This window comes from Streptomyces sp. NPDC058665 (assembly GCF_042714995.1).
Taxonomy (GTDB): Bacteria; Actinomycetota; Actinomycetes; order Streptomycetales; family Streptomycetaceae; genus Streptomyces.
The window spans coordinates 1-57,671 of the sequence record NZ_JBHXRX010000054.1 but is presented as its reverse complement, the minus strand read 5'-3'; the positions used below and the strand labels follow the sequence as shown (position 1 = coordinate 57,671).

General features: G+C 70.7%; 45 protein-coding genes and 1 tRNA gene (1 of these 46 running past the window's edge). 16 read left to right on the top strand and 30 right to left on the bottom strand.

The window, feature by feature from the left end:
• The 6 genes from hflX to miaA form a co-directional block, all read right to left on the bottom strand.
• Window positions 1-207, bottom strand: partial view of a GTPase HflX gene (hflX, locus tag ACFWV8_RS28855; RefSeq protein ID WP_384210096.1) — the beginning only. The gene continues 1,290 nt to the left of window position 1, outside the view; 207 of the gene's 1,497 nt are visible here — the first part of the coding sequence; it begins with the start codon at window positions 205-207; its stop codon lies beyond the left edge, outside the window.
• A gap of 248 nt (window positions 208-455) precedes the next feature.
• Complete coding sequence (locus tag ACFWV8_RS28850; protein ID WP_384210089.1) at window positions 456-1,901, bottom strand: M1 family metallopeptidase; 1,446 nt, start codon at window positions 1,899-1,901, stop codon at window positions 456-458.
• A gap of 151 nt (window positions 1,902-2,052) precedes the next feature.
• The gene (locus ACFWV8_RS28845) at window positions 2,053-4,197 is read right to left on the bottom strand and encodes a RelA/SpoT family protein (protein WP_384210084.1); all 2,145 of its coding nucleotides are present in this window, start codon (window positions 4,195-4,197) and stop codon (window positions 2,053-2,055) included.
• Window positions 4,198-4,357: 160 nt separating this feature from the next.
• Window positions 4,358-5,293: a diaminopimelate epimerase gene (dapF, locus tag ACFWV8_RS28840; protein WP_384210131.1), complete on the bottom strand. Its 936-nt coding sequence runs from the start codon at window positions 5,291-5,293 to the stop codon at window positions 4,358-4,360.
• A gap of 88 nt (window positions 5,294-5,381) precedes the next feature.
• A complete protein-coding gene (locus ACFWV8_RS28835; RefSeq protein WP_384210128.1) occupies window positions 5,382-5,819 on the bottom strand; it encodes a hypothetical protein in 438 nt (145 codons plus the stop codon).
• A gap of 107 nt (window positions 5,820-5,926) precedes the next feature.
• The gene (gene miaA, locus ACFWV8_RS28830; RefSeq protein WP_384210080.1) at window positions 5,927-6,865 is read right to left on the bottom strand and encodes a tRNA (adenosine(37)-N6)-dimethylallyltransferase MiaA; all 939 of its coding nucleotides are present in this window, start codon (window positions 6,863-6,865) and stop codon (window positions 5,927-5,929) included.
• Window positions 6,866-7,143: 278 nt separating this feature from the next.
• Here miaA and ACFWV8_RS28825 point away from each other — a divergent pair, with 278 nt between their 5' ends.
• On the top strand, window positions 7,144-7,422 hold the full coding sequence (locus ACFWV8_RS28825; protein ID WP_384210073.1) for an antitoxin: 279 nt from the start codon (window positions 7,144-7,146) through the stop codon (window positions 7,420-7,422).
• A gap of 42 nt (window positions 7,423-7,464) precedes the next feature.
• Here ACFWV8_RS28825 and ACFWV8_RS28820 read toward each other — a convergent pair whose 3' ends face one another.
• Window positions 7,465-8,199 (bottom strand): class III extradiol dioxygenase subunit B-like domain-containing protein, encoded by a 735-nt coding sequence (locus tag ACFWV8_RS28820; RefSeq protein ID WP_384210070.1) that lies wholly within the window; start codon window positions 8,197-8,199, stop codon window positions 7,465-7,467.
• 90 nt (window positions 8,200-8,289) lie between these two features.
• A complete protein-coding gene (gene miaB / locus ACFWV8_RS28815; RefSeq protein WP_384210067.1) occupies window positions 8,290-9,813 on the bottom strand; it encodes a tRNA (N6-isopentenyl adenosine(37)-C2)-methylthiotransferase MiaB in 1,524 nt (507 codons plus the stop codon).
• Between the two features lie 318 nt (window positions 9,814-10,131).
• On the opposite strand from miaB, the gene ACFWV8_RS28810 reads away from it, so the two are divergent.
• Both ACFWV8_RS28810 and ACFWV8_RS28805 read left to right on the top strand, forming a co-directional pair.
• Window positions 10,132-12,021 carry an ATP-binding cassette domain-containing protein gene (locus ACFWV8_RS28810; RefSeq protein ID WP_384210064.1) on the top strand — a complete coding sequence of 630 codons (1,890 nt, stop codon included), beginning with the start codon at window positions 10,132-10,134 and terminating at the stop codon, window positions 12,019-12,021.
• A 354-nt stretch (window positions 12,022-12,375) separates the two neighbouring features.
• The gene (locus ACFWV8_RS28805; protein WP_384210061.1) at window positions 12,376-13,377 is read left to right on the top strand and encodes a TAXI family TRAP transporter solute-binding subunit; all 1,002 of its coding nucleotides are present in this window, start codon (window positions 12,376-12,378) and stop codon (window positions 13,375-13,377) included.
• Between the two features lie 57 nt (window positions 13,378-13,434).
• Here ACFWV8_RS28805 and ACFWV8_RS28800 read toward each other — a convergent pair whose 3' ends face one another.
• Together ACFWV8_RS28800 and ACFWV8_RS28795 are read right to left on the bottom strand one after the other, a co-directional pair.
• Entirely contained in the window at window positions 13,435-14,862 is a 1,428-nt protein-coding gene (locus tag ACFWV8_RS28800) for an ATP-binding protein (protein ID WP_384210058.1), read from the bottom strand.
• A 6-nt stretch (window positions 14,863-14,868) separates the two neighbouring features.
• Window positions 14,869-15,582, bottom strand: a complete 714-nt coding sequence (locus ACFWV8_RS28795; protein ID WP_384210055.1) for a response regulator transcription factor — start codon at window positions 15,580-15,582, stop codon at window positions 14,869-14,871.
• Between the two features lie 251 nt (window positions 15,583-15,833).
• Between ACFWV8_RS28795 and ACFWV8_RS28790 the strand changes: the two genes are divergently transcribed.
• The 8 genes from ACFWV8_RS28790 (at window position 15,834) to ACFWV8_RS28755 (ending at window position 22,300) form a co-directional block, all read left to right on the top strand.
• Window positions 15,834-16,622 carry an amino acid ABC transporter ATP-binding protein gene (locus tag ACFWV8_RS28790; protein WP_384210052.1) on the top strand — a complete coding sequence of 263 codons (789 nt, stop codon included), beginning with the start codon at window positions 15,834-15,836 and terminating at the stop codon, window positions 16,620-16,622.
• Window positions 16,623-16,660: 38 nt separating this feature from the next.
• Window positions 16,661-17,503, top strand: a complete 843-nt coding sequence (locus ACFWV8_RS28785; RefSeq protein ID WP_384210049.1) for a glutamate ABC transporter substrate-binding protein — start codon at window positions 16,661-16,663, stop codon at window positions 17,501-17,503.
• A 97-nt stretch (window positions 17,504-17,600) separates the two neighbouring features.
• The gene (locus ACFWV8_RS28780; RefSeq protein WP_384210125.1) at window positions 17,601-18,269 is read left to right on the top strand and encodes an amino acid ABC transporter permease; all 669 of its coding nucleotides are present in this window, start codon (window positions 17,601-17,603) and stop codon (window positions 18,267-18,269) included.
• The gene (locus ACFWV8_RS28775) at window positions 18,266-19,201 is read left to right on the top strand and encodes an amino acid ABC transporter permease (RefSeq protein WP_384210046.1); all 936 of its coding nucleotides are present in this window, start codon (window positions 18,266-18,268) and stop codon (window positions 19,199-19,201) included. The genes ACFWV8_RS28780 and ACFWV8_RS28775 overlap by 4 nt, the downstream gene beginning before the upstream one ends.
• A gap of 196 nt (window positions 19,202-19,397) precedes the next feature.
• Window positions 19,398-21,107, top strand: coding sequence for an FAD-dependent monooxygenase (locus tag ACFWV8_RS28770; RefSeq protein WP_384210043.1), 1,710 nt, complete (start codon window positions 19,398-19,400; stop codon window positions 21,105-21,107).
• 33 nt (window positions 21,108-21,140) lie between these two features.
• A complete protein-coding gene (locus ACFWV8_RS28765) occupies window positions 21,141-21,227 on the top strand; it encodes a putative leader peptide (protein ID WP_311605579.1) in 87 nt (28 codons plus the stop codon).
• Between the two features lie 75 nt (window positions 21,228-21,302).
• The gene (locus ACFWV8_RS28760) at window positions 21,303-21,896 is read left to right on the top strand and encodes a cysteine dioxygenase (RefSeq protein ID WP_384210040.1); all 594 of its coding nucleotides are present in this window, start codon (window positions 21,303-21,305) and stop codon (window positions 21,894-21,896) included.
• A complete protein-coding gene (locus tag ACFWV8_RS28755; RefSeq protein ID WP_384210035.1) occupies window positions 21,893-22,300 on the top strand; it encodes a rhodanese-like domain-containing protein in 408 nt (135 codons plus the stop codon). The genes ACFWV8_RS28760 and ACFWV8_RS28755 overlap by 4 nt, the downstream gene beginning before the upstream one ends.
• Window positions 22,301-22,384: 84 nt before the next feature.
• Here ACFWV8_RS28755 and recX read toward each other — a convergent pair whose 3' ends face one another.
• The 4 genes from recX to ACFWV8_RS28735 form a co-directional block, all read right to left on the bottom strand.
• Complete coding sequence (recX, locus tag ACFWV8_RS28750) at window positions 22,385-22,969, bottom strand: recombination regulator RecX (protein WP_384210030.1); 585 nt, start codon at window positions 22,967-22,969, stop codon at window positions 22,385-22,387.
• Window positions 22,970-22,978: 9 nt separating this feature from the next.
• Window positions 22,979-24,118, bottom strand: a complete 1,140-nt coding sequence (gene recA / locus ACFWV8_RS28745) for a recombinase RecA (protein WP_329380726.1) — start codon at window positions 24,116-24,118, stop codon at window positions 22,979-22,981.
• Window positions 24,119-24,459: 341 nt separating this feature from the next.
• Window positions 24,460-27,039, bottom strand: a complete 2,580-nt coding sequence (locus ACFWV8_RS28740) for an ABC transporter permease (protein WP_384210023.1) — start codon at window positions 27,037-27,039, stop codon at window positions 24,460-24,462.
• Window positions 27,033-27,812 carry an ABC transporter ATP-binding protein gene (locus ACFWV8_RS28735; protein WP_384210119.1) on the bottom strand — a complete coding sequence of 260 codons (780 nt, stop codon included), beginning with the start codon at window positions 27,810-27,812 and terminating at the stop codon, window positions 27,033-27,035. Before ACFWV8_RS28735 ends, ACFWV8_RS28740 begins: the two co-directional genes overlap by 7 nt.
• A 143-nt stretch (window positions 27,813-27,955) precedes the next feature.
• On the opposite strand from ACFWV8_RS28735, the gene ACFWV8_RS28730 reads away from it, so the two are divergent.
• Window positions 27,956-29,314, top strand: coding sequence for a sensor histidine kinase (locus ACFWV8_RS28730; RefSeq protein ID WP_384210018.1), 1,359 nt, complete (start codon window positions 27,956-27,958; stop codon window positions 29,312-29,314).
• Window positions 29,314-29,958: a response regulator gene (locus ACFWV8_RS28725; RefSeq protein WP_384210010.1), complete on the top strand. Its 645-nt coding sequence runs from the start codon at window positions 29,314-29,316 to the stop codon at window positions 29,956-29,958. The genes ACFWV8_RS28730 and ACFWV8_RS28725 overlap by 1 nt, the downstream gene beginning before the upstream one ends.
• Before the next feature lie 50 nt (window positions 29,959-30,008).
• On the opposite strand, the gene ACFWV8_RS28720 is transcribed toward ACFWV8_RS28725, so the two are convergent.
• The 5 genes from ACFWV8_RS28720 to ACFWV8_RS28700 form a co-directional block, all read right to left on the bottom strand.
• The gene (locus ACFWV8_RS28720; RefSeq protein WP_384210113.1) at window positions 30,009-31,187 is read right to left on the bottom strand and encodes an AI-2E family transporter; all 1,179 of its coding nucleotides are present in this window, start codon (window positions 31,185-31,187) and stop codon (window positions 30,009-30,011) included.
• Window positions 31,188-31,305: 118 nt separating this feature from the next.
• The gene (locus ACFWV8_RS28715) at window positions 31,306-31,500 is read right to left on the bottom strand and encodes a DUF3046 domain-containing protein (RefSeq protein ID WP_242572591.1); all 195 of its coding nucleotides are present in this window, start codon (window positions 31,498-31,500) and stop codon (window positions 31,306-31,308) included.
• 78 nt (window positions 31,501-31,578) lie between these two features.
• Complete coding sequence (locus ACFWV8_RS28710) at window positions 31,579-31,890, bottom strand: AzlD domain-containing protein (protein ID WP_384210002.1); 312 nt, start codon at window positions 31,888-31,890, stop codon at window positions 31,579-31,581.
• Window positions 31,887-32,612 (bottom strand): AzlC family ABC transporter permease, encoded by a 726-nt coding sequence (locus ACFWV8_RS28705; protein ID WP_384210105.1) that lies wholly within the window; start codon window positions 32,610-32,612, stop codon window positions 31,887-31,889. Before ACFWV8_RS28705 ends, ACFWV8_RS28710 begins: the two co-directional genes overlap by 4 nt.
• Window positions 32,613-32,811: 199 nt before the next feature.
• Window positions 32,812-33,642 carry an AraC family transcriptional regulator gene (locus ACFWV8_RS28700; RefSeq protein WP_384209995.1) on the bottom strand — a complete coding sequence of 277 codons (831 nt, stop codon included), beginning with the start codon at window positions 33,640-33,642 and terminating at the stop codon, window positions 32,812-32,814.
• Window positions 33,643-33,779: 137 nt separating this feature from the next.
• Between ACFWV8_RS28700 and ACFWV8_RS28695 the strand changes: the two genes are divergently transcribed.
• Complete coding sequence (locus ACFWV8_RS28695; protein ID WP_384209989.1) at window positions 33,780-38,474, top strand: ATP-dependent helicase; 4,695 nt, start codon at window positions 33,780-33,782, stop codon at window positions 38,472-38,474.
• Between the two features lie 148 nt (window positions 38,475-38,622).
• The gene (locus ACFWV8_RS28690; RefSeq protein WP_384209985.1) at window positions 38,623-39,375 is read left to right on the top strand and encodes a DNA-formamidopyrimidine glycosylase family protein; all 753 of its coding nucleotides are present in this window, start codon (window positions 38,623-38,625) and stop codon (window positions 39,373-39,375) included.
• On the opposite strand, the gene ACFWV8_RS28685 is transcribed toward ACFWV8_RS28690, so the two are convergent.
• The 10 genes from ACFWV8_RS28685 to ACFWV8_RS28640 form a co-directional block, all read right to left on the bottom strand.
• A complete protein-coding gene (locus tag ACFWV8_RS28685) occupies window positions 39,336-39,617 on the bottom strand; it encodes a hypothetical protein (RefSeq protein ID WP_384209980.1) in 282 nt (93 codons plus the stop codon). The genes ACFWV8_RS28690 and ACFWV8_RS28685 overlap by 40 nt on opposite strands.
• A 135-nt stretch (window positions 39,618-39,752) precedes the next feature.
• Window positions 39,753-40,223 (bottom strand): Dps family protein, encoded by a 471-nt coding sequence (locus ACFWV8_RS28680; protein WP_384209974.1) that lies wholly within the window; start codon window positions 40,221-40,223, stop codon window positions 39,753-39,755.
• 200 nt (window positions 40,224-40,423) lie between these two features.
• Window positions 40,424-40,822, bottom strand: coding sequence for a helix-turn-helix transcriptional regulator (locus ACFWV8_RS28675; RefSeq protein ID WP_329380759.1), 399 nt, complete (start codon window positions 40,820-40,822; stop codon window positions 40,424-40,426).
• A 109-nt stretch (window positions 40,823-40,931) separates the two neighbouring features.
• Window positions 40,932-41,486 (bottom strand): CinA family protein, encoded by a 555-nt coding sequence (locus tag ACFWV8_RS28670; RefSeq protein ID WP_384209967.1) that lies wholly within the window; start codon window positions 41,484-41,486, stop codon window positions 40,932-40,934.
• Complete coding sequence (gene pgsA / locus ACFWV8_RS28665; protein WP_384209964.1) at window positions 41,483-42,148, bottom strand: CDP-diacylglycerol--glycerol-3-phosphate 3-phosphatidyltransferase; 666 nt, start codon at window positions 42,146-42,148, stop codon at window positions 41,483-41,485. The genes ACFWV8_RS28670 and pgsA overlap by 4 nt, the downstream gene beginning before the upstream one ends.
• A complete protein-coding gene (gene rimO / locus ACFWV8_RS28660; protein WP_384209959.1) occupies window positions 42,145-43,701 on the bottom strand; it encodes a 30S ribosomal protein S12 methylthiotransferase RimO in 1,557 nt (518 codons plus the stop codon). Before rimO ends, pgsA begins: the two co-directional genes overlap by 4 nt.
• Window positions 43,702-43,876: 175 nt before the next feature.
• On the bottom strand, window positions 43,877-44,671 hold the full coding sequence (locus tag ACFWV8_RS28655; protein ID WP_384210101.1) for a helix-turn-helix domain-containing protein: 795 nt from the start codon (window positions 44,669-44,671) through the stop codon (window positions 43,877-43,879).
• A gap of 269 nt (window positions 44,672-44,940) precedes the next feature.
• Window positions 44,941-47,784, bottom strand: a complete 2,844-nt coding sequence (locus tag ACFWV8_RS28650; RefSeq protein WP_384209956.1) for a DNA translocase FtsK — start codon at window positions 47,782-47,784, stop codon at window positions 44,941-44,943.
• 182 nt (window positions 47,785-47,966) lie between these two features.
• Window positions 47,967-48,632 (bottom strand): response regulator, encoded by a 666-nt coding sequence (locus ACFWV8_RS28645; RefSeq protein ID WP_329380771.1) that lies wholly within the window; start codon window positions 48,630-48,632, stop codon window positions 47,967-47,969.
• Between the two features lie 280 nt (window positions 48,633-48,912).
• Window positions 48,913-54,453, bottom strand: coding sequence for a HAMP domain-containing protein (locus ACFWV8_RS28640; RefSeq protein WP_384209952.1), 5,541 nt, complete (start codon window positions 54,451-54,453; stop codon window positions 48,913-48,915).
• A gap of 282 nt (window positions 54,454-54,735) precedes the next feature.
• Between ACFWV8_RS28640 and ACFWV8_RS28635 the strand changes: the two genes are divergently transcribed.
• Window positions 54,736-57,387, top strand: a complete 2,652-nt coding sequence (locus ACFWV8_RS28635) for a SpoIIE family protein phosphatase (protein ID WP_384209949.1) — start codon at window positions 54,736-54,738, stop codon at window positions 57,385-57,387.
• A 45-nt stretch (window positions 57,388-57,432) separates the two neighbouring features.
• Here ACFWV8_RS28635 and ACFWV8_RS28630 read toward each other — a convergent pair.
• Window positions 57,433-57,508, bottom strand: a tRNA-Thr gene (locus ACFWV8_RS28630).
• Between the last annotated feature and the right edge of the window lie 163 nt (window positions 57,509-57,671).

Here is a 57,671-nt window from a genome sequence, read left to right as displayed (position 1 = left end):
GGTGACGTCTTCGAGCTCGGTGGAGAGACCCGCCACGCGCCGCAGCGCCGCACGGTCGGAGCGGTCGAACTGGTCGCCGTCCCGCTCTCCGTCGATCTCTTGGCTCCAGGCGACGTCCTCTTCCATCAGGGCATCGGCCCGAAGGCTTTCCGTGCGGGGGTCCGCGAAGATCTGCTCGTCCTGGGAAGGGGAAGAAGAGGAGGTCATTGGATCCTTACGTCGAAGAGAATGTTCGAGTGGTGGACAGACTGCCCATCCACACCGGTCACAACGCGTGACGGCCCGGATTGATTCCCGACGTCACTGGCCCGGCGTCCGGGTTCCGAGGTTCCGGTCCCGGCGGCGCCGCCGACACCTTGATGGTGGCACGCCACCGCCGGGACCGTCATATGGATTCCCCACCGGTTTTCCCGGCCTGTTCCCCCTTGCCCGTTTCCCCGGCCCGTGCCGCCCCGCTACTTCGCGGGGTCGCTCTTCCACTTCGGGTGGCCGGGCATGGGCGGCGTCTTGCTCCCGTACAGCCACGCCCGGAAGAAGTCCGACAGGTCACGCCCCGCGACGGCCGAGGCCAGCCGGGTGAAGTCCGCCGTGCTCGCGGTCCCGTCCCGGTGGTCGCGCACCCAGTCACGCTCCAGCCGCCGGAACTCCCCCGCGCCGATCTCCTGGCGCAGCGCGTAGAGCACCAGCGCGCTGCCGTCGTACACCACCGGCCGGAAGAGGCTGATCTGCTTGCCGGACGAAGGCGGCTCCGGGGCTGCGGGCGGGCCGCCCGCCGCGCGCCAGCCGTCGGACTGCCGGTAGGCCTCGCGCATCCGCTTCTCCAGCGGTTTGTCGGCGTGCTCGTGGGCGTACAGGGCCTCGTACCAGCTCGCGTGGCCCTCGCTGAGCCACAGATCCGACCACCGGCGCGGCGAGACGCTGTCGCCGAACCACTGGTGCGCCAGCTCGTGGACCATGACCGAGTCGACGTACCACTCCGGGTACTCGGACCGGGTGAACAGCGAACGCTCGAAGAGCGACAGCGTCTGCGTCTCCAGCTCGAAGCCGGTCTCCGCGCCGGCGATCAGCACGCCGTACGTCTCGAACGGATACCGCCCGACCTGCCGCTCCATCCACTCCAACTGCCCCGGCGTCTTCGCCAGCCACGGCTCCAGCTCCGCGCGGTCGGCCTTCGGGACCACGTCTCGCAGGGGCAAGCCGTGCGGCCCCTTCCGGTGCACCACGGCCGAGTCGCCGATGGACACCTGGGCCAGTTCGGTGGCCATGGGGTGGCGGGTGCGGTAGGTCCAGGTGGTGGTGGCGCCGTGGCGGGACTTCGCCACCGGCAGTCCGTTGGCCACGACGGTCAGCTTGCGGGGCGCGGTGACCCGGAAGGTGAAGGCGGCCTTGTCGGCGGGGTGGTCGTTGCCCGGGAAGACGCGGTGCGCGGCGTCGGCCTGGTTGGCCATCGCGAGGCCGTCCTTGGTCCGCAGCCAGCCGCCCTTGCCGCCCTTCGGGTCGCTGGTGTGGGTGACGCGGATACGGACCGGTGAGCCCGCGTCGACGGCCTCGCGCGGCGTGACCACGAGGTCCTCACCCGCGCTCACGAAGGAGGCGCGCACGCCGTCGACCTCGACGGAGCGGACCTTGCTGTGGGTGAAGTCGAGGTTGATCCGGTCCAGACGCCGGGTCGTACGCGCGTCGATCTTGGTGACTGCGTCGAGCGGTTCGGTGTTGTCACCGCGGTAGGTGAAGGCGATGTTGTAGGTGAGTACGTCGTATCCGGGGTTGCCCAGGTGCGGGAAGAGCGGATCGCCGATACCGAGCGGTCCTGGGGCGGAGGCGGGCAGCGTCGCGGCGACGAGGGTGGCCGACGCGGTGACCAGCAGGGCGGCGCGCAGCCGACGGGAGGTGAGCAGCATGAACCACCGCTACCAGCGCGCCGGGGGCGTACGAGGGCGGCGCGCTTCGCGCCCACCCGAAAGAGGCGGACGGGGCGGGGGCGCGGGGCGCCGTTCCGACGCATCTGTTCCGGCCGACGCGCCTGTCGGGATCGACGCCTCGAAGCCTCCTTCAGGAGGCGGGCTCGTGCTGCGCGCGGCGTACGTCGAAGACACCCGGCACGTCCCGCATCGCGCGCATCAGGCCGGGCAGCCCCGCCGCGTCGGGCAGCTGAAGCGTGTACGTGTGCCGTACGCGCTGCTCGCTGGGGGGCTCCACGTTGGCCGACACGATCGCCGCGCCCGCCGTGGCGATGGCCTCGGTCAGATCGGCGAGCAGCCGGGGCCGGCCGAAGGACTCCGCGTACAGCGTGACCCGGCACTCCGCCTCGTCGCCCCAGCTCACCGCGACCGGCGCGCGGCCGAGCGCGGTCATCCTGCCGACGGCGGAACACTCCGTACGGTGCACCGTGACGGCCCCGCCGCGCACCGTGAAGCCGGTGACGGCGTCGGGCGGCACGGGCGTGCAGCAGCCCGCGAGCCGCACGGTCGCTTCGGGCGCGTCGACGACCACATTGGCGACGCCGCGTCGTCCCGCGGTGACGGCGCCTGGCGCGCGGGGCTCGGACTCCGGCACCTTCAGGCTCTCCGGGTTCGCGGCGAGCCAGCCGGCGATCGCGATCCGCGCGGCAGGGGTACGGGCGTGGTCCAGCCACTCGGGAGAGGGCCCGGGAGCGCCCTCCTGCGCGGTCTCCCGCGACCGGCCGACCCCCGGTCCCGTACGGCCCTCTGCCGTCGTCTGGACGGGGCCGTCGGCCAGCAGCAGTTGCACCGTGTCGCCGTCCACCAGGACCGTACTCAGCGTCGCCAGACGGCCGTTGACGCGCGCCCCGATGCAACCGTGCGCGCCGTCGCCGTGCTGCGCGTACGCCGCGTCCACACACGTCGCGCCCGCGGGCAGCCCCAGCATCCCGCCGTCGGCGAGGAAGACGGTGATCTCGCGGTCCTGCGCGAGGTCGGCGCGCAGGGTCGTCCAGAACGTGTCCGGGTCCGTGGCCGACTCCTGCCACTCCAGGAGGCGGGACAGCCAGCCGGGCCTGGTCGGGTCGGCGCGTTCGCCGTCGGCCGGCTCGGCCCCGTCCACGGGCGCGTACGGGTTGCCCAGCGCGACGACCCCCGCCTCGGCGACCTTGTGCATCTGGTGCGTACGGATGAGGACTTCGACGACCGCCCCGTCGGGGCCCGCGACCGCCGTGTGCAGCGACTGGTACAGGTTGTACTTGGGGGCGGCGATGAAGTCCTTGAACTCGGAGATCACCGGGGTGAAGCAGGTGTGCAACTCCCCCAGTACGGCGTAGCAGTCGGCGTCCTCCCCAACCAGGACGAGCAGGCGTCCGAAGTCCGTGCCGCGCATCTCGCCGCGTTTCAGGCGGGCGCGGTGCACGGAGACGAAGTGCCGCGGCCTGATGACGACTTCGGCCGTGATGTCGGCCTCCCGGAGCGTCCTGCGCACGTCCACGGCGATGGTGTCCAGGCTCGGCGCCGTGGCAGCGTTGTCGGCGATGACGGCGCGGGTGCGCTCGTACTCCTCCGGCTGGAGGATCGCGAAGACCAGATCCTCCAGCTCCGTCTTGAGCGCCTGAACACCGAGCCGTTCGGCGAGCGGGATGAGGACGTCGTGGGTGACCTTGGCGATCCGGACCTGCTTCTCGCGCCGCATCACACCGAGGGTGCGCATGTTGTGCAGCCGGTCGGCCAGTTTGATCGACATCACCCGGACGTCGTTGCCGGTGGCGACCAGCATCTTGCGGAAGGTCTCGGGCTCGGCGGCGGCGCCGTAGTCCACCTTCTCCAGCTTCGTCACACCGTCGACCAGATAGCAGACCTCGTCGCCGAACTCCGCGCGCACCTGATCGAGCGTCACATCCGTGTCCTCGACGGTGTCGTGGAGGAGAGAGGCCGTCAACGTCGTGGTCTCGGCGCCGAGTTCGGCGAGGATCAGGGTGACGGCGAGCGGATGCGTGATGTACGGCTCGCCGCTCTTGCGGAACTGTCCGCGGTGCGACATCTCGGCCAGTACGTACGCCTTGCCCAGCACGAGCGGGTCGGCGTCAGGATGGTGCGCGCGGTGGGCCTCGGCGACATGGCCGATCGCGTCCGGCAGCCGGTCCCTGGCCGCGGGCCCCAGCAGCGCGGCCTTGCCGAGCCGGCGCAGGTCGATACTCGTACGGCCGCGCCTGCGGCTCCGGGCACCAGGGCTGTTCGCCTCCGGGCTCATGGGGCACCTCCGGCATCTTCGACCGGCGGTGGGAGGGACAGGAGCGCTCTCCCGGCCGGTGCTTGATGCTACCGACCCCAGCACGTGCCTCGGTCCACCTCTCCCCCGGCGTGAAACGGATCACCCATTCGAGCGAACTTGCGGGGGAGTTCGGAGGAGTTCAGAGCGTGTCGGCTCGCTGCGCCCACTCGGCGTCGAGCAGGCCCTCGGCGACGATGACGGCCGGGCCGGTCATCTCGATCTCGCCGTCGGGACGTTCGGTGATGACGAGCCGTCCGCCGGGCACGTCGACCGTGTATGTGACGGGCTCTCCGGTCACCGCGGGATCGACACCGTCCCTGCGGGCCGCCGCGACGGCGACGGCGCACGCGCCCGTACCGCAGGACCGTGTCTCGCCGGAGCCGCGCTCGTGGACGCGCATGGCGACGTGGCGCGGGCCGCGACCGACGACGAACTCGACGTTCACACCATCCGGATAGACCGATTCGGGAGTGACCGACGGTGCGGTGAACAGGGTCCCCGCGTGGTCCAGATCGTCGACGAAGGCGACGGCGTGCGGGTTGCCCATGTTGACGTTGCGCGCGGGCCAACCGCGCTCCCCCACAACGACGGTGACGTCGTCTTCGGTAAGAAGGGCGCGTCCCATGTGGCTCGTGATCGCTCCCGGCGCCGCCGTCCCGCCGCCGGCCTCGGAGTCCTTGGCGATGTGCACCCGCTTCACGCCGGCACGCGTGGCCACCGCGAGGTCGCCCGCGTCCACCAGGCCGGCGCGGCGGAGATACCGCGCGAAGACCCGGAGCCCGTTGCCGCACATCTCGGCGACGGATCCGTCCGCGTTGCGGTAGTCCATGAACCACTCGGCGCGGTCGGCCATGGACCGGGCGTCGCGGTGCGCGGCGGACCTGACGACGTGCAGCAGCCCGTCGCCACCGATACCGGCCCGGCGGTCGCAGAGCTTCGCGACGGCGGAGGCGGACAGGGCGAGGGCGTTGTCCGGGTCGGGAATGATCACGAAGTCGTTCTCGGTCCCGTGGCCCTTGAGGAACGGGATCGGTGACGACTGCGCGGCGGGGCGGTAGGTGCTCACGAGGTCAATCGTACGAGGTGGGACCGACAGCGCGAACGCGGAGGCGGTCGGGTGCGGGGCGCGGGCCGCTGCGGGCGCGGGTCCGGTCCCGGCCCGGTCAGCGGAGGCGGGCGACGCGCCAGACGGCCAGCGCCACGAGAGCGGCGCCCCCCGCCACGTACAGCGCGAGCACCCGCCAGTCCGGGCGCTCGCCCGACCCGCGGGCCGGCAGACCGGGCCAGGCGTGGCCCACGCGGCGCGCGGCCATCATGCCCCAGCCCGCGGCGCAGCAGCTGATCAGCAGGCCCAGCATGGCGACGACGGCGCCGCCGTCGCCCGTTCCGAAGGCGAGGGGGAACGCGAACATCAGCGAGCCGACGGCGGCGAGCATCACGATGGGCGCGAGCTGCCAGATCCGCAGGCGTCGCTGCGGCCGCAGCTCGACCTCCACCTCGGGAGTCACCGCGTCTTCGTCGGGTCCGTCAGGACTCAGCCGCGGAGCTTCGTCCTGAGGGTCCTGCGTCCCCTGATCCGTGTTGCGAGGGCCGGCCTCCATCGCCACGCGCCCTCCCAACTCGGACTCCACTGGTCGATCGATGCTCGATGATGGCACGGCCCCGGGCACCGGATTGACGGCCTGAGCGTCCCGATGCCATCACGTGATCAGGCTGTGACCGCTCGTTCGACCAACCTCAGCGCGAGGTGCGGGAGTTCCTCCCGGTCGGTGGCCGCGCCGCTCAGCCAGTGCACGCGCGGGTCGCGCCGGAACCACGAGTCCTGGCGGCGCGCGAAGCGCTTCGTGGCGCGTACGGTCTCGGCGCGCGCCTCGTCCTCGGTGCGGTCCCCGGCGAGGGCCGAGAGCACCTGCTGATAGCCGAGCGCACGCGAGGCCGTACGCCCCTCGCGCAGACCGCGCGCCTCCAACTCGCGGACCTCGTCCACGAGGCCGGCCTCCCACATACGGTCCACGCGCAGCGCGATGCGTTCGTCGAGTTCGGGGCGCTCCACGTCGACACCGATCTGCACCGTCTCGTACACGGCGTCATGACCCGGCAGATTGGCGGTGAACGGCTTTCCCGTGATCTCGAACACCTCCAGTGCGCGGACGATGCGGCGCCCGTTGCTGGGGAGGATCGCGCGGCCGGCCGGCGGGTCGGCCGCGGCGAGGCGGGCGTGCAGGGCGCCGGAACCGCGCAGCCTCAATTCGTCCTCCAGCCGGGCGCGCACCTCGGGGTCGGTGCCGGGGAAGTCGAGGGCGTCGATGGCGCCCCGTACGTAGAGACCGGAGCCGCCGACGAGGACGGGGGTACGGCCTTCGGCGAGCAGCCGGTCGATCTCGATCCTGGCCAGCCGCTGGTACTCGGCGACGTTGGCCGCCTCCGTCACATCCCAGATGTCGAGGAGTTGATGAGGGACGCCGCGGCGCTCCTCGGGCGCGAGCTTGGCGGTTCCGATGTCCATCCCCCGGTAGAGCTGCATGGAGTCGGCGTTGACGACCTCGCCGTCGAGTTGCCGGGCGAGATGGACGCCCAGGTCGGACTTACCGGCCGCCGTGGGGCCGACGACGGCGATGACCCGCGGTGCGCTCGCTGCAGTTCTCACCGCCCCAGTCTCGCAAACCCGGTGGCAGGATCCCGAACGAGTTGTTCGCCGGCTCCTCGCCGAGGCCGTTGCCGGCTGCCGTGGGGCGGCGCGAGAGGACGCTCCCGGGCGGCGCGGAGTTTCGCCCGCACGAGTAGCATATGTGGTGGATATGGGTGTCTTTGAACGGCTTCGTAGGAGGCTGTTCAGGGTTGGCGCAACGGCGCCGGCGAAGGCACCCCCGAGTAGTAGCGGCACGGAGCCGATCGCCCCCACCGGGGCCAGAGGGAAGGTGACCCATGAGCTTCCGTGACTCTCTGAAGGCCAAGCTCTCCCCGGCCAAGGACAAAGTCTCCGACCTCGCGCAGCAGCACGGGGGAAAGATCGGAGAGGGCCTGGACAAGGCCGCGAAAACGGTCGACCAGAAGACCAAGGGCAAGTACAGCGACAGGATCGAGTCCGGGACGGGCAAGGCCAAGAACGCTCTGGAGCGCCTCTCCCACAAGGACGGCGACGACACGGACAAGACCGGCAACCCGCCCTCCTCCCCTCCCCCGGAGCCACCTGCGGCCTCCTGAGGCGGGGCGCCCGCGCGACGGCTGACCCGGCGAGGCCCTGACCTAGGACCAGGCCGCCACCAGGTATCCCACGCCGTACGGGGCGTCCTCGTAAAGAAGCGCGCCGGTCAGGTCTGCCCCCTCGGCGGCGCCCGCGAGCAGCTGCCAGCAGGACCGGCCGGCCGCCTTCAGGTCGCTCGCGAGCGTCTCGTCGAGGCGCGCGAGCGCCGCGACGTCCGCCGTGGCGAGCGCGCGTGCGACCTCGGCGTCGAACGCGGCGGCGCGCCCGTCGAGGTAGCCGGGGGCCTTGAGCGTGCGGCACGCGCTGGCGTCGCCCATCACCAGCAGTGCCACCCGTTCGCCGTCCGTCGCGATGCTCCTGCCGGTTCTGACGCACGTCTCGGCGTCGAGCGGTTCCCGGACGCCGAGACCTTGGATCGGGGAGGCGGACCAGGCGACCTGTGCGAGGAGCCAGGCGGCGACGGCCAGCGAGGTGGGCAGCTCGTCACCCGGGGCGTCGCGGCCGTCTCCGGGCCCCGCGGCTGTTCCGTCGAGGCTCACGCCGACATCGACCCCGTAGCCCCGGAAGGAGCCGTACGCGCCCTCCGGGTACGGCCGCGCGTCCTGGGGCCCCGGCGCCGGTCCCGCGACGATCAGCCGGTCGGGCCGGGAGGCGGCGAGCACACCGAGAGCGTCGGCGCACGCGTCCCGCGCGGCGTCGAGTTCCGCCGCGGCACCTGCGGCGACGGCGGGGACGAGCAGGGGCGGACAGGGGCACACGGCCGCGGATACGAGCATGCTGCGCAGACTAGGTCCTGTCAGGGCGATCTTGTCGGGTCGGCCCGGACAGGACCTGGGCGCCGGGCAGGCTGACGGGGCGGCGCGTCACTACGCCGAGCAGCCGCCCGTCGGCGCGGGCAGCGGCGGCGGGACGCCGATCGACGGGAGGCCGAGCAGCACACCTGCGGGCTCGGGCGGGGCCGCGTTGCGCCTCTCCCAGGCGTCGCCCGCGCGGGTGCGCCGTATCCGCGTCGTGGGTCCCTCGGCGAGCAGATGGTGCGGTGCGGCGTAGGTGATGTCGACGGTCACCACGTCGCCGGGCCGCACCTCGTCGCCGGGCGCGGTGAAGTGGACCAGCCGGTTGTCGGGCGCGCGGCCGGAGAGTCGGTGGGTGGCACCGTCCTTGCGCCCTTCGCCTTCGGCGACCATGACATCGAGCGTGCGGCCGACCTGTGTCTTGTTCTCGTCCCAGGAGATCTCCTCCTGGAGAGCGACGAGGCGCAGATAGCGCTCCTGGACGACCTCCTTGGGAATCTGCCCTTCCATGTCGGCGGCGGGTGTTCCGGGGCGCTTGGAGTACTGGAAGGTGAAGGCGTTCGCGAACCGCGCCTCGCGAACTGTGTGCAGCGTCTGCTCGAAGTCCTCCTCCGTCTCGCCGGGGAAGCCGACGATGATGTCGGTGGAGATGGCGGCGTGCGGGATGGCCGCGCGGACCTTGCCGATGATTCCGAGGAATCGCTCCTGGCGGTACGAGCGGCGCATCGCCTTCAGGACGGTGTCCGAGCCGGACTGGAGGGGCATGTGCAGCTGCGGCATGACGTTGGGCGTCTCGGCCATCGCGGCGATGACGTCGTCGGTGAAGTCGCGCGGGTGGGGCGAGGTGAAGCGGACGCGCTCCAGGCCCTCGATCTTTCCGCAGGCCCGCAGGAGCTTGGAGAATGCCTCGCGGTCGCCGATGTCGGAGCCGTACGCGTTGACGTTCTGGCCCAGCAGTGTGATCTCCGAGACGCCTTCCGCGACGAGCGCCTCGACCTCGGCGAGTACGTCGCCGGGGCGGCGGTCCTTCTCCTTGCCACGCAGCGCCGGGACGATGCAGAAGGTGCAGGTGTTGTTGCAGCCCACGGAGATGGAGACCCACGCGGCGTAGGCGGACTCACGGCGCGTCGGCAGCGTGGAGGGGAACGCCTCCAGCGACTCGGCGATCTCGACCTGCGCCTCTTCCTGTACGCGGGCGCGCTCCAGCAGTACGGGGAGCTTGCCGATGTTGTGCGTACCGAAGACGACGTCGACCCAGGGCGCCTTCTTGACGATGGTGTCGCGGTCCTTCTGGGCCAGGCAGCCGCCGACGGCGATCTGCATGCCGGGGCGGCGGGTCTTCATCGGGGCGAGCCGGCCGAGATTTCCGTACAGCTTGTTGTCGGCGTTCTCGCGGACCGCGCAGGTGTTGAAGACGACGACGTCGGCGTCGCCGTCGGCGCCCTCGGGGGCCCGGACATAGCCCGCGTCCTCCAGCAGACCGGACAATCGCTCGGAATCGTGGACGTTCATCTGACACCCGTAGGTGCGTACCTCGTACGTCCGCTCGACGCCCACTTCGTCCACTGCTCCGGCCCGGTCACTGCTGTTGGTCACCCGTCAAGGGTAAGGGGGTGCCCGAGGTGGCCCCGCCAGAGGAGTCCCTTCGAGCCGCACAGGGCCCGGCGGAGCCCTGAGCCCGGCGAATCCCGTCCGTCACTCCCGTATCGCCCTCGGCGTTTCGGACAGCGCCGGGCCAGGGCCCGTCCGCGCGTCCCAAGGGCGGACGAGTCGCGCACCCCGCGCCGGCCGCGCCCCGTACGGAATCCGCTCCGTCTCAAACACGTGTGTTCGATATGGCGGCGCCGTCGTTGATCCCTGCGACATCGGCCGGCTGACACCGGGACGTACGCCACACACGCAGGGGGAGACCAGTTGACCTCGACAGACAGCCGGTACAAGCGATCCGTGACACCTCCGCCGCCACCTCCCGCCGAGATCGTGTACTCGGGTGAGTACTCCGTGAATCCGCTCGGCGCGGTCTCCTTCCGAAAGCTGTGCGCCCAGCTCCCCTCCGTCCTGCGGCGCATCGCCGCGATGTCCTGGGCCATGGACCGACGGGCCGTCGCGCTGCTCCTGGCCTGTCAGCTGGTGACGGGTGCCGCCGCGGCGGTCCTGCTGACCGCCACGGCCAGTGCCATGCGCCCGATCCTCGGCGGTGGCGCCGTCGTCGACCGGCTGGAGCAGGCACTGCCGGCCCTGCTCGTGGTGGGCACCGCGACGGCGTTGACCCGTGGTGCGTCCTCCGTGGCCATGTACGCGTCTCGGCGCCTCACGCCCAAGCTGACGACCGCCACGGACACCGCCCTGGTGGAGGCGGTCTGCCGCGTCGAGGCGGCGGCGTACGCGGTGGACGGCTTCGCCGACCGCCAGGAGGCCGCGGAGATGGGGGTGGCGCGTACGCATGTGATGGTCACCGACGCCCAGCGGTTCATGTCGGCCCTCGTAAGGATGGTCACCGCCACCGCTGTGCTGTCGCTGCTGAACGTACTGATGCTGCCGCTGCTGCTCCTCGCGGTGCTCCCGGCGGGTGTCGGGGCGGTGCTCACCGCCCGCGTCGACTACGAGATCCACTACGCGAACGTCGCCGACCGCAACGTGCGCGGCATGATGCGGTGGTGGTCGACGACGCCGAAGTACGGCGACGAGGTCCGCGCCAACGGCATGACGGGCTATCTGCTGTTCTGGTACCGCTCCCTCTCCGAACGGGTCGACCGCCGCACGCTCGCCGCCGCCCCGCGAACCCTGCGCATCGCGCTGCTTTCCTCTCTCGTCGGCGGGGTCTTCCTGGTCGCCACGTGGGCCGCCCTCGCCTGGCTGGCGAGTACGGGCCGGGTCGCGCTCGCCGTCGCGGCCACCGCCGTCGTCGCCGTACAGACCACGCTGGCGGCCCTGTCACAGGTGATCGTCAACGGCGCGGCCGTGTTCCACACGAGCCTCTACCTGAGCGACATGCAGGCGTTCCTCGACGACGCCGGGAAGCGGGCGCCGAAGCACGGCGGGCTGCCTGTGAGCACTCCGGTGGACGAGATCCGGCTGGAGGAGGTCAGCTATCAGTACCCCGGCAAGGAGAAGCCGGCCGTGGACGCGCTCTCCTTGACCATGCGGCGCGGGGAGATCCTGGCGATCGTCGGCGTGAACGGCTCCGGCAAGTCGACCCTGACCCGTCTGATCACCGGGATCTATCTGGCCGACAAAGGCCGGGTGCTGTGGAACGGCTCGGACCTCGCCTCCGTGGACAGGGCCACCGTGTGGCGGTGCACCGGGCTGGTGCCGCAGATCTTCGCGCAGTGGCCGCTGCGGGTCCGCGAGAACGTGACGCTGGGTCAGCCCCGGACCTTCGACGACGGGCCGGTGTGGGAGGCGGTCGACTCGGTCGGTATGCGGGGCGCCGTCGAGGAGCTGCCGAACGGTCTCGACACCCTCCTCGCGAAGGAGGTGTTCGGCGGGGCGGAGCTGTCCGGCGGGCAGTGGCAGCGCCTGGCCTGTTCCAGGGCGCTGTACCGGCGGCCGTCGCTGCTGATCCTGGACGAGCCCACCTCACAGATGGATCCGCGCGGCGAACACCAGATCTTCGAGGAGATCAAGGCGATCGCCGCTGACCGCATCACCATCGTGGTGACGCACCGGCTGGAGAACACGAAGGTCGCCGATCACATCGTGGTGATGGACGGGGGCCGCATCACCGAACAGGGCTGTTACGACGACCTGGTCCACGCGGGCGGCACCTTCGCGGAACTCCTCGCGCTGTCCCAGGACCGCTGACCGGCCGACCTGACACACATCGATGTGATCAAGTCAGCCGGGCCCGGGTTGGTTTGACCGCCGAAGTCATGGGTAGCGGCCCTGGGCTGCGCCCGGCGCCGGGCCTGGGGAGGTCTGAGGCGCTGGTCAACCCGGTCCTCGGCTCTGCGAAGGGACGTGGACCGGGGCGCAGTCCATTCGTCGCGGGGCTGCCCCGACCGGCGAGCGAGTGGCCAGGAATCGCTCATCCCGGCCGCTCCCTCGCCGGTTCCCCACAGGTCCCCCGTCGGTTCCTCGGCGGTTCCTCGGCGAGCCGTAATCAAGCCGGAACATCAGGCCTGGCCTTTACGGCGAGTGAGCTGGCAGGATCGCCGCATGTTCCCGCTTCCGCCCCGTATGAGCCGGCGCAGCGCCTTCGTAGGAGGCGTGGCCGCGCTGGTGGTGGCCGGGCTGCTGGCGTGGTGGCTCGTGCCGCTCGGGGAGAAGACACCGAGCGGCTCCGTCAAGTTCAGTACGGGTGTGACCAGCGGCGTCTACGAACGCTACGGGTACCTCCTCAAGGAGGATCTCGCCAAGGATCTGCCCAACGTGTCCATAGGGCTGCTGACCAGCGAGGGCTCGCAGGAGAACATCTCACGTGTGGCCACCGGGAAGGCCGACTTCACCATCGCCACGGCCGACGCGGTGGCGAAGTACCGGCGGGACAACGCGCCCGGCGCCGACCGGCTGCGCGGTTGCGCACGGCTCTACGACGACTACGTACAGCTGATCGCGGCGAAGAGCTCGGGCATCGAGTCCGCCCAGGATCTGCGCGGCAAGCGGGTCGGCGTCGGCCAGGAGGGCTCGGGCGTACGGCTGATCGCCGACCGTCTGCTGGCCGCCGCCGGGCTGCATCCCAAGAAGGACGTCACGCCGGTCTCGGCGGGCATCGACACCATGCCCAGCCTCCTGGAGTCGGACGAACTCGACGCCTTCTTCTGGTCGGGCGGGCTGCCCACCGCCGCCGTACAGCAACTGTCGGAGCGTTTCGACATCACGCTGGTGCCCCTCGACGACGCCCTCGTCGACAAGCTGCACGACACGGCTCCGGTGGACACCCGCTACTACCGCTCGGCGATGATGCCGGCCGACGCGTACAAGAAGGCGCAGGACGGTACGGCGGTGCCGACCGTGGCAGTGGCGAATCTGCTGGTCACCACGGACCGGATCGACGCCGAGCTGACCGAGGGCTTCACCCGCACCGTGATCAGGAGCCGGGACCGGATCGGCAAGAAGGTCCACCCCGCCCAACTCGTGGATCTGCGGACGGCGATCTACACCGACCCGCTGCGACTGCACGACGGCGCGCTGCGCTACTACCGGTCGGTCAAGCCGTAGCCGGGGGCGAGCGCCGAGAAGCCTCCCCCAACGAGCTTCGCGGGCCCGCCCCGGGCCTCAGGAAGACCCCGGTGACGACCTCGGCACCGTCAGCGTCACCCGCAGCCCGCGCGGCTCCGCGTGCTCGTACGCGATCGTCCCGCCGCCCGCCGCGAGCAGCGCCCGCGAGATCGACAGCCCGAGCCCCGACCCCTTGACGTTCTGGTGCCGGTTGCTGCGCCAGAAGCGGTCGCCGATCCGGTCCATCTCGTCGTCCGACAGCCCCGGCCCGCCGTCGGTGACGGTGATGGTGGTGCGGTCGGTGCCGGCGCGTGCCACCCGTACGTCCACGTCGCCGCCCTCCGGCGTGAACTTCAGGGCGTTGTCCACGACCGCGTCGAGCGCGCTGGAGAGCGCGACCGGGTCAGCCCAGCCTGTGAGGGGACCGGTGCTCTCCGTCAGCCGTACACCCTTCTCCTCCGCGTACGCCCGCCACGCCGCGACGCGTTCGGACGCCAGCGCCCCCACGTCGGTGAGCCGCAGATCGGCCGGGGCGTGTTCGGCGAGCGCCAGGTCCAGCAGGTCGTCGAGAACCTGCCCGAGCCGCTTGCCCTCCGTACGGACGGAGGCTATCTCCTCGTTCCCGGCGGGCAGTTCGAGAGCGAGCAGCTCGATCCGCAGCAGCAGCGCGGCGAGCGGGTTGCGCAACTGGTGGGAGGCGTCGGCGACGAAGGCACGCTGCTGTTCGAGGACATCCTCGACGTTGTCGGCCATCTCGTTGAAGGAGTGGGCGAGCCTGCGCAGTTCGGGCGGGCCACCGGCGGCGGCGACGCGGGATTTCATCCGCCCCGTGGCGATGTCGTGCGTGGCGGCGTCCAGGACACGTACCGGCCGCAGCACCCAGCCCGTCAGCCGGAACGCAGCCCCCACGGCGAGCAGCATGGCGGCGGCCTCGCCGGCGGCGATGTACGTCCAGCCTCCGAGGATCCGCGACCGCATCTGCCCGGTGGGCGAATCGGTCACCACCACGGCGACGACGTCCCCGTCCCGCACGACCGGCGAGGCGACTATGAGCCGGCCGTGCCGCTGCCAGGGCCAGACCTGCGGTGGATCGTCGCTGCGGCGCCCCAGGAGGGCCTCCTGGAAGGCCATGCGGCCTTCGCCCGCCCGGGGCACCGTCCACCCCTCAGGGGCCCGCGCCATGGCCTCTCCGTCGCGGAAGAAGACGCCCGCCCGGATGCCGTACACCTCGAAGTAACGCCTGAGCTCCTCCTCCAGCATCGTGCCGCGCTCGTCGGACCCGGTGGCCGCGCCGGAGCCCGCGGCCCCCACCTCGCCCTCGCTGACGAACTGGGCGAGGGCCGCGACGCGCGCCGTGTCGTCGATCCGGTCGACGACGACGTCCTGCTGCTGCGCCGACGCGAGACTCACCGCGAGCGGGAAGCCGAGCGCGAGGAGCACGCCCGCCATGAGGACGATCAGCAGGGGGAGAAGTCGGGTACTCACCGGGTCCTACGGTCCTTGATGAGCGGCGGGGGCGACGAGGCGGTAGCCGACGCCGCGCACGGTCTCGATCAGTGCCGGCATCCGGAGCTTGGAGCGCAGGGACGCCACATGCACTTCGAGGGTGCGGCCGGTCCCCTCCCAGCTGGTGCGCCACACCTCGCTGATGATCTGCTCCCGCCGGAAGACGACGCCGGGACGCTGCGCGAGGAGCGCGAGCAGGTCGAACTCCTTACGGGTCAGCTGGATCGGGGCGCCGTCCACGGTGACGCGCCGCGTGGACAGTTCGATGCCGACGGGCCCGAGGCGCAGCGAGTCCCCGCCGCCCGTCCCGGCCTCCTCGCCGCCGACGCTGCGCCGGCTCACGGCGTGGATTCGGGCCAGCAACTCCCCTGTGTCGTACGGCTTGGTGACGTAGTCGTCCGCGCCGAGGTTCAACCCGTGGATACGGGAGCGGACATCGGCACGCGCCGTCACCATGATCACCGGGGTCGAGCAGAGCTTGCGGATCTTGCCGCAGACCGCGTAACCGTCCTGGTCGGGCAGTCCGAGGTCGAGGAGTACGACTCCGTAAGGAGACTTCGTCCCGTCGGTCACCGGGAGCAGTGCCTGGAGGGCCTCTTCGCCGCTGCGCGCGTGCGTGACATCGAAGCCGTGCCTCGCCAGTACCGCGGCGAGGGCCGCCGCGACATGATCGTCGTCCTCGACGAGCAGCAGCCTCATGGCCCTCCTCCGTGGTGTGGCCGTCACAGTACGTACCAGGGCATCCACGCCCATGGCTGCCGCACCAGTCAAGCCACTTCCTGTTAAGGGACAGTTTCCGTTACCCACCCGGTACTCCGAACCGGCCAGCTTCACACGGTGTGTCCGGTTGCGGCCGGATCGTTATGCTCAATTTCCCCTCAGATGTAATGACGCTGGTCGCAGTGCGTGACTAAGGTCCTCCCAACCGAGGAGGACGGAGCAAGAAGCCGATGAGCGGAGTTTCAGTAACCAAGGAAACCGAGGACGCCGGGCGGCCGGCGTCGGGCGACCTGGTCGTGCTGAGCAACGTCAACAAGCACTTCGGCGCGCTGCATGTGCTCCAGGACATCGACCTGACCATCGCCCGTGGCGAGGTAGTCGTCGTGATCGGGCCCTCGGGGTCCGGCAAGTCCACACTGTGCCGCGCCATCAACCGTCTGGAGCCGATCGACTCCGGCAGCATTTCGCTCGACGGGAAGCCGCTGCCCGCCGAAGGCAAGGAGCTGGCCCGACTGCGCGCCGACGTCGGCATGGTCTTCCAGTCCTTCAACCTCTTCGCGCACAAGACCGTCCTGGAGAACGTCACTCTGGGGCAGATCAAGGTCCGCAAGAAGGACAAGCGGGCCGCGGACGAGTTCGCACGGACCCTGCTGGACCGCGTCGGTGTGGCCAACCAGGCGGACAAGTACCCCGCGCAGCTCTCCGGTGGTCAGCAGCAGCGCGTCGCGATCGCCCGCGCGCTGGCCATGGAACCCAAGGTCATGCTCTTCGACGAGCCGACCTCGGCGCTCGACCCGGAAATGATCAACGAGGTGCTCGAAGTCATGCAGCAGCTCGCACGTGACGGCATGACCATGGTCGTAGTCACCCACGAGATGGGCTTCGCCCGGTCCGCCGCGAATCGGGTCGTCTTCATGGCGGACGGCCAGATCGTCGAAGAGGCGACGCCGGAGCAGTTCTTCACCAGCCCTCGCAGCGACCGGGCCAAGGATTTTCTGTCGAAGATCCTGCACCACTGAGCTGCCCGTAACTTTCGAGACAACGAAGGATGTTGACCATGAATCTCCGTAAAGCAAGCGCTGCTGCCGCCGCCGTACTGGCCCTTTCCCTGACCGCGACCGCCTGCGGTTCCGACGACAGCGACTCGTCGAGTGAGGGCGAGGGTGGTGGCAAGAAGATCACCGTCGGTATCAAGTTCGACCAGCCCGGTATCGGTCTGAAGACGCCGGACGGCTCCTACACCGGCTTCGATGTCGACGTCGCGACGTACGTGGCGAAGGAACTCGGTTACGCCGAGAAGGACATCACGTGGAAGGAAACCCCGAGCGCCGACCGTGAGACCGCCCTTGAGCGCGGCGACGTCGACTTCATCGCGGCTTCCTACTCGATCACCGACGAGCGCAAGGCGAAGGTCGACTTCGCCGGGCCGTATCTCCTGGCCCACCAGGACCTGTTGATCCGCGCCGACGACAACATCGCCAAGGGCGCGGACCTGAACGGCAAGAAGCTCTGTTCCGTCGCCGGCTCCACCTCGGCGCAGAACGTGAGTGACGAGCTGGCTCCCAAGGCGCAGCTCAAGGAGTACGGCACGTACTCGGAGTGCATCGACGCGCTCGCCAGCGGCGCCGTCGACGCGCTGACCACGGACGACTCGATCCTCGCCGGTTATGCCTCGCAGGACCAGAACAAGGGCAAGTTCAAGCTCGCGGGTCTCAGCCTGAGCAACGAGAACTACGGCATCGGTGTCAAGAAGGGCGACACCAAGATGGTCGACGACATCAACGCCGCCCTCGAGAAGATGGTCACCGACAAGGCCTGGGACAAGGCCGTGACGGACAACTTCGGTCCGGCCGAGTACAAGAACGAGCCCGCCCCGAAGATCGGCAACATCGTCAGCTGAATCGGCACGGCCGTCAGCTCGTACGGCGCAGATGTGGCGCGCCGCCCCCTGAGGGTGGCGCGCCATGCCATCAACAAACGCGAGAGCGCGGGAGATCGTGTTCGACTTTCTTGAAGGTTACGACCTGCTCGGGGCGTTCTGGGTAACGGTGCAGCTCGCCGTCCTCTCCGGAATCGGCTCCCTCATCCTGGGCACCGTACTTGCCGCGATGCGGGTGAGCCCGGTTCCGTTGATGCGCGGATTCGGCACGGTGTACGTCAACGTCGTCCGGAATATTCCGCTCACCGTCATCATCGTCTTCTCCTCCCTCGGTCTCGCCGACACCTTCGGCATCACGCTGGGGGCGGCGGACGACTTCGACGCGCTGAGTTTCCGGCTGGCCGTTCTCGGACTAACCGTCTATACGGCCGCGTTCGTCTGTGAGGCGATCCGGTCCGGCATCAACACGGTGCCCGTCGGGCAGGCGGAGGCCGCGCGGGCCATCGGGCTGAACTTCACCCAGGTCCTGTCGCTCATAGTCCTTCCCCAGGCGTTCCGCTCCGTCATCGGGCCCCTTACGAACGTGCTGATCGCCCTGACGAAGAACACGACCGTGGCCGCGGCCATCGGCGTGGCCGAAGCGGCCCTCCTGATGAAGGAGATGATCGAGAACGAGTCGCAACTCATCCTCATCTCGGCGATCTTCGCCTTCGGGTTCGTGGTCCTGACCCTGCCGACCGGTCTCATCCTCGGCTGGGTCGCCAAGCGAGTGGCGGTGAAGCGATGACTTCCGTTCTGTACGACGCGCCGGGTCCCGGCGCCAAGCGGCGCAACATCGTCTACACGACGCTGTTCCTGGTGGTCCTCGCCCTCGGCGTGTGGTGGATCTACTCCGCCATGGACGACAAGGGGCAGCTGGAGTGGGCGAAGTGGCGCCCCTTCACCGAGTCCCAGGCATGGACGACATATCTGCTGCCGGGTCTCGTCAACACCGTCAAGGCCGCGGCGCTCGCTCTGGTCATCGCGCTGCCGCTCGGAGCCCTCTTCGGTATAGCGCGGCTCTCGGACCACCGGTGGGTCAGGGTTCCGGCCGGTGTGGTCGTCGAGTTCTTCCGCGCGATCCCCGTGCTGATCCTCATGGTGTTCGCGAACCAGTTCTACGCGACGTCCACCGACATCAGTACGGAGATGCGTCCGCTGTACGCGGTCGTCACCGGCCTCGTGCTGTACAACGCGTCCGTGCTGGCGGAGGTCGTCCGCGCGGGCATCCTGTCGCTGCCCAGGGGGCAGACGGAGGCCGCCAAGGCGATCGGTCTGCGCAAGGGCCAGACGATGCGGAGCATCCTGCTGCCGCAGTCGGTGACCGCGATGCTGCCCGCGCTCGTGAGCCAGCTCGTCGTGATCGTGAAGGACACCGCGCTCGGCGGCGCGCTGCTCAGCTTCACCGAGCTGCTCAACGCCCGGAAGACGCTCGCCGCGAACTACTCGAACGTCATCCCGAGTTTCATCGTCGTCGCGGTGATCTTCATCGTGCTGAACCTCCTGCTCACGACGTTCGCGTCCTGGCTGGAGAAGCGGCTGCGCCGGGCCAAGAGGAGCACCGGTGCGGTGCTGACCGGCGAGGCGATGCAGGACCTGACCGCCACGGGTACGCCGGAAAGCCTCGCGGACGTCCGCAAGACGGACGGCGGGGGCGGCGGGGGTGCCGCGGTTCCGTAGCCTTCGAAGGCCCCGGGAACGGGGCTGACGGTCCCGGAAACGGGGCCTGTGGACTGGGCGGAGGCAGCGGCGCGCGGCGTCGCTGCCTCCGTCACTTGACGCAAGCACCCGCAGTAGGTTGCATACGTTCTGTGATCGCTCTCCGGGTTCCAACCGCCAATCGCCACCTGACCGTACGGGCCGGAGGGGTCGCGCCGTGGACCCGGTGATCGTCGTCGGCGCGGGCCCCGTGGGGCTCGCGCTCTCGCTGTGCCTCGCCACCCAGGGCGTTCCCGTCGTCGTGCTGGACGAGGGGGCGGGCAAAGACGATCCGCGGCCGGCCCGTACGGCGGTGCTGCGGCCCGACACGGCCGCTCTGATGGCACGGCTGGGCTGCTCCACGCTCCGTGACGAAGGTGCCTGGTGGGTCGGTTGGCGCCAGTTGCGGCGCAAGCAGCAGATGCGGCAGCTGCCGCTCGGTGATCCGGACGAGATGGGTGGCGCGAGCGGGGCCGGTGGTGCGGGGGCCGGTCCGGGCGGCTCCGGTGCGGGCACCGTCGGTGACGGGGAACGCGCCGAGGCGGTCTTCCCCTCACCGTTACACCTCCCGCAGCACGCCCTCACGCGCGGTCTCAGGGACGCCGTGACGCGCCACGAGCACGTACGGATGGTGACGAACAGCCGGCTCGACTCGCTGGAGCAGGACGCACGGGGCGTCACGGTGCACACGCGCGGTCCCGGGGCGACCTGGTGGCGGGGAAGCCATGTGGTGGGGTGCGACGGCGCCAGGTCGACCGTCCGCAAGCTGCTGGGTGTGCGTTTCCCGGGCCGTACGGCGGTGGAGCGGCACGCGGTCGCCTCGCTCCGTGTCGAACTGCCCTGGCCCGGCGAGGCCGTGCTGCACCGTCAGCCGCCGTGGCGGGGCGGCGGCCAGGAGGTGTCCGCCAGGCCGCTCGCCGACGGTGTGTGGCGGCTGGACTGGCTGCTGCCGGCCCGGGGCGAGCTGGTCACGCCGGAGGCACTGGTGACGCGGGTACGGGACACCCTGGCCGGGTGGTCCGGCGAGACGCCGCCGTACGACCTGCTCGACACCGGCGTGTACACGCTGCACCACCGGCTCGCGCGGCGCTGGCGCGTCGGGAGGGCCTTCCTCGCGGGTGACGCCGCGCATCTGCTGGGCGCGCTGGGCACGCAGGGCCTCGACGAGGGGCTGCGGGACGCCGAGAACCTGGGCTGGAAGCTGGCGCACGCCTGGCACCACGGGGCGTCGGAGACGCTGCTGGACAGCTACCAGGCGGAACGCAGGACCGCGGTCGCCGCCCGCCTGCGCGCGGCGGACCAGTCGCTGACGATACTTCGCGGCGGCGGAGGGCTGCGTACGTATCTGGGCAGCTCGCGCGGCCATGACGCCCTGCTCGCCGACGGGCACCTGGGGCACGGGCCGCTGGGCGCGCCCCCCGCGTACCCGCACTCCCCCCTCGCGCCTCCGTACACCGAGGCGCACACGACGGTCGACACCCGGACGGGGGCGCCCGTCGACGACGTGCTCGTGACGGCGCCCGACGGCATGACGGTGCGGCTGCGGGACAGGCTCGGCAGGGGCAGCATGCTGGTGGTGCTGGTCGCGCCGGGGACGGGCGTGTGGGACCGGCGGCACTGGCTGACCGCGGGCGTGATGCCGCGGCTCGCCGAGGCCGTGTCGGCGCTGCCGGCACCGGCCGAGCTGCTGGTCACCGAGAGCTATCCGGGGGCGTCCGCGCACTCGGTGCTGCTCGTACGGCCCGACGGGCATCTGGTCGCGGCCTTCGGCGGCGTACGTCCCGACGAGCTGTACGCGGCGGCGGACGCCGCACGTGGGGGTGGACCCGAGCCCTCGCCGGCGAAGGACCGCTCCGGGCGTACCGACCGTACCGCGAACATCAATTGACCGTCGGAGTGATCACATGGTGTACTCCGGAACGTGACTGACACCGATGTGCGCCTGTGGCGGAGGGTCCATATGGACCTGGTCCGCTACGCGGGCTGCGTGTGTCGTCCGTCCTGCTGAATTCGCCCCCCTCTCGTAGCGCTCGTCGTGTCGGTACATGACGGCGCCTCTCAGCGAACTTCCAGGACGGTCCTCATGTCTCCCTCTCTCGACACCCCCGCGTCCGCTGGCCCGGCGTCAACCGCCGCCGCTCCCGGGGCTGTTGCTTCCCCCGCTCCGGCGCCCACGGACTCGGCCGCTCCCACGCAGGCCGAACTGCTGGCCTTCGTCCGGCGTACGGCGGCCGACGCCGAGCTTGTCTCCACCCTCCCCCTCGACCCCGAGGGCCGTACCTGGATCCGTCTGGACGGCCCCGCCGGCAGCGAGGCGTGGATCATCGGCTGGCCGCCCGGCACGGGGACCGGCTGGCACGACCACGGTGGCTCGTACGGCGCCTTCGCCACGGCGGGAGGAGCGCTCCAGGAGGACTCACTGGCCGCCCGGCTGCCGACGGAGGGCTGGAAGACGCTGGAGCTGGCCGAAGGGGTCGACCGGGCGCGGAAGTTGGCGAAGGGCGACGCCAGGGCGTTCGGCAGTCACCATGTGCACGAGGTGCGCAACGAGTCGGACTCGGTGCACGCCGTTTCGGTGCACGCCTACTATCCGCCGCTGCCGCTGATGCGCCGCTACAGCCGCACCGGCGCTGTACTCCGGCTTGAGCAGGTCGAGCGTCCGCAGGAGTGGCAGTGAGCGGCGGGCCGGGCGAGCGCCCGGCGCCGGTGGGGATCGACGAACTGCTCGACCGCGTCCGCGAGGGACTCGACCGGGTCGAACCGCGCGAAGCCTTCGCCGCCGCCGAGGACGGTGCGCTGCTGGTCGACATACGGTACGCGGAGCTGCGGGAACGCGACGGGCTGATCCCCGGTGCGCTGGTCGTGGAACGCAACGAGCTGGAATGGCGCCTCGACCCGCAGGGCAGCCACCGGGCGGCGCAGTCCACGAGCCACGATCTGCGCGTCGTGGTGATCTGCAACGAGGGCTACGCGTCCAGTCTCGCGGCGGTCTCACTGCGCCAGTTGGGACTGCACCGCGCGACGGACCTCGTCGGCGGCTTCCAGGCGTGGAAGGCCGAAGGCCTCCCGGTCTCGCGCTGAGCCGGTCGGCCGGCACCGAGCGCGGCCGTTCCCGGGCCGGGCTTCTTTCCTCGTCCGTTCGGCCACCCCGTGCTCCCGCGGGCCTCAGTAGACGCTCTCCTCGTCCAGTCCCTCCGTGTCCTCGCCCTCCGCCTCCAGTGCCTGCTTGACCACCCGCATGGCCAGGCCCTGCGGGTATCCCTTGCGGGCCAGCATGCCCGCGAGCCTGCGTACCCTCCTGTCCCGCTCCATACCGCGGGTGGAGCGGAGTCTGCGGGCGACCAGCTCCCGTGCGGTCGCCTCCTCCTGATCGGAGTCGAGCTGCCCCACCGCCTCGTCGATCAGATCGGAGTCCACCCCCTTGGTGCGCAGTTCACGCGCCAGGGCGCGCCGGGCCAGGCCCCGGCCGTGGTGCCGGGACTCCACCCACGCGTCGGCGAACGCCGCGTCGTTGATCAGTCCCACGTCCTCGAAGCGGGAGAGGACCTCCGCCGCGACATCCGTGGGGATGTCGCGCTTCTCCAGCGCGTCCGCCAACTGCTTGCGGGTGCGAGGGGTCCCGGTGAGCAGGCGTAGACAGATCCCCCGCGCCCGCTCCGCCGGATCCTGGGGCGGCAGCTCCTTCTCGGCCCTCGACGAGTCGGGGCTGCCGCCCGGCTGTTCAGTTCGCCGCCTCTTCGCGTAAGGCACGACGCCGAACTAGCTCTTTGCCGCCGCCGCCTTGGCCGACTTGGCCTTGGTGGCGGGAGCGGGCACCGTCTTGGCCGGGGCGCCTGCTGGGGCTCCGGCGGCGGCTGAGCCACCGGCCGCGTCCGCTCCGGGCTCGGCCCCGGGCTCCTCCGGCTTGACGCCGACACCCAGCTTCTCCAGGATCTTCTTCTCGATCTCGTCGGCGAGATCGGGGTTGTCCTTGAGGAAGTTGCGGGCGTTCTCCTTGCCCTGGCCCAGCTGGTCGCCCTCGTACGTGTACCAGGCGCCGGCCTTGCGGACGAAGCCCTCCTCCACGCCCATGTCGATCAGACCGCCCTCGCGGCTGATCCCCTGGCCGTAGAGGATGTCGAACTCGGCCTGCTTGAAGGGCGGCGCGACCTTGTTCTTGACGACCTTGACGCGGGTGCGGTTGCCGACGGCGTCGGTGCCGTCCTTCAGCGTCTCGATACGACGGATGTCGAGCCGCACCGAGGCGTAGAACTTGAGCGCCCGGCCACCGGTCGTGGTCTCCGGCGAGCCGAACATCACGCCGATCTTCTCGCGGAGCTGGTTGATGAAGATGGCCGTGGTCTTGGACTGGTTGAGCGCACTGGTGATCTTCCGGAGCGCCTGGCTCATCAGCCGCGCCTGAAGACCCACGTGCGAGTCGCCCATCTCGCCCTCGATCTCCGCGCGCGGCACCAGGGCCGCGACGGAGTCGATGACGATGAGATCGAGCGCCCCGGAGCGGACCAGCATGTCCACGATCTCCAGGGCCTGTTCACCGTTGTCCGGCTGGGACAGCAGCAGACTGTCGATATCGACGCCGAGCTTCTTCGCGTACTCCGGGTCGAGGGCGTGCTCCGCGTCCACGAAGGCCACCGTGCCGCCCGCCCGCTGGGCGTTCGCCACCGCGTGCAGCGTCAGTGTCGTCTTGCCGGAGGACTCCGGCCCGTACACCTCCACCACGCGGCCACGCGGGATGCCGCCGACTCCGAGCGCGACGTCGAGTGCGGTCGACCCGGTGGGGATGACCTCGATGGGCTCGTTCGGCCGCTCGCCGAGGCGCATCACCGCGCCCTTGCCGAATTGCCGTTCAATTTGGGCGAGAGCGGCGTCCAGCGCCTTCTCGCGGTCGGATCCTGCCATGGGTTCCACCCGATTTGCTTGTGTCGATCGCTTCACATCGAAGACGCTATCCCCTGCCACTGACAATGGGCCTCGACGTCCTCCCGGCCTGTGGATAACTCCCGTCTCCCGGAACCCCGGCCAACCGGCCGCACCCCCATAAGAACGCCTGTTCGATTTTGGTGTCAAGCACCTCTCGCGGGCGTGTCGCGGAGCGGCGGGGGCGGGGTACGGCCGGGGCAGGGTCCGGGCCGCACGGGTCGGGGTGGGGCCAGGGCCGGACGGGGCGCGTGGCTACTCGCGCGTCCCCGCGACCTCGACCGGTCTCGTGCGCAGCGCACAGGGCCGGACGGGGCGCGTGGCTACTCGCGCGTCCCCGCGACCTCGACCGGTCTCGTGCGCAGCGCCGCCAGTGCCGGCAGGACGGCGGCCACCACCGCCAGTACGGCGCTTGCCGCCACCATCGCGCCCAGGCTCCCCCAGGGCACGGCCAGGGGCGACCGGACGGAGAGCAGCGCGAGGGCGCCTCGCAGCCCGAGGAGATTCAGGCCGGCCACGGCGGCGCCGAGGAGCGAGCCCACGGCCACGACCACCAGGGCCTCGGCCGTGACGAGGCGGAGCACCTGCGGCTTGGTCGCACCGGTGAGCCGGAGCACCGCGAGGTCCCCCACCCGGTCGGAGGTCGCCATGACCAGGGTGTTCACCAGCGCGATCCCGGTGTAGAGCAGGGCGATCCCGAGAATCAGCAGCATCCCCAGCCGGGTGCTCTCGCTGGAGCGGGGGTGGCTCCGCTCCAGCCACGCGTTCTTCGTGAGGACGGTCGTCCCCGTCGCCCGGCCCGCCTCGCGCAGCGCGGCGTCAACAGCCGCGGCGTCCGCGCCGTCCCGCAGCTTGATGTCGACGCGATCGACCGTGGCACCGGGGGCGTTGCGCGGGGTGACGTACACACCGTTGTCGCCGGTGCCGGTCCGGAGCACCGCCACGATCCGCAGGGTCGCCTCGCTGCCGTCGCCCAGCCAGACCCTCACTCGCTGCCCGACCGTCCGTTGCCGCCACTCCTCGTTGACGACGATGCCGCCGTCGTCGAGATCGGCCACCCGGCCGGACGCCACGGGCAGCCGGGACACCGCCGCGAGATCCGCCGGGTCCACGGCTCTGGCCTCGGACGTCACGAGGGCCACGTCCTCTTCGAGGGCGGTCACGGCGGTGGAGCGGGATGCGCTCACAGCCGTGCCGGGAATGCTCCGCGCGCGTGTCACGAACGCGGCAGGCAGCGCGCCGTCCTCGCCCGGCACCGCCACCACGTAGTCCGCGCTCGTCTGCGCCGCGGCCTCGGTGGCCTTGGCCCCGTTGATCGTCGCGGTCGTACCCAGGAGGGAGGCGGCGAGCGCGACGGTGATCAGGACGGGAGCGGCGACGGCCGCCGTACGGCGCACCCCGGTGGCCGCGTTCGCCCGCGCCAGCAGACCGGTGGCACCCGGCAGCCGGGCGGGCAGCCAGGTGACGAGCCTGACCAGCGGCGGCACGAGCACGGGCGCGTACAGGGCGAAGCCGACGATCAGCAGCATCGGCCGGGTGATGTAGGTCTTCCTCTTGAGGGCCTCGCCGGGATCGGTGGCCAGCGACCATACGAGCAGTCCCAGGCCGGCCAGCAGGACGAGGGCTCCGAGCAGCCGGCGGCTCGGGGGCATCGCTCGGCTGTCGACCGCCGCCTCACGCAGCGCCTCTGTGGGCTTGATCCGCCCCGCCCGCCAGGAGGACGTCAGGACGCCGGCCATCGCCACGCACAGGCCCGTCCAGAAGGCCGTGTGCAGCGGCCAGGTCTGGTCGCCGATCGCGAACCAGGACGGTGCGACGCCGTTCTCGACCAGCCACGCGGCGATCCGCGGTGCGCCGAGGACGCCGAGCAGGCAACCGGTGGCCGAGGCCGGTACGGCGACGAGGACCGCCTCGGCGAACACCGTCCGCCGTATCTGCCGTGGAGTGGCGCCCGCCGTACGGAGCAGACCGAACTCGCGTCTGCGCTGGGCCACGGCGAAGGCGAAGGTCGACGCCACGACGAAGACCGAGACGAAGCAGGTGATGCCCGCCGCCGTGCCCAGCAGCGCGTTGACCGCGACCAGGGCCTCGCTGTCACGGTCCGGGTCGGGATCGGCCCTGCGCCGTTCGTCGCCGGTCAGGACCTCGAACCCGGATCGGGCGTCGGCGGCGTCGTTGGCCTGGGCGTTGTCGGCGGTCGCCCGTACGGCCTTCCGTACGGCCGTCGCGTCCGCCTGCACCACCAACGCGGAGATACGGGGCGAGAGTTGGGCGGCCTCGGCATCGGTGAAGAACACGGCGTTCTCGAAGTCCGTCGCGCCCACGGTGCCGACGACAGTGCGGTCGCCGGGCCCGCCCGGGGTCACGACCCGCACGCGGTCGCCGACCTCCACGCCGCCGGCCCGCCCCTGCGCACGGGGCGCCACGGCGACGACGATCTCGTCGGATGTCGCGGGCGCGCGACCGTCCGTGAGCCGGTACGGCGTCGCCGCCGCGACCGACCACGGGTGCCCCACCGCACCGTCTCCGTCACCCGCCCCGTCCGCCCCGTCAGTGGCACTTCCTCCCGAGGATGCGTCGGCGAACGACACCGGGAACGTCCGGTCCTCGACGGTGCGGCCGAGCCGCGCGAGTTCGGCGGCCAGGCCGTCCGGCACCGCGCGGGGTTCGGCGAGCCGCCGCGTACGTTCGCCGATCGGCGTGGAGACCCGCAGGGTGTCGGACGCCCTGACGACCACCGGGGCCGCGGCGAAGCGCTCCGGCCCCCGGTGCGGGGCCTCGAACGTGGCCGCCAGCGCGAGCCCGGTGGCGGCGATGAGCCCCACACCGAGGGCAAGGGCGACGAACGACCCGGTGAAGGTGACCCACCGGGCCCGCATGCCCTGGAGCGTCAGCCTCAGCACGGGGCCACCGCCAGGGCGGTCATCCGCTCGGCGACCCGGTCCGCGGTCGGTGAGTCGAGAGCGCCCCGTACGCGGCCGTCGGCCAGGAAAAGGACCCGGTCCGCGTACGACGCCGCCGTCGGGTCGTGCGTCACCATGATCACTGTCTGGCCCCCGTCGACCATGCCGCGCAGCAGGGTCAGAACCTCCCGGCCGGTCCTGGAGTCCAGCGCCCCCGTCGGCTCGTCCCCGAAGAGCACGTCGGGGCGGGTGACGAGCGCCCTGGCGAGCGCCACCCGCTGCTGCTGGCCGCCGGAGAGCTCGCTCGGCCGGTGCCCCGCGCGGTCACGCAGCCCCACCCGCTCCAGCACGTCGAGAACGGCGCCCCGTTTCGGTCGCCGGCCGGCCAGGCGCAGCGGGAGTGCGACGTTCTGTTCGGCGGTGAGCGAGGGAAGCAGGTTGAACGCCTGGAAGACGAAGCCGATGCGTTCACGCCGCAGCAGGGTCAGCTTGTTCTCACTGAGCGAGGTCAGGTCGCGGTCCCCGAGCATCACGGTCCCGCTGGTGGGCCGGTCCAGTCCGGCCGTGCACTGGAGCAGGGTGGACTTGCCCGAGCCGGAGGGCCCCATGACGGCGGTGAAGGTGCCCTTGGGTATGTCGAGGGTGACCCGGTCGAGCGCGGTCACCGCCGCCGTGCCCTTCCCGTAGGACCGGGTGACGGAACTGAGCCGGACCGCCACGTCCTCCGTGAGAAGGCCGTCCGGGGCGTGGTCGTGGGCGGCGATGCTGGTCATGTCGTTCATGGCCCTCACTCAAGCCGCGCCGGGCGCCGCGCACATCACAGCAGGACGCCATGCCGATGGTGGGGCTGCGTACGGGGCGAATGGTGGAGTTAGCTGGGTGGTCGCCCCGTGCGCAGCCCGCCTACCGTGCGTCCATGCACTCCCCCAGCCTCTGGCAGGCGCTCCGGACGCCCCGTTACCTCCGCGGCAGGTGGCCGTGGCGCTCCGCGGCGTATCTGCTGAGCGGCGTTCTCGTCGGCTTCGCGACCCTGGTCTCACTGCTCCTGCTGGCGGTCACGGGCGGCACGCTGGCGGTGGTCGTCATCGGCCTGCCGCTGCTGTTGATGTTCGTCCTCGCGGGCATCCCGCTGGCCGCGCTAGAGCGTCGCCGGCTGCGGCTGATCGACCCCGCCGTACTGTCCGATCCGCACCGCGAGCCGGACGGCACCGGTCTCGCCGCCTGGGTACGGGTCCGTCTCAAGGAGCCTGCCACGTGGCGGGAGTTGGGCTACGCGCTGCTCTTCGCGTTCGTGCTGTGGCCGCTGGAGGCACTGGTCGTCGGGACGGTGCTCGTCGTCTGCGGCGGCCTGTTGGTCACGCCCGTCGTCATGGCCACGGTCGGTGGGGGCGAGGAGGTCCGCGTACTGAAGATCTGGCTGGCCCACTCGTACCCGCAGGCGTTCACGGCGGCGCTGGCCAGCGCGCTCCTGCTGCCCGTCCTCGCCTACCCGCTGGGGGTGGTGGCCGCCGGGCGTGCGGCGCTGACCAGACACTTGCTGTCGTCCCGTGAGGCGGCAGTCGATTCGCGTATCGAGGAGCTGGGCCGTTCCCGGATGCGGCTGGTGGACGCCTTCGAGGCGGAACGCCGACGGATCGAGCGTGATCTCCACGACGGCGCGCAACAGCGCCTGGTGGCCCTGTCGATGACGCTCGGACTCGCGAGGCTGGAGAACCCCGGTGAGCCGCTGGAGGGCCTCCTGGCGAAAGCACACGACGAGGCGGGCACCGCCCTGGTGGAGATCAGGGAGCTGATCCGGGGCATCCACCCGCAGGTGCTCACCGACCGGGGGCTGAAGGACGCCGTCGAGGACGTCGCCGACCGGTCGACGGTGCCGGTCGACGTGCGGTTCGAGCTGCCGGGCCGGCTGCCCGAACCCGTCGAGACGGCGGCGTACTTCGCGGTCTCCGAGGCGCTCGCGAACGTCGCCAAGCACAGCGGGGCCGAGGGCGCGCGGGTGCGTGGCGAGATCACCGGCGGCGAACTCGTCGTGGAGGTGAGGGACGACGGGGCGGGCGGCGCGGACTTCTCCGGCGGCACCGGCCTCCAGGGGGTCGCGGACCGTATCTCGGTGCTCGACGGCCAGCTGCTGGTCTCCAGCCCCGCCGGCGGACCCACAGTGTTCCGCGTACGGATCCCCTGCCGGCCCACCGGCACCGCCACGAGCGCCGAACGGGCCGTCCCCGCCGGCATTCCCGCCGCTCCCGCCGCCGCTCCCACCCGGACGAGGACCTGATGTCGCGCATCGTGCTGGCCGAGGACAGCGTGCTCCTGCGGGACGGACTCAGGGGCCTCCTCGAACGCTTCGGGCACACGGTCGTCGCCGAGGCCGGGACCGCCGGCGAACTGACCGACGCGGTGGCGGAGCACCGGCCCGACATCGTGGTGACGGACGTACGTATGCCGCCGGGGTTCTCCGACGAAGGGCTGCGGGCCGCGCTGGAGTTGCGTGAGCGGCAGCCGGAACTGCCCATCCTGGTACTGAGCCAGTACGTGCAGCGCGCGTACGCCGAGGAGCTGCTCGACTCCTCGGACGGCACCAGTGTCGGCTATCTGCTCAAGGAGCGGATCGGGCACGTCGAGGAGTTCGTCGACGCCGTCCGCCGCGTCGCCGAGGGAGCCACGGTCGTGGACCCCGAGGTCGTACGGCAGTTGCTCAGGCACCGGCGCGATCCTCTGTCGAGGCTGACGCCGCGCGAGCAGGAAGTACTGGCGCTGATGGCGGAGGGCAGGTCCAACGCCGCCATCGGCGCGGCGCTGCACGTCAGCGAGGGAACGGTGAGCAAGCACTTCGGCAGCATCCTCACCAAACTCGACCTCTCACTGACCGACGCGACGAACCGACGCGTCCTTGCCGTGCTCGCCTACCTGCGCGGCTGAGTCCTGCCGCGTACATCCTCTCCGGAGCCGCGTACGTCCTCTTCAGAAGGTCAGGAGCCGTCGTCCGCGCGGGGCGGCGGCACACGCGGGCTGCCGCGACGCAGCGGACCGCGCCGCAGCGCGCCACCTCGCAGCGCTCGGCGCATCCGCGCCCGCGCGCGCCCGCTGCCACGGCGCCGGTGCCCGTGCACGCGCGGATCGTCCGTAACGTCGTACCGCTTCACGTACGCCCCGAGGAAGGCCTGCAGCGTCGCCACCGCGGGGATGGCGATCAGCGCGCCGACGGCGCCGAGCAGCGCCGTACCGGCGACGACGGAGCCGAAGGCCACGGCGGGGTGGATGTCGACGGTCCTGGCGGTGAGTTTGGGCTGGAGGACGTAGTTCTCGAACTGCTGGTAGATCACGACGAATCCGAGCACCCACAGCGCGTACCACGGGGCCACCGTGAAGGCGATCAGCATCGGCAGGGCGCCGGCCAGATAGGTGCCGATGGTCGGCAGGAACTGCGAGACGAGGCCCACCCACACCGCGAGCACCGGCGCGTACGGGATCCCGAGGATCTCCAGGAGGATGTAGTGAGCGACGCCGGAGATGAGGGCCATCAGCCCGCGCGAGTAGATGTAGCCGCCGGTCTTGTCGACCGCGATCTCCCAGGCGCGCAGCACCTCGGCCTGCTTGGCCGGGGGCAGGACGGAGCACACGGTGCGGCGCAGCCGCGGCCCGTCGGCGGCGAAGTAGAACGAGAACAGGAAGATCGTCAGGAGCCGGAAGAGACCGCCGAGCACGGTGGTCGAGATGTCGAGCACACCGCTCGCGCTGTTCTGGACGTATCTCTGGAGCCAGTCGGAGTGGAGCAGGCTGTCCTGGACGGCCACGCGCGACAGCTCGGTGCGGAAGTTCTCGTTGATCCAGTTGATGAGCGAGTCGAGGTAGTTGGGGAAGTCCTCGACGATCTCGATGATCTGCCCCGCGAGCATCGAGCCGAGCAGTACGACGAAGCCGACGCTCGCGATCAGCACCGCGAAGAAGACGAGGAAGGTGGCGAGTCCGCGCCGCAGACCGTGCGATGCCATCCGGCTGACGGCCGGCTCGACGGCCAGGGCCAGGAAGAAGGCGATCAGGATGTTGATCAGCAGCGAGAGGAGCTGCTGGAAGGCCCATGTGCCCACTTGGAAGCAGGCGACGAGCACCAGCGCGAGCACCATGGCACGAGGCAGCCAGCGGGGCATACGGGCCGCCCCGTCGGTGCTCCCCGCCGCGGGAGGAGGCGGCGGTGGAGATGACGGCTGGGGGTCCTGGGCTGTTTCGTCGGTCAGCGGCACAGGGCCAGTGTCCCGTACGCGTACATCACCGTTTGTCGGCGGGCACTCCCATGGCGGCGCAGACCGCTCTCCAGACGTCCTTGGCCTCCCAGCCCGCGTCGAGGGCCTCGTGCACCGTACGGCCGCCCAGCTCGGCCATCACATGGTCGCGGGCGAAGGAGTCCGCGTACGCGGGGCCGAAGTGGTCCGCCATCCGTTCCCAGAAAATCGTCAGCCGCATGGGTCCAGTATCCCGCTCCCGGGAGTGCGGCCGGGGCCGCCAGCCCCGGAGCCACCCGTCACAGACAGCCCGCGCGTGTCAGCCGCCGAGAGCGCGTACGCCCGCGGTCACCGCGACCGCCGCCGCGATGACGACCAGGAACGGGGCGCGCAGCACCAGCGCGAGCCCCGCCGCGGCGAGACCGGCCACCCTGGCGTCGACGACCAGCGCGCCGTCGACGCCGCCGAAGGCCTGCTGCGCCGTGAGAGCAGCCAGCAGCGCGACGGGCAGGAGTGCGGACAGCCGCTGGACGAGGGGGCGTTCCAGGACGCCCGCCGGTACGAGCAGCCCGAGCAGTTTGACGAGGTAGCAGCCGACCGCGGTCAGTCCGATGGCGAGCCAGATACTCAACGGTCCGTCTCCTTGCGGTCGGTGGCCCCGCGGCCCTCGAACCAGAGCACTGCGGGGGCGGCGAGCGCGGCGACGAGCACCGGTACCCCGGCGGGGAGCAGCGGCAGGAAGCCGAGCCCGAGGACGACGGCGACAGCCGCGACGGCGCGCTCCGTCGTCGTCCGCAGCATGGGGGCGAGCAGGGCCAGGAAGACGGCGGGCCCGGCCGCGTCGAGCCCCCACGCGCCGGTGTCGCCGATGGCCTCGGCGCCGAGCGCCCCGAGCAGCGTGGTGAGGTTCCACAGCACGTAGAGGGTGAGCCCGGTGACGGTGAAGCCGATGCGCGCGCCGCGCCGTGTGGGCTGTGCGAGCGCGACGGCCGTCGTCTCGTCGATCACCCACTGGGCGGCGAAGGGGCGTACGAAGCGTGGCAGCGCCAGCAGTTGGGACAGGCGCAGACCGTAGAACGTGTTGCGTACGCCGAGGAAGAAGGCACCGGCAGCGGCGGTGAGGGGATTGCCGCCCGCCGCCAGCGCGCCGACGAGTGCGAACTGAGAAGCGCCGGTGAAGACCAGCAGGCTGAGCGCGCAGCTCTGTAGGAGGCTGAGGCCCGCCCCGGCGGAGGTCACGCCGAAGGCGAAGCCGGAGAGGCCGACGGCGATGCCGACCCCGAGGGCATCGCGTACGACGGCCGAATCCGGCTGCGGCTCACCGCCGGGCCCGGCTTCCCGGCCGGCCTCCAGGCCCGCACCGGCTGCTGTCGCCGCGCGTTCCGGCCCCGCCGCCGATGATGTCTGCTCTGCCACGTCTTCTGCCACGTCACGGACGCTACGGGGCGGGCTCGGGCCCCGTCTTGTACGTTCTTGCGCGCCCCGCGCCCCGCGCCAGCAGTCGGCCCGGCCCGTGGTGGCCCTCGTAACGTCCGCACGCTTCCTGCCGTACTCAGGTGCCGCCCTGTGCCCGCTCCTTGCGGTACGCGCCGGGCGGCACCCCCACGATCCGGGTGAAATGCCGGTTCAGGTGCGGCTGGTCGGTGAAACCGACGAGGCCGGCCACCTCGGCGGGGGCCGTCCCGGCGTCCAGCAGATGGCGGGCCCTGCGCACGCGCGCGTCGGTGAGCCAGGTGTGCGGAGGCATGCCGTACGTGTCCTTGAAGGCCCGCAGCAGGGCGAAGGGGCTGGTGCCCAGTTCGGCCGCGAGCCGCTCCAGCGACGGCGGGTCGGCCAGCCGCCGCTCCAGTACGGCACGCGCGCGTGCCGCCGTCCTTGCGCCGGCACCCCGAGCCGTACGTTGCGGCAGCGCGCCCCCGTTCAGCCGCAGGAGGCGGGTGACGGCGACCCGCAGCAGCGTGTCGGCGGCGAGGGCGTTCCCCTCGTCGGCGGCGCGCAGGACCTGGTGGACGAGGCGGACGGCGTACGGGTCGTCCACGACGGGGGCGACGAAGCCCGGCGTACCGCTGATCCGCGTCGTCTCGGCCGCGATCTCCGCGACGAGGTCGGGGGAGGGGTAGACGGCCCCGTACCGCCAGCCTTCGGGCCCCTGCGCGTGGCCGGTGTGCGGGGTGTCCGGGTTGACCAGTGCGAGCGAGCCGGGGCCCGCGTACTGGTCGCTGCCGCCGTGGTGGAACACCTCCACGCCGTCGGTGATCGCGGCGATGACGAACGTCTCGTGGGTGTGCCTGATGAAGGTCTTGCTGATGTACCGGGCCCGCAGGAGGTCGACGCCGGGCAGCTCGGGGTAGCGCCAGTGCCGTGCCTGCTCCCGAGCCGCCATGGCTCCAGTCTGCACGGGTCGCGCCGAGCCCCGCCTCCCCGGCCCACCAGCCGGTCCTTCGCCACTTCGCCGCCACTTCGACTCGTCCGTTTCCGCAGGTCCGGGCGATTGTCAGTGGCGGGGTGCACGATGGGGAGATGTCCGGCAGTGCACTCGACTCGTTCTCCCCCGCGACCCGCAGCTGGTTCTCCGGGGCCTTCTCCGCGCCCACCACTGCGCAGGAGGGGGCCTGGGGTGCCATCGCCCAGGGCTCGGACGTGCTGGTCGTGGCCCCGACCGGCTCCGGCAAGACTCTGGCCGCCTTTCTCGCCGCCCTGGACCGGCTGGCCTCCGTGCCCCCGCCCGCCGAGGCGAGGAAGCGCTGCCGGGTGTTGTACGTGTCCCCGCTCAAGGCTCTGGCGGTGGACGTGGAGCGCAATCTGCGCAGCCCGCTCACGGGCATCCGGCAGGAGTCTGTGCGCCTCGGACAGCCCGAGCCGGAGATCCGGGTCGGCATCCGTTCCGGCGACACCCCGGCCGCCGAGCGCCGCTCGATGTCGACCAAACCGCCGGACATCCTGATCACCACCCCCGAGTCCCTCTTCCTGATGCTCACGTCGTCCGCGCGCGACGCGCTGGCCGGGGTCGAGACGGTGATCCTGGACGAGGTGCACGCCGTCGCGGGGACGAAGCGCGGCGCCCATCTCGCCGTCTCCCTGGAACGGCTCGACGAGCTGCTGCCGCGCCCGGCCCGCCGTATCGGCCTGTCGGCCACGGTGCGTCCGGTGGACGAGGTCGCTCGTTATCTCTCCCCCCAGCGCAGGGTCGAGATCGTGCAGCCTCCCTCCGGGAAGGAGTTCGATCTGTCCGTCGTCGTCCCCGTCGAGGACCTGGGCGAGCTGGGAGGCTCCCCGGCGGCCGGCACCGGGAGCGAGACCGGCGGCGACAAGCCGTCGATCTGGCCGCACGTCGAGGAGCGGATCGCCGATCTCGTCCAGGCGCACCGGTCGACGATCGTCTTCGCCAACTCCCGCCGCCTCGCCGAGCGCCTATGCAACAGGCTCAACGAGATCGCGTACGAACGGGCCACGGGCGAGGCCATGCCCGAGGCCCACTCCCCCGCCGAGATCATGGCCGAGTCGGGCGCCGCCAAGGGCGCCCCGCCCCTCCTGGCCCGCGCCCACCACGGTTCGGTCTCCAAGGAGCAGCGCGCCCGGGTCGAGGAGGACCTCAAGGCGGGCCGTCTGCCCGCCGTCGTGGCCACGTCCAGCCTGGAGCTGGGCATCGACATGGGCGCGGTGGATCTCGTCATCCAGGTCGAGTCGCCCCCGTCCGTGGCCTCCGGCCTCCAGCGCGTGGGCCGGGCAGGCCACCAGGTGGGCGCGGTCTCCACAGGGGTCGTCTTCCCCAAGTACCGGGGCGATCTGGTGCAGGCCGCCGTCGTCACCGAACGGATGCGCTCCGGCTCCATCGAGGCCCTGCGGATTCCCGCCAACCCCCTGGACGTCCTCGCCCAGCAGCTCGTGGCGACGGTCGCGCTCGACACCTGGCAGGCGGACGACCTGCTCGCCCTGGTCCGCCGCGCGGCGCCGTTCGCCTCGCTTCCCGAGTCCGCGTTCACCGCCGTCCTCGACATGCTCGCGGGCCGCTATCCATCGGACGCGTTCGCCGAGCTGCGCCCCCGTGTGGTGTGGGACCGCGTGACGGGTACGGTCACGGGCCGCCCCGGCGCGCAGCGTCTCGCCGTCACCTCGGGCGGCACGATTCCCGACCGCGGCCTGTTCGGAGTGTTCCTCGCCGGGTCCTCCGGTGCCGGCGACGGCTCCGGCAACGGCAACGGCCGCAGGGGCGGCGGCCGGGTGGGCGAGCTCGACGAGGAGATGGTGTACGAGTCGCGGGTCGGCGACGTCTTCACGCTCGGCACGACCTCGTGGCGTATCGAGGACATCACCCGCGACCAGGTGCTCGTCTCCCCCGCCCCCGGAGTGCCCGGCCGCCTCCCCTTCTGGAAAGGCGACCAGCTGGGCCGCCCGCTCGAACTGGGCCGCGCGGTGGGTGCGTTCCTGCGCGAGGTGGGCGCGCTGTCCCCGGAGGACGGCAGGCTGCGGCTGGTGGCCGCCGGGCTCGACGCCTGGGCGGCGAACAACGTCCTGGCGTATCTGGACGAACAGCGCCGCGCCTGCGGTCATGTCCCCGACGACCGGACGATCCTCGTGGAGAGGTTCAGGGACGACCTGGGCGACTGGCGGGTCGTCATCCACTCCCCGTTCGGTGCCCAGGTGCACGCACCGTGGGCGCTGGCTCTCGGCGCCCGGCTCTCCGAGCGGTACGGCATGGACGCCCAGGTCATGCACGCCGACGACGGCATAGTGCTCCGGCTGCCCGACGCCGATCTGATGAGCCTGGACCTCCTCGACCAGGACCCGATGTCGCTCGACACGACGTACGACAGCGAGCAGGCACCGGTCGGCGCCGGTGATGTCGCCTTCGACCGAGGCGAGATCGGACAGATCGTCACCGACCAGGTGGGCGGCTCCGCGCTGTTCGCCGCCCGCTTCCGTGAATGCGCGGCGCGCGCCCTGCTGCTGCCCCGGCGCAGTCCCGGCAAGCGCACACCGCTGTGGCAGCAGCGCCAGCGAGCCTCCCAACTGCTCCAGGTGGCCAGCGAGTTCGGCTCCTTCCCCATCGTCCTGGAGGCCGTCAGGGAGTGCCTCCAGGACGTCTTCGACGTGCCCGGTCTCACCGAGCTGATGGGCGACATCGAATCCCGCCGGGTCCGGCTGGTCGAGGTCACGACCGCCGAGCCGTCCCCGTTCGCCCGCTCGCTCCTCTTCGGGTATGTCGCACAGTTCCTTTACGAGGGCGACTCCCCGCTCGCCGAGCGCCGCGCCGCCGCGCTCTCCCTCGACTCGCGGCTCCTGGCCGAGCTGCTCGGCCAGGCGGAGCTGCGCGAGCTGCTGGACGCCGACGTCCTGGAGGAGCTGGAGCGTGAGCTCCAGTGGCTCACCGACGACAGGCGTATCAAGGACGTGGAGGGCGTGGCCGACCTGCTGCGGGTCCTCGGGCCGCTCACCGACGCCGAGTTGGCGGAGCGCGGGTCCGAGCCCCGGTGGCCGGCCGATCTCGCCGCGTCCCGCCGCGCCATCCGGGTCCGGATCGGCGGCGCCGAGTACTGGGCGGCGATCGAGGACGCGGGCCGGCTGCGTGACGCGCTGGGCACCGCCCTGCCCGTCGGTGTCCCCGAGGCGTTCACCGAGCCCGTCAAAGACCCACTCGGCGATCTCCTGGCACGTTACGGACGCACGCACGGCCCGTTCACCTCCTCCGCGGCGGCCGAGCGCTTCGGTCTCGGTCCGGCCGTCACCGAAGGCGCGCTGCAACGTCTCGCCGCGAGCGGCCGTGTCGTCCAGGGCGAGTTCCATCCCTCCGGGATCGGCCAGGAGTGGTGCGACGCCACGGTCCTTCGCCGGCTGCGCCGCAGGTCGCTCGCCGCACTGCGCCACGAGCTGGAGCCCGTACCGCCCGCCGCGCTCGCCACGTTCCTGCCCCAGTGGCAGCATCTGGGCAACCACAGCCTGCGCGGCATCGACGGACTGGCACGCGCGATCGAGCAGTTGCAGGGCGCGCCCATCCCGGCGTCCGCCCTGGAGAAGCTGGCCCTCCCCTCCCGGGTCACGGGGTACGCACCGACCCTCCTGGACGAACTGACCACCACCGGCGAGGTCCTCTGGGCCGGCGCGGGCGCCCTGCCCGGCAAGGACGGCTGGATCTCGCTCTATCTGGCCGACTCCGCACCGCTGTTGCTCCCGCCACCGCATCCCCTGGAGCTGACGGCACTGCACGAATCGGTGCTCACCACCCTCTCCGGCGGGTACGGCCTGTTCTTCCGCCAGATCGCCGACCAGGTCCGGGCCACCACCCACCCGGATGCCACCGATCCCCAACTGGCCGACGCCGTCTGGGATCTGGCCTGGTCGGGGCGGCTGACCAACGACACCCTGGCGCCGCTGCGCTCCCTCCTCGGCTCGGGGCGTACGGCGGGCTCGACCGCCCACCGCGCCAAACGGGCCGTCCCACGCGGGCGTTACGGCACCCTCACCGCCGCAGCCCGGCCCGTCTCCCGTACGGGACCGCCGACCGTGAGCGGGCGATGGTCCCTGCTCCCGGCCGCCGACCCGGACACCACGCGCAGGGCGCACGCCCTGGCCCGTACCCTCCTCGACCGGCACGGAGTGGTGACCCGCGGCGCCATCGCCTCGGAAGGGATCGAGGGCGGCTTCTCGGCCGTCTACCGGGTGCTGTCGGCCTTCGAGGACAGCGGGCAGGCGCGTCGCGGTTATGTCGTCGAGGGCCTGGGCGCGGCCCAGTTCGCCGTGGACGGCGCGGTGGACCGCCTCCGCGCGGCCTCCACCGCCCGCGACCGCGCGGCGTCCGCCCCCTCGCCGCGCGCCGTGGTCATGGCCGCCGCCGACCCCGCCAACGCCTACGGAGCGGCACTGCCCTGGCCGGACCCGCCGACGGGCGCCGGCCACAAACCGGGTCGCAAAGCGGGCTCCCTGGTCGTCCTGGTCGACGGCGTGCTGACGCTCTACATGGAACGCGGCGGCAAGACCCTCCTCGCCTGGCCCGGCGACCCGGCGGCCCAGTCCGACCCGGCGCATCCGGACACGGCCGACGACGCGCAGCTGATCGCGGCGGCCGAGGCCCTGGCGTCGGCCGCCCGCGCGGGCGCGCTCGGTACGGTCACGGTGGAGCGGGCCAACGGAGAGCAGGCGCTGACCTCACCCGTGGGCCGCGTCCTGGAGTCGGCGGGCTTCCATGCCACCCCGAGGGGGTTGCGCCTGCGAGCCTGACCCCAGCGCTGCGAGCCTGAGCCGGCGCCCGCCCGCGCCCCCCAGGGCCCGCGAATGCACCCCGTCGCCGTACATCTCCGCACGCCACACCCCGTACGCCGACCGTGACGGGAGCCCTCTCACGCGTGATCTCGCGCATGATGGAAACATGCCCGAAGGTGACACCGTCCTGCAGACCGCCCAGCGCCTGCACACCGCCCTCGCCGGGCGGACCCTGACCCGGTCCGACCTCCGCGTCCCCCGGTTCGCGACCTCCGACCTCACCGGCCGGACGGTCCTCGGCGTCACCCCGCGCGGCAAGCACCTCCTGACCCGCGTCGAGGGCGGCCTCACCCTCCACTCACATCTGCGGATGGACGGAGCCTGGTGGGTGTACGGCGCCGACGAGCGCTGGCGCGGCGGCCCCGGCCACCAGATCCGGGCGATCCTCGGCAACGCCGAGCGCACCGCGGTCGGCTACCGGCTCCCCGTACTCGAACTCATCCGCACCACCGACGAGGACAGCGTGGTGGGCCACCTCGGCCCGGACATCCTCGGACCCGACTGGGACCCGGACACCGCCCTGCGCAATCTGCTCGCCGACCCGGCGCGCACCGTGGGGGACGCGCTGCTGGACCAGCGCAATCTCGCGGGCGTCGGCAATGTCTTCCGGTGCGAGATCTGTTTCCTCACCCGCACCACCACCTGGCTGCCCATCGGGGACCTGCCGGCCCCTGAGCGGCTGGTGACGGCCGCGAAGAAGCTCCTGGAGGCCAACAGGGAGCGCTCGCGCCGTCATCTGTATGTGTACGGCCGCGCCGGCCTCCCCTGCCGGCGCTGCGGCACCCCCGTCAGCAGGACCACCGACGACGAGCGCCCCGTCTACTGGTGTCCCCGCTGCCAGCTCGGCCCCGTCCCCTGAGAACCGTCCGGCACCCCCTGCCCCTCCCTCTCCACGCCCGCACCGGCGTCCTTCCCGGACCGCGCGGGCGGACGCGGACGAGCCGCCACATGGACAGGCAGCAGGCTCAGCCCCCATCCGCCCGCGGCCACCGCCCCCTCGATGACACCGGCGTGCTCGGGCGCCAAGGCGAGCCGCAGTACGGCCCACCACCAGAGCCCGCCCAGAGCGAGAACCGGCAGAAGGATCCGTCGCCGTGCCATGGCCGCCTCCTCACACCGACGCTAGACCGGCCCGCGTATCAGGCGAAAGGGCGCATCGAAGGCGTGCGAGGCGCACAGCCGCCTTCCACGGAGGCACGCGACCCGAAACACCCGCACATGGCTCACCGGCGCGCCCTACGCGCTCTCCGCCTGGAACATCCACGAATGCTTTTCGAGTTCGGCCGTCAGTCCGATCAGGATGTCCTGGCTGATCGGGTCGGGTTCGTCGGTCGCGATGATCCGCTCCCGCATCCGGACGATCACCACGCCGAGGGCGTCCACCAGCGTCCGTACGGCGTCCGTGTCCGTGATCCAGCCCGCCGGAACGTTGCCGATCGCGCTCTGCGTCGCCACCGTCGCCGCGCGCCCGTCAGGGGTCACGCCGAGCGCCGAGGCCCGTTCCGCCACTGTGTCCGAGTGCTTCCGGGCGGTGGCGACGACCTCGTCGAGCTGGAGGTGCACGGACCGGAAGCGCGGCCCGACGATGTTCCAGTGCACCTGCTTGGCCACCAGCGAGAGATCGAGCAGATCGACGAGCGCGCCCTGCAGGGCTTCGCCGACCAGCTTCAGATCCGCCTCGGGCAGTGAGCTCTTGACGAAAGCCATGGCGGTTCTCCAGTTCCGGTTCACACGTATGTCCAGAATTTCATTCACACGTATGCCCACCATGGCACAAGACCCCAAAAGGGTCATTTCGGAAAATTCAACAAGCTGAGCCGAGATCCTCTCCGCCCCGGACGGCACAGCAGAAGCCCCGGCCGGTCCTCAGACCGCCCGGGGCTCAGGCCTCGGTCACACCGTACAAATCAAGCGGCGACGACATCCACCGCTTCTGTTGGCGCCTTGATGGTCACCCGGTCCGTCGGCACACCTGCAACCGACGTCACGGAGACGGAATTGAGCATCGGACGTACCGCTGCGGGCACCACGGCCGCGGGCACCGGCTCGCTCGCCGCTGCGGACGCGGCCAGCTCGGCCAGTGACAGTTCGTCGCTCACTTCGCGCATGAGCTCGGACATCCGTACGTCAAGCGCGTCGCAGATAGCGGAGAGCAGTTCGGAAGAAGCCTCCTTCTGCCCCCGCTCCACCTCGGAGAGATAGCCGAGCGAGACTCGGGCGGACGAGGAGACTTCGCGCAGAGTACGGCCCTGGCGTTGGCGCTGCCGACGCAGCACGTCACCAAGCAGGCGACGGAGCAGAATCATCGGTGGCTCCCTCCTCGGACCGCGTAGCCGCATCCTTCTCGCCCCACCGTACCGCCTCGCGCTGCGGCCGTGCGGGGAGCGATGTCGTGTTCACTCAGGGCTGCAAACATCAAGTCCCCCCGTTCCGTTCCGTATCGTGTGTCCGTCCGTTCCCGGTCAGTTCGCCGGAGAGCAGTTCCAGCACGCTCCGTACACTCTCTCTACGGATTTCCTCCCGGTCACCGTTCAACCGCAGCGCGGCCACTTTCTCGGCGCCGTGCGGACCGCTCACCGCCACGTAGACCGTGCCCACGGGCTGTCCGTCCTGCGGATCCGGCCCCGCGACCCCCGTGGTCGCGATGCCCCAGCCGGCCGCCAGTACGTCCCGTATGCCGACGGCCATCTGCCGTGCGACCTCGGGATCCACCGCGCCCCGCTCGGCCAGAAGTGTTGCGTCCACACCCAGGACGTCACGCTTGACGTCCGTCGCGTAGGCCGTCACGCTCCCGCGCAGCGCCCGGGAGGCGCCGGGGACGGAGGTGAGTTCCGCAGCGACGAGACCACCGGTCAGGGACTCGGCGACGGCGAGCGTCGCGCCGTCCCGCAGGAGCAGATCCAGCACCCGGGCGGCGACGCCCTCCAATAGAACGTCGCCGGCCGCCGCATCCTTCCCGGCGGCCGTCACAGGGCGCTCTCCGGCCGCTCACGCTCCGCCGCGCGCCCCGCCCTGCGCAGGACGATCGCCTGGCGTACGTAGTCCAGGCCGGTCACCACGGTCAGCACGACCGCCACCGCCATCACCCAGAACCGCAGCGTCGCGAGGGGCCCCGTCAGCGCCAGCACGTACATGCCGACCGCCACCCCCTGCGCGAGCGTCTTCATCTTGCCGCCGCGGCTGGCGGGAATGACCCCGAGCCGGATCACCCAGAACCGCATCAGCGTGATCCCGAGCTCACGGAAGAGAATGACCCCGGTCACCCACCACGGCAGGTCCCCGAGCGCCGAGAGACTGATCAGCCCCGCGGCCATGATCGCCTTGTCGGCGATCGGGTCGGCGATCTTCCCGAAGTCGGTGACCAGGTTGTACGTACGGGCCAGATGCCCGTCGAAGATGTCGGTGATCATGGCCACGGCGAACGCGGCCCACGCCCATGCGCGCCAGGCCGGGTCGTACCCGCCGTCCTGAAGCAGCAGCGCCACGAAGGCCGGCACGAGCACCAGCCGCATCATGGTGAGGATGTTGGCGATGTTCCACACGCTGGCCTGATTGACGGCCGCAGCCCCCAGCTTGCCACCGGGCGCCGGCCTACCCTGGCCGCCCTCGGCCGATGCCGGGACTCCGGTCATCTGGCTGCCTCCTCGCCGGGGCTCCGGGGCTCGTCCCCGGTGAACCCGCAGTACTCGGCCACCAGGTCGACACCCTGTGTACCGACCACCTTCGCCTCGACCATACGACCCGGACGCAGGCCCTCGCCCGATGTGAAGATCACCTGACCGTCGGTCTCGGGCGCCTGGTGTGCCGCCCGGCCCACGGCGCCCTCCTCGGCGTCGTCGGACTCCAGGGACTCCACGAGCACCGTCAGGGTCTCCCCCAGGCGCTCCTCGGCCCGCTGCGCCGTCAGTTCGTCGGCCAGCCGCGACAGATGTGCCAGCCGCTCGGCCACGACGTCCTCGTCCAGCTTGTGCTCGTACGTCGCGGCTTCCGTGCCGTCCTCGTCCGAGTAGCCGAACACACCGATGGCGTCGAGCCGCGCGCCGGTGAGGAAGCGCTCCAGCTCGGCGAAGTCGGCCTCTGTCTCGCCCGGGAAGCCCACGATGAAGTTGGAGCGCACGCCGGCCTGCGGGGCCTTGCCCCGGATCGTCTCCAGCAGTTCGAGGAAGCGGTCGGTGTCCCCGAAGCGGCGCATCGCGCGTAGCACGGACGGCGCGGAGTGCTGGAAGGACAGATCGAAGTACGGGGCGACGCCGGGGGTGTCCGTCAGTACGTCGATGAGCCCGGGGCGCATCTCGGCGGGCTGGAGATAGCTGACCCGTACGCGCTCGATGCCGTCGACCGCAGCGAGTTCGGGCAGCAGCGTCTCCAGGAGGCGGATGTCGCCGAGGTCCTTTCCATAGGAGGTGTTGTTCTCGGAGACGAGCATGACCTCCTTCACCCCCTGCTCGGCCAGCCAGCGCGTCTCACCCAGCACGTCCGATGGACGGCGCGAGATGAAGGAGCCTCTGAAGGAGGGGATGGCGCAGAAGGAGCAGCGCCGGTCGCAGCCGGAGGCCAGCTTCACCGAGGCGACCGGGCTGTTGTCGAGACGCCGGCGCAGCGGGGCGCGCGGACCTGAGGCAGGCGCCAGTCCCTGCGGCAGGTCCGCGGGGGCGGGGATGACCGCCTCTCTGGAAATGGCCGCCTCTTCAGAAGAAGGCACCGACACGGCCTCGGAGCCGTGGCCCGGCAGGGCCACACCGGTGGCGCTCTGCCGGTCGGCGGGGCTGAGCGGGAGCAGCTTGCGCCGGTCGCGGGGCGTGTGCGAGGCGTGGATGCCGCCGTTGAGAATGGTCTGGAGGCGGTCGGAGATGTCGGCGTAGTCGTCGAACCCGAGCACACCGTCCGCTTCGGGGAGCGATTCCGCGAGTTCCTTGCCGTAGCGCTCGGCCATGCAGCCGACGGCGACGACGGCCTGCGTCCGGCCGTGATCCTTCAGATCGTTGGCTTCCAGCAGGGCGTCGACGGAGTCCTTCTTGGCGGCTTCGACGAAGCCGCAGGTGTTGACGACGGCGACGTCCGCGTCGGCGGCTTCCTCGACGAGCTCCCAGCCGTCCGCTGCCAAGCGGCCTGCAAGCTCCTCCGAGTCCACCTCGTTACGGGCGCAGCCAAGCGTGACAAGGGCGACGGTACGGCGTTCGGGCATGGGCTCAAGACTACTTTGTCCTGGCCGCCCTCCCGCCGTGCAGGGCTGCCCGGCCGGTCAGGTGACTACCGGCCCGCTCACCGGACGGCCCCAGCACACCGTCCGACCACTCTCCCCGATACCGCCGGCGCCTCGGGCCACGCCCTACGGACAAGCCCTGGGCGCCGGTGCGGTATCAGCCCGCCTCGGGGTCGCCCTTCGTGTAGGAAGGCCGCTCGACCTGGCCCGGCTTGAAGTCCTCGTCGACCTGCTTGCCGTTGACGAAGATGTCGATCACTCCGGCGTTGCCGAGGATGAAGTCGATCTGCTCGTCGTCCTGGAAGGTCTTGGACTCCCCCTTGAGAAGCAGTCCGTCGAAAATCAGTTCACCGTTGGGGGACTTGGCGGAGATCCAGCTCTTGTCCTCGACCGCGGAGAGCTTGACCGTCACCTTGTCGGCGGGGGCCGCGGCGATCGCGCTGTCCGAGGGGTCGGGCTTCGGGTCGGCGGGCTTGGTGGTGCTCGGCGCGGAGGTCGTCTTCTCCGGCGCCGGGCCCTCGGCGACCTGCTTTCCCGGGCTGTCCTCCTCACCACTGTCGAACATGGTGAAGCCGACGAAGCCGATCACCGCGACGATCGCGGCGACCATCGCCGCCGTCCAGTTGGGACGGCGACGCTCCGGGCGGATCCGTTCGGCCTCGAACAGCGGGGCCGCGGGCGTCGGCGACGGACGGCCGCCGTGCTCGGAGTCGTACTGCCTGACAAGCGGTTCGGGGTCGATGCCGACGACGCGCGCGATCATGCGGATATGACCGCGGGCGTAGACGTCGCCGCCGGAGCGCGAGAAGTCGTCCTGCTCGATCGCTTGCACGATGGGGACGCGCACCCGCGTGGAGGCACTGACGTCTTCGAGCGTCAGACCTGCGGCGGAGCGTGCCTGCTGAAGGAGCTGACCGACCGAAGGCTTGTCCTCTTCGGGCTCGGGACGCACGTCCTCAGCGAGTTCGACGGCGGAAGGCTGGTCGTCTTCGGGGGAGTTGCCGATGGACACGGGAGTGCCTTTCGAGCGTGTAGCCACCTGCTGGATGTTCAGTCTATGGGTGGTACGAAAGGGTGGGGCAACCGGGAGGATGGACTTTGTACGCCATCAGAATGGCCGGACGGCGTGTCGGCGGGACACGGCGTGTCTCCCCTTCCACGTTGACGCCCGGACGAGGGGAAAAGTTGCTCCGGGTATCCGTCGGATCGCCTCAGGCTCCGTCAATTTCCGTCAGCTCCTTCGGGAGCGGGCACACCGCGGATCACGGCGAGCACCCCGTCCAGCTCGTCCGCCTTCACCAGGACATCACGCGCCTTGGAGCCCTCGCTCGGACCGACGATGTTCCGTGATTCCATCAGGTCCATAAGTCTGCCCGCTTTGGCGAAACCCACGCGCAACTTCCGTTGAAGCATGGATGTCGAGCCGAATTGGGTGGAGACGACCAACTCGGCGGCCTGGCACAGGAGATCGAGATCCTCGCCGATGTCCTCGTCGATCTCCTTCTTCTTGGCCGTGCCGACGACGACGTCCTCACGGAAGACCGGCGCCATCTGATCCTTGCAGTGCTGGACGACGGCCGCGACCTCGTCCTCCGTGACGAAGGCGCCCTGCATACGGGTCGGCTTGCTGGCCCCCATGGGCAGGAAGAGTCCGTCGCCCTTGCCGATCAGCTTCTCGGCCCCGGGCTGGTCGAGGATGACCCGGCTGTCGGCGAGCGAGGAGGTCGCGAAGGCGAGCCGGGAAGGCACGTTCGCCTTGATCAGACCGGTGACGACGTCGACCGAAGGGCGCTGGGTGGCGAGCACGAGATGGATACCGGCGGCGCGGGCCAACTGGGTGATGCGGACGATCGCGTCCTCGACGTCGCGCGGCGCGACCATCATCAGGTCGGCCAGCTCGTCCACGATCACGAGTAGGTACGGATAGGGCGTCAGCTCGCGCTCGCTGCCCTGGGGGGCCTTGACCTTGCCGTTGCGCACGGCCTGGTTGAAGTCGTCGATGTGGCGGTAGCCGTACGCCGCGAGGTCGTCGTAGCGCAGGTCCATCTCCCGCACGACCCACTGGAGCGCCTCGGCGGCGCGCTTGGGGTTGGTGATGATGGGCGTGATCAGGTGCGGGATGCCCTCGTACGCCGTCAGCTCGACCCGCTTGGGGTCGACGAGGACCATCCGTACGTCCTCGGGGGTCGCCCGGACCATCACCGAGGTGATCAGACAGTTGATGCAGGAGGACTTGCCGGATCCGGTGGCGCCGGCGACCAGCAGGTGCGGCATCTTGGCGAGGTTGGCCATCTCGTAGCCGCCCTCGACGTTCTTGCCGAGCGCGACCAGCATCGGGTGGTCGTCCTCGGCGGCGTCGGCCAGCCGCAGGACGTCGCCCAGGACGACCATCTCGCGGTCGGAGTTGGGGATCTCGATGCCCACGGCGGACTTGCCGGGGATGGGGCTGATGATCCGTACGTCGGGGCTGGCCACGGCGTACGCGATGTTCTTGGTGAGCGCGGTGATGCGCTCGACCTTCACGGCGGGGCCGAGCTGCACCTCGTAGCGGGTGACGGTCGGCCCCCGGGTGAACCCGGTGACGGTCGCGTCGACCTTGAACTCCATGAAGACGTTGGTCAGTGAGTCGACGACCGCGTCGTTGGCCGCGCTGCGGGTCTTGCCGGGGCCGCCCCGCTCCAGCAGGTCCAGCGAGGGCAGGGAGTAGGTGATGTCGCCGGAGAGCTGAAGCTGCTCGGCGCGCGGGGGCAGCGGGCGGTCCTGCGCGGGCGGGGGCTTGGTCAGGTCGGCCACGGCGCCGGACGGGGACTGCGCGGCGGCGCCACGCGGCTCCGGTGCGCGGGCCGGTGGTACGGAGCGCTCCCCCGGCCGGGCCTTCTCCGCGTCCCGCGTACGGTCCGCCGAGACGCCCTGGGTGAGGTCGGCGACGATCGGTGAGGGCGGCATGCCGTTGAGTACGGCTCCGTCCAGCGCCGCGGCAGCGGCGGCGGCCACGTCGACGGCGTCCATGGGGCGGTCGGCCGCCGGCTGCACCGGCCGGCGGCGAGGGCGCCTGCGGCGGGCCAGCGCCTCCGCCTCGGCCTGGTCGGGGTCGTGCTCCTGGTCGTGGTCGGCGAGCGCCGCGGCGCGCCGTGACGCACGGCGCCCCCGCGCGGGCAGGGCCTCACGCCACTGGTCGTCGTACCGCTCGTCGTCGTTGTCGTACTCCTGCTCGCCGTCCTCCTCGTCGTCGTGCTCGGCCGGGGCCGGGTCGAGGATGCCGAGCCGGACACCGAGCTGCCGCAGCCGCTGCGGGATGGCGTTGACGGGCGTCGCGGTGACGACGAGGAGGCCGAAGACGGTGAGCAGGACCAGCAGCGGTACGGCGAGAACCTCGCCCATGGCGAAGATCAGCGGCTTGGAGGCGGCCCAGCCGATGAGCCCCCCGGCGTCCTGCATGGCCTCGGTGCCCTCGTCCCGGCCCGGGGAGCCGCACGCGATGTGGACGAGCCCGAGCACACCGATCACCAGCGCCGACAGGCCGATGACGATACGTCCATTGGCCTCGGGGCGCTGCGGATAGAGGATGAGCCGGACGGCGATGACGGCCAGCAGGATCGGGACGAGCAGGTCGAGCCGGCCGAAGGCGCCGGTGATGAGCATCTCGACGAGATCGCCGACGGGGCCCCGCAGGTTCGACCACGTACCGGCGGCGACGATCAGGCCGAGGGCGAGCAGCAGCAGAGCGCTGCCGTCCTTGCGGTGCGCCGGGTCGAGCCCTTTCGCCCCGCGCCCTATGCCGCGGAACATCGCGCCGACCGCGTGCGCGACTCCCAGCCAGACGAGGCGTACGAGGCGGTAGACGCCGTTCGTCGGGGATGGCGCGGGCTTGGGTGCCGGTTTGGCCACGGACTTCTTCGCGGGGGCCTTCTTGGCCGGTGCCTTCTTCGCGGGCGCCGTCTTCTTCTTCGCGGCGGCCTTGGCGGCGGGGGCCGCCTTCTTCGCGGCACCGCTCGCACGGCCGGCACGCGGTTTCGCGGTGCCCGCAGTGCCCTGGGAACCCTTGCCGGACGTACGTGAGGCCATGGGGGTGAGGTTACCGGTGTGAACGGCGGCGGACACGTGTGCCTACCGCTTCACCCGTACGTGTCGTCCGCCGTCGGCGCGGAACTGACGCGTCGTCAGCACCCTCCACCGGGCTGCCGACGGACCACCGGACACACGGATACGGGCCGCCTGCGGGCCTGTTGGTACCCGGGGCGTGCCCGTCAGTTCGGTGAGGGAAGCGGGGACGCGCCTCCGCTGCCCGGCTCCAGGGCGTCCAGCGCCCTGCGGAGCCCGGTCAGTTTGCGCTCCAGATGTGCGGCGGTGGCGACGGCCGCGGCGTCCGCGGACTCGTCGTCCAGCTGTTTGGAGAGCGCTTCGGCCTGCTCCTCGACCGCGGCGAGCCGCGCGGACAGCTCGGCCAGGAGACCTGTCGGCTCCTTCACCTCGCCCGCGCCCGCCAGTTGGAGTCTGAGCAGCTCGGCCTGCTCCTTCAGCTGACAGTTCTTCATGTACAGCTCTACGAAGACCGAGACCTTCGCACGCAGCACCCAGGGGTCGAACGGCTTGGAGATGTAGTCCACCGCGCCGGCGGCGTATCCCCGGAAGGTGTGGTGCGGACCGTGGTTGATGGCCGTGAGGAAGATGATCGGGATGTCCCGGGTCCGCTCACGCCTCTTGATGTGCGCGGCGGTCTCGAAACCGTCCATCCCGGGCATCTGGACGTCCAGCAGAATGACCGCGAAGTCGTCGGTCAGCAGCGCCTTGAGCGCTTCCTCCCCTGACGATGCCCGCACCAGCGTCTGATCGAGCGCGGAGAGGATGGCCTCCAGCGCCAGCAGATTCTCCGGCCGGTCATCGACCAGGAGGATCTTGGCCTTCTGCACCATGGCCCGCCCTCCTCGCCCCGGCTGTGCACCGGGCGCCGCCCCAGGGGACGACTCCCTTACGCCGTCCGTCCTTGTGCCGGTCATGGTAGCCGCACCCCGCCTGTCGCCACACCCTGTCACCGCGATGTCACTGTGCACGTAGCAAAAACGTCACAGGAGCTCGAAAAGTTCCCCGATTACTTGCGGCTCACACCTGTTGGACCACAGAAACTCGCCTTCCCGCACAGATTCGCACAGCCGCCGGGTGCTCCTGAAGCCGCCGCCCGACGTCCCTTTCGTGTCACTTCTGGTGCATCCACTGCTCCATCACCGACAGAAGATGATCGGGATCGACCGGCTTTGTCACATAGTCAGATGCGCCGGAGTCGATCGCCTTCTCCCGGTCGCCCTTCATCGCCTTCGCGGTGAGCGCGATGATCGGCAGCCCGGCGAACTGCGGCATCCTGCGGATCGCCGTCGTCGTCGCGTATCCGTCCATCTCGGGCATCATGATGTCCATCAGAACCAGCGTCACATCGTCGTGCTGCTCCAACACCTCGATGCCCTCACGGCCGTTCTCGGCGTACAGCACCGACAGACCGTGCTGTTCGAGGACGCTGGTGAGCGCGAAGACGTTGCGGATGTCGTCGTCCACGATCAGCACCTTCTCGCCGCCGAACGAGAACGTAGGCCGCTCCTCCGGAGCCTCGGGCGCCTCCGCCGTCCAGGACTCCTCGCCCGCCGAACCACCCGACAGCCGTGAGCCGTTGCCCACACCCGAGGAGCCGTTCCCGGACCCTCTGGCGGACGGGCCCGCCGGGCCCCCGGACAGCGAACTCATCTGCTCGGGACCGCCCAGGGCCTTGCGGCGGCGCCGGAAGAGCGCGGCGGGCCCCGTACGGACCTCCGAGGGGCCCGCGGGCCGGTCCCGCCGCGCGTGCTCCGACGACAGCCCCACGGAGCCGCCGGCGCGCTGCGGCTCGATGCCCGGAGTCAGCTGCGGATAGCCCTGCGGGGGCAGTTCGCTGGCGTGCAGCGGCAGGTACAGCGTGAACGTCGAGCCGCGGCCCGGCTCGCTCGCCGCGTGGATCTCGCCGCCGAGGAGCCGGGCGATCTCCCGGCTGATGGACAGGCCCAGACCCGTACCTCCGTACTTACGGCTCGTCGTACCGTCCGCCTGCTTGAACGCCTCGAAGATCACCCGCATCTTGCTGGCCGCGATCCCGATACCGGTGTCGGTGACCGAGAAGGCGATCAGATCGGCGTCCGCGTCACGCAGCGAACCGGCCTCCAGAAGCTGCTCCCTGATCGCGTTGGGCACATCCGCCCCGGCGGGCCGGATCACCAGCTCCACAGCGCCCGTGTCGGTGAACTTCACCGCGTTGGAGAGCAAGTTGCGCAGCACCTGGAGCAGCCGCTGCTCGTCCGTGTGCAGCGTCGCCGGCAGCTCCGGGGAGACCCGTACGGAGAAGTCGAGCCCCTTCTCCGCCGTCAGCGGCCGGAACGTCGCCTCGACGTAGTCGACGAGCTGTACGAGCGCGATGCGCGTCGGGCTGACGTCCATCTTGCCCGCCTCGACCTTCGACAGGTCGAGGATGTCGTTGATGAGCTGGAGCAGGTCGGAGCCCGCGCCGTGGATCGTCTCGGCGAACTCCACCTGCTTCGGCGAGAGATTCATCTCCGCGTTGTCCGCGAGCAGCTTCGCCAGGATGAGCAGCGAGTTCAGCGGCGTACGCAACTCGTGCGACATGTTCGCCAGGAACTCGGACTTGTAGCGCATCGACACCGCGAGCTGCTCGGCGCGCTCCTCCAGGACCTGCCGCGCCTCTTCGATCTCGGTGTTCTTCACCTCGATGTCGCGGTTCTGACGGGCCAGCAGCTCCGCCTTCTCCTCCAGCTCGGCGTTGGAGGACTGAAGGGCCTTCTGCCGGTTCTCCAGCTCCGCCGAGCGCTCCCGAAGCTGCTCCGTCAGCTCCTGCGACTGCTTGAGCAGTACCTCCGTCTTGGTGTTGACGCTGATCGTGTTGACGCTCGTCGCGATCATCTCTGCGATCTGGTTGAGGAAGTCCCGCTGAATCTGGGTGAAGGGCTGGAACGACGCCAGCTCGATCACACCGAGGACCTTGCCCTCGAACAGCACGGGCAGCACGATCACGTACGCCGGAGACGCCTCACCGAGCCCCGAGGAGATCTTCAGATAGCCCGGCGGCACATTGACCTGGATCGTGCGCTTCTCCTCGGCGGCCGTACCGATGAGGGTCTCACCGGGCCGGAAGGAGGTCGGCATCGAACCGGCCGAGTAGCCGTAACTGCCGCGCATGCACAGCTCGTACGAGCCGTCCCGGCCGCCGGTCCCCAGCTCGGAGACGGTGCCGGTCGGCATCGCGAGGAAGAACGCGCCGTGCTGCGCCGAGACCACCGGCGTGAGCTCGCTCATGATCAGCGAGGCCACGTCGTCCAGATCGCGGCGGCCCTGCATCAGACCGGAGATACGGGCCAGGTTGCCCTTGAGCCAGTCCTGCTCCTCGTTGGCGAGGGTGGTGTCGCGCAGGTTGGCGATCATGGTGTTGATGTTGTCCTGGAGGACCTGGATCTCGCCGGCGGCGTCGACGTCGATCTTGAGGTTCAGATCGCCGCGGGTCACCGCGGTGGCGACGGCGGCGATCGCCCGCACCTGACGAGTCAGGTTGCCGGCCATCTCGTTCACCGACTCCGTGAGGTCGCGCCAGGTGCCGTCGACGTCCCTGACGCGTGCCTGGCCGCCCAGCTGCCCGTCCGTGCCCACCTCGCGGGCCACGCGCGTGACCTGCTCGGCGAACGAGGAGAGCTGGTCGACCATGGTGTTGATGGTGTTCTTGAGCTCCTGGATCTCACCACGGGCATCGATGTCGATCTTCTTGGTGAGATCACCCTTGGCGATGGCGGTGGTGACGGTGGCGATCTGGCGCACCTGACCGGTCAGGTTGGACGCCATCGAGTTCACCGACTCGGTGAGGTCCTTCCACGTACCCGAGACCCCCGGGACACGCGCCTGGCCGCCCAACTCGCCCTCGGTGCCAACCTCGCGGGCGACCCGCGTCACCTCGTCGGCGAACGAGGACAGCGTCGTCACCATGATGTTGACGGTGTCGGCCAGCTCGGCGACCTCACCGCGCGCCTCGACCGTGACCTTCTTCGTGAGGTCGCCGTTGGCGACGGCCGACGAGACCCGGGAGATGTTCCGCACCTGACTGGTCAGGTTGTTGGCCATCGTGTTGACGTTGTCGCTGAGGTCCTTCCAGATGCCGGTGACGCCGCGCACCCGCGCCTGGCCGCCGAGGATGCCCTCCGTGCCCACCTCGCGGGCCACGCGGGTCACCTCGTCGGCGAAGTTCGACAGCTGGTCCACCATCGTGTTGACGGTCGTGACCAGGTCGAGGATCTCGCCCTTGGCGTCGACGGTGATCTTCTTCGACAGATCGCCCTTGGCGACGGCCGTCGTCACCTCGGCGATGTTGCGCACCTGGGAGGTCAGGTTGTTCGCCATGAAGTTGACGGACTGGGTGAGGTCCTTCCACGTACCGGAGACACCCTGCACCTCGGCCTGACCGCCGAGCATGCCCTCCGTACCGACCTCGCGGGCGACCCTGGTCACCTGCTCGGCGAAGTTCGACAGCTGGTCCACCATCGTGTTGAGGGTGTTCTTCAGCTCCAGGATCTCACCGCGCGCGTCCACGTCGATCTTCTGCGACAGGTCACCGCGCGCCACCGCCGTGGCGACCTGGGCGATGTTACGGACCTGAGAGGTCAGGTTCCCGGCCATGCCGTTCACGGAGTCGGTCAGATCGCGCCAGACGCCGGCGACGCCCGGCACCTGGGCCTGGCCGCCGAGCCTGCCGTCGGTGCCCACCTCGCGGGCGACCCGCGTCACCTGCTCGGCGAAGGCCGAGAGCTGGTCGACCATCGTGTTGATGGTGTTCTTCAGCTCCAGGATCTCACCGCGCGCGTCCACGTCGATCTTCTGGGAGAGGTCACCGCGCGCCACCGCCGTGGTCACCTGGGCGATCTGCCGCACCTGGTCCGTCAGGTTGCCGGCCATGAAGTTGACGGAGTCGGTCAGTTCCTTCCACGTACCGGAGACGCCGTCGACCCGCGCCTGGCCGCCCAGCCTGCCTTCCGTACCCACGTCACGCGCCATCCGCGTCACCTGGTCGGCGAATGACGACAGTTGGGCCACCATCGTGTTGACGGTGTTCTTCAACTCCAGCATCTCGCCCGCGACATCGACGGTGACCTTCTGAGAAAGGTCACCGTTCGCGACCGCCGTCGTCACCTGGGCGATGTCCCGCACCTGACCGGTGAGGTTACGGAACGCGGTGTTGACCGAGTCGGTGAGGTCCTTCCACGTACCCGCGGCGCCCGGCACCTCGGCCTGGCCGCCCAGCTGCCCCTCGACGCCCACCTCGCGGGCGACCCTGGTCACCTCGGAGCCGAACGAATTGAGCTGCCGCACCATCGTGTTGACGGTGTTCTTGAGCTCCAGCATCTCACCGGCCACGTCGACGGTGACCTTCTGAGAAAGGTCACCGTTCGCGACCGCCGTCGTCACCTGGGCGATGTCCCGCACCTGGGTGGTGAGATTGCGGAAGACGGTGTTGACCGAGTCCGTCAGGTCCTTCCAGGTGCCCGCGGCGCCCGGCACCTGCGCCTGGCCGCCCAGCACACCAGAGCCGCCGACCTCGCTCGCCACCCGCGTGACCTCGTCGGCGAACGTACGCAGCGTCTCGGTCATCTGGTTGATCGTCTCGGCGAGCTGCGCGACCTCGCCGCGCGCGCTCACCGTGACCTTCTGGGAAAGATCGCCGTTCGCGACGGCCGTGGTGACCTCCGCGATGCCACGCACCTGACTGGTCAGGTTGCCGGCCATCGTGTTCACCGAGTCGGTGAGGTCCTTCCACACGCCGGCGACACCCGGCACGGTGGCCTGGCCGCCGAGCTCGCCTTCCGTACCGACCTCGCGGGCCACCCTCGTGACCTCGGACGAGAACGACGACAGCTGGTCCACCATCGTGTTCACGGTGTTCTTCAGCTGAAGCATCTCGCCGGCCACATGCACGGTGACCTTGCGCGACAGATCGCCCTTGGCGACGGCCGTCGTAACGAGAGCAATGTCACGTACCTGAGCGGTGAGCCGGTACGCCATCGTGTTGACGGAGTCCGTGAGATCCTTCCACGAACCCGACATTCCACGCACTTTGGCCTGACCGCCGAGCTTGCCCTCGGTACCGACCTCCAGCGCCACGCGCGTCACCTCGTCGGTGAACGCGGACAGCTGGTCGACCAGATTGTTGACGGTCCTCGCGACCTTCAGGAACTCGCCGCGCAGCGGGCGCTCCGTCCCCGCCGAACCCTCGGTGAAGTGCGAACGCAGCTCCATCCGCTGCTCCAGGTCACCCTCGGCGACCGCCGACAGCACCCGTCCGACCTCGGACACGGGGCGCGCCAGGTCGTCCACCAGCGCGTTCGACGCGTCGATGGCGGCGGCCCAGGACCCCTCGCAGGCGCCCGTCTCCAGCCGCTCCGTGAGCTTTCCCTCGCGCCCGACCATGCGCCGTACGCGGGCCAGCTCGCCCGTGAGGTGCAGATTCCGGTCCGCCACCTCGTTGAACACGGCGGCGATCTCCGCCATCACATCGTCACCGGAGACGGTCAGGCGTTTACGGAAGTTGCCGTCCCGCATCGCCACCAGGGCCGTCAGCAGTCTGTTCAGAGCCGCCGCATCGACCTCGGTGGCCCCGTTGTTCCGGGACCGTCCGCCCTTTGCGCGCGTGCTGTTGCCACGCGCCGCCACGCCAGACTCCACCGTGTCCCTCCCGCGGGGATCGACCGTGTACTGCTCAGAAGTTACTCAGACTGTCTCTGGAATCCTGCCCAGTGTTTCACCACGGCTGAACCTGGCGATAACAGTTCGGCAGCTTCGCATAGCGTCCCCACCCCCGGTAGGCGGAAACAGTGGTGACCGGCATCCGCCCTCGCAGCGAAGGTAAGTAACCTGGCATCCGGCTGTCCAACCGTCCCGCTCCGCCCGGCGGGGGCGGTGTGGCGAACGTACTACCACCGGGCACCGGGAGGGCGGGGCCGCATCATGGCAGAGCCGGGCGTCGAGACGCGTACGAGGAGTTCTGTGATCACCGCGCGGGCGGCTGCCAGCTTCGACCCCGTCGGGCGGTCCGTCGCGACCGCCCGCGCCTTTGTCCGTGACACGCTCCAGGGCTGGGGCTACTCCGACATCGTCGACGACGCCGTGGTCCTCACCAGCGAACTCGTCACCAACGCGGTGATCCACGCCGGCACATCGGCGGACGTGCTCTGCCTCCGTACGGAGGGCGGCGTCCGCGTCGAGGTCTCCGACCGCTATCCCGAGCGTGAGATCCCCATGCAGGGCACGGGACTGTCGCTGGGCAGCCCCGACCGGGAGAACGGCCGCGGACTGCTCCTCTGCGCGGCGCTGGCCTCGCGCTGGGGCGTCGACTACACCCCGACACACAAGCAGGTCTGGTTCCAGCTCGACCTGCCCGACCGCCCCGTCGGCGCCCGGTCCGCGGGCCCCGTCATCCCGAACGCGCTCCTTCCCGTCACCGACGAACGTGTCAGGGTCGCCGTCGTACAGATCGACAGAACCGGCGCCGTCTCGACGTGGAACGAGGACGCGGAGCACCTCTTCGGCTACCCGGCCGACCACGTCATCGGCAAACCCCTCACCGACTTCGCCGCCTGGCCGCACACCCCGGGCATCGGCACCGGCATCGCCGAGGCGCTGCTGCTGTCACGCTGGGAGGGCAGCTACGGGATCCGGGGCAGTGACGGCCGCGTCATCCCCGTGTACGCCTCCCACCTCCGCGTACGCGACACCAACGGCGAACCGTCCACCGTCTGCCTTCTCGTACGCGACGACGAACGCGCCGTGATCCAGACCCCGCAGCGCGCCCCCGTGACCGAGGCCGGCGCCGAGAGCCGCACCGTGGACCCCTTCGAGGTCTTCATCGGCTCACCGGCCCCCGAGGACCTCGACGGCCTGCTCCAGCGCACCGTGGAACGCGCCCGCGACATGCTCGAAGGCGACTCGGCGTTCCTGCTGCTCGCCACCGACGACGAGACGGAGCTGGAGGTACGGGCCACCACCGGCCTCCCCTCGGCCCGGCAGCGCTTCGCCCGCGTCCCGGTGGAAGCCGGCACGGGGCGGTACGGCTCCGCCCGGATGCCCGCCGTCCACGAGGACCTGGCCATCGTCCCCGGCGCCGTGCCGCTGCTCAACGGCACGGGCATGCGCTCCGTCGTCACCGTTCCGCTCAAGGTCGAGGGCCGGCTGACCGGCTCGCTCGGCGTCGCCGCCGAATCGGCGGGCCGTTACTCCAACGAGGAGGCGCTGCGCCTCCAGTTCGCCGCCGACCGCATCGCGCTGGCGGTCGAGTCGGCCCGGCTCGGCGAGCTCGAACGCCTCCGGCGCGGCTCGCTCTCCTTCCTCGTCGAAGCCTCCGACCTGCTGGCGGGCACCCTCGACCGGGACCAGACACTCGCGCTGATGGCCCAGATGACGGTGCCGACGCTGGCCACCTGGTGCGCCGTCTACACCATCGCCGACCAGGCGTCGGACCCGTACCTCTCCTACGTGCTCCACGAGGACGAGGAGCGCATCGACGGTCTGAAGGCCCTGCTCTCCAAGATCGATCCGCCCGACCCGGTCCCGACCCCGGGCGCCCGCGTCTGGACCGGCCCTGCGGACGCCGCGCACCAGGCCGCGCTCCGTACGTCCATGAGGGAGCTGGGAGGGGCCTCCACGCCCGTCTCCTCGGGAATCGGCACGACACTCGCCACAGCGGCCGCGGTGGGCGGAGAGACCGTCGTACTGCCTCTGGTCGCCCGTAACCGCGTGATCGGGATGCTCACCCTCGGCAAGCCGTCGGACGACCATTTCCGCCAGGAGATCCTGGAGTTGGCCGAGGACCTGTCCCGCCGGGCGGCGCTCGCCCTCGACAACGCGCGCCTGTACTCGGAGCGCATGGCGATCAGTCAGTCCCTCCAGCGCAGCCTGCTGCCGCCGGAACTTCCTCAAGTGCCCAACGTCGAGGTCGAGGTCATCTACCGCGCGGCCGGCGAAGGCAACGAGGTGGGCGGCGACTTCTACGACGTCTTCCCGATCCGCGACGGCGCGTACGGCTTCGCCATTGGCGACGTCTGCGGCACGGGCCCGGAAGCCGCGGCGGTGACGGGACTCGCCCGGCACGCGCTCCGTCTGCTGGCTCGCGAGGGCTTCAGCGGCCCGGCGGTGCTGGAGCGCCTGAACGCGGCGATCCTCGACGAGGGCGCCCGCAGCCGCTTCCTGACGCTGCTGTACGGGGAGTTGTGGCCGCAGGAGGACGGCAGCGCGGTGCTCAAAGTCGTCTGTGCCGGACACCCGCTTCCGCTGCGTCTGCGCCAGGACGGCACGGTGGAGGCCGCGGCGGACCCGCAGCCTCTGCTCGGCGTGATGGACGACCTGGAGCTGTACGAGCAGATGGTCACCCTCGACCCGGGCGATGTCCTCCTCTGTGTCACCGACGGCGTCACCGAACGCCGGGAAGGGACACGGATGTTGGGCGACGACGGCCTCATCGACGTGCTGACGGGCTGTACGGGCCTCACGGCCGGAGCTGTTGCGTCGCGGGTGCTACGAGCGGTGGAGAGGTTCGCGGCGGAGCCGGCGTCGGACGACATGGCGATCCTGGCGATGCGCGTGCCCGAGCCGCACCAGAGCTGAACGAAAGAAGGGCCCCGCCTGATGGCGGGGCCCTTTTTTTTGTGCTGGAGCCCCAATACGGAATCGAACCGTAGACCTTCTCCTTACCATGGAGACGCTCTACCGACTGAGCTATTGGGGCGCGGCAACAAGAGAGATCATACCCGAAGCTCCGGGCACTGAGAACCGTCGACATAGCCGGCTTGAACGCAGAAGTGCCCCGCACCAAAACGGTGCGGGGCACTCCCGACAAAGAATTGTTCGGCGACGTCCTACTCTCCCACAGGGTCCCCCCTGCAGTACCA

Coding starts and splice junctions, on each gene's coding strand:
- ACFWV8_RS28850 (WP_384210089.1), bottom strand. CDS start 1,901: ATGCTGCTCACCTCCCGTCGGCTGCGCGCCGCCCTGCTGGTCACCGCG.
- ACFWV8_RS28845 (WP_384210084.1), bottom strand. CDS start 4,197: ATGAGCCCGGAGGCGAACAGCCCTGGTGCCCGGAGCCGCAGGCGCGGC.
- ACFWV8_RS28835 (WP_384210128.1), bottom strand. CDS start 5,819: ATGGAGGCCGGCCCTCGCAACACGGATCAGGGGACGCAGGACCCTCAG.
- ACFWV8_RS28825 (WP_384210073.1), top strand. CDS start 7,144: ATGAGCTTCCGTGACTCTCTGAAGGCCAAGCTCTCCCCGGCCAAGGAC.
- ACFWV8_RS28820 (WP_384210070.1), bottom strand. CDS start 8,199: ATGCTCGTATCCGCGGCCGTGTGCCCCTGTCCGCCCCTGCTCGTCCCC.
- ACFWV8_RS28805 (WP_384210061.1), top strand. CDS start 12,376: ATGTTCCCGCTTCCGCCCCGTATGAGCCGGCGCAGCGCCTTCGTAGGA.
- ACFWV8_RS28795 (WP_384210055.1), bottom strand. CDS start 15,582: ATGAGGCTGCTGCTCGTCGAGGACGACGATCATGTCGCGGCGGCCCTC.
- ACFWV8_RS28790 (WP_384210052.1), top strand. CDS start 15,834: ATGAGCGGAGTTTCAGTAACCAAGGAAACCGAGGACGCCGGGCGGCCG.
- ACFWV8_RS28785 (WP_384210049.1), top strand. CDS start 16,661: ATGAATCTCCGTAAAGCAAGCGCTGCTGCCGCCGCCGTACTGGCCCTT.
- ACFWV8_RS28775 (WP_384210046.1), top strand. CDS start 18,266: ATGACTTCCGTTCTGTACGACGCGCCGGGTCCCGGCGCCAAGCGGCGC.
- ACFWV8_RS28760 (WP_384210040.1), top strand. CDS start 21,303: ATGTCTCCCTCTCTCGACACCCCCGCGTCCGCTGGCCCGGCGTCAACC.
- recA (WP_329380726.1), bottom strand. CDS start 24,118: ATGGCAGGATCCGACCGCGAGAAGGCGCTGGACGCCGCTCTCGCCCAA.
- ACFWV8_RS28735 (WP_384210119.1), bottom strand. CDS start 27,812: ATGACCAGCATCGCCGCCCACGACCACGCCCCGGACGGCCTTCTCACG.
- ACFWV8_RS28730 (WP_384210018.1), top strand. CDS start 27,956: ATGCACTCCCCCAGCCTCTGGCAGGCGCTCCGGACGCCCCGTTACCTC.
- ACFWV8_RS28725 (WP_384210010.1), top strand. CDS start 29,314: ATGTCGCGCATCGTGCTGGCCGAGGACAGCGTGCTCCTGCGGGACGGA.
- ACFWV8_RS28720 (WP_384210113.1), bottom strand. CDS start 31,187: ATGCCCCGCTGGCTGCCTCGTGCCATGGTGCTCGCGCTGGTGCTCGTC.
- ACFWV8_RS28715 (WP_242572591.1), bottom strand. CDS start 31,500: ATGCGGCTGACGATTTTCTGGGAACGGATGGCGGACCACTTCGGCCCC.
- ACFWV8_RS28700 (WP_384209995.1), bottom strand. CDS start 33,642: ATGGCGGCTCGGGAGCAGGCACGGCACTGGCGCTACCCCGAGCTGCCC.
- ACFWV8_RS28695 (WP_384209989.1), top strand. CDS start 33,780: ATGTCCGGCAGTGCACTCGACTCGTTCTCCCCCGCGACCCGCAGCTGG.
- ACFWV8_RS28690 (WP_384209985.1), top strand. CDS start 38,623: ATGCCCGAAGGTGACACCGTCCTGCAGACCGCCCAGCGCCTGCACACC.
- ACFWV8_RS28685 (WP_384209980.1), bottom strand. CDS start 39,617: ATGGCACGGCGACGGATCCTTCTGCCGGTTCTCGCTCTGGGCGGGCTC.
- ACFWV8_RS28680 (WP_384209974.1), bottom strand. CDS start 40,223: ATGGCTTTCGTCAAGAGCTCACTGCCCGAGGCGGATCTGAAGCTGGTC.
- ACFWV8_RS28675 (WP_329380759.1), bottom strand. CDS start 40,822: ATGATTCTGCTCCGTCGCCTGCTTGGTGACGTGCTGCGTCGGCAGCGC.
- pgsA (WP_384209964.1), bottom strand. CDS start 42,148: ATGACCGGAGTCCCGGCATCGGCCGAGGGCGGCCAGGGTAGGCCGGCG.
- rimO (WP_384209959.1), bottom strand. CDS start 43,701: ATGCCCGAACGCCGTACCGTCGCCCTTGTCACGCTTGGCTGCGCCCGT.
- ACFWV8_RS28650 (WP_384209956.1), bottom strand. CDS start 47,784: ATGGCCTCACGTACGTCCGGCAAGGGTTCCCAGGGCACTGCGGGCACC.
- ACFWV8_RS28645 (WP_329380771.1), bottom strand. CDS start 48,632: ATGGTGCAGAAGGCCAAGATCCTCCTGGTCGATGACCGGCCGGAGAAT.
- ACFWV8_RS28635 (WP_384209949.1), top strand. CDS start 54,736: ATGGCAGAGCCGGGCGTCGAGACGCGTACGAGGAGTTCTGTGATCACC.